We start from the raw sequence: 50607 nt of genomic DNA, 5'->3' as shown, positions 1-50607 counted from the left end.
CAACAGTCCATAGTCAACAGTCCATAGTCAACAGTCCATAGTCAACAGTCCATAGTCAACAGTCCATAGTCAACAGTCCATAGTCAACAGTCCATAGTCAACAGTCCATAGTCCAAAGTTATTATCCCTCATCTCCCTCATCTCCCCCCAGTCCCCAGTCCCTAACCCCTCTCATCCCCAGCATCTACTGCTGAGTAAATTGTTTCTATAATAGGACGTACAAGCCAATTAAAACCAACTTTGAGTTGATGATCTAGAGTGGGTAATCTATATAAGTAGGCAAGACGACGGGCAACATAAGCTAGAGAACCATCTAGTTTAATTCCTAAGCCCGTAAGAGTGGCGTTATCTGTGCCTAATGCCATCATTTCCCCTGATGATTGATAATGGAAAGGTAACAGGGGACGCTGAGTAATGGAAGCCCAGATGTTCCAAGCTGCATAGTCTGCTTGTTGGAAGGCGGCTTGTGCAGTTACGGGGACTTGTTGACCTTCAGCATCACGACAGTCGGCTAAGTCTCCCAAAGCAAAGACTTCGGGATGGTCAAGGACTTGGAGAGTTGATGTAGTGGTGATTTGACCACGTTGATTTTGTTTAAAAGGTAGGTTTTTGACTACGTTTGTTACCCTTGTCCCCACAGTCCAAATTACTAAATCTACGGGAATAGTATCTACTTGATTTTTGTACTCTAGGGAGATAGTATCTGGCCCGATTGATTCAACTGTGGTTTCTAAATCAATGAACACACCCCTTGCCTCTAAAGCCTTCTGGGCTGCTTCACGGTTAAAATCTGGTGATGTGCGTAAAATTTGCTCACCAAGTTCTACCAAGCGGAAGCGTCCTCTGTCTCCTAGTCTGTCCGCTAACTTACAGGCTAACTCGACACCGCTATAACCAGCACCAACAATTGCTACACGGATTTTTTCTGCGTCTGCAGCTTCCAATACACGTAACTGTTCTTCTAAACGATAGGCATCAGCAAGACTACGGAAAGGATAGGCGTAGGATGTTGCACCGGGAACTAAATCTAGGGGTGTTTCGCCACCGAGAGTTAAAACTAGGTGGTTGTAGGGAATTTCTGGGCCATCTTGTAAGTGTACCCGTTGCTGGTCGATATCAATACCAGAGACAACTGCTTGATAGAAGCGTACACCTGTGCCTTCGAGAAGTTCAATAAATGGGGGAGCGATTTCCCAAGTTTGTAATTCTCCGGTGAGTAATTCGTATAATAAGGGGGAAAATAGAAAGCGATCGCTCTGATCTACCAGGACAATTTCCGGTTTTTGCTGAGTTCCCCAAGGTAATTGGCTTAAACGCAAAGCAGTGTAGAGACCACCAAAGCCTCCACCAAGGATGACAATTCTCGTAGTTTGTTCACTCATGAGTTCTATGGGACATTCCATCCCAGCAAGGCAACTAACTCTCAGTGTAATGATTTATTGCCCTCAATGGCCATTAACCAGCAATCTGAATACTTTCCTTCATGCAGTTCATGGGCAGGTAACACCTTAACCTTGACAAACCCAGCTTTCTCATAACAGCGAATAGCGCGGCTATTGTCAATATGCGGATCAATGACAATCTTACTAGCTAACAATACTTCAAAAATATAGTTTACAACCATTGTTAATATTTTTGTCCCAATTCCCCGATGCCAATAATCAGGTTCTCCGATAAACAAATCAAGCGCATAGACATGATCAGTCTTTTCTAAGCAATACTGTTGTTTATCTGTCTCTGGCAAGTCGTCAAGTAAATAATATTGTAAATAGCCAATTTTTATATTTTCATAATATATCAGACAAGGCTTGACAGGATCATTGCCTATAACCATAGGCTGATATGTAGCGATCGCTCTCTCTAAATCAAACGGATTATCTCTACCTTCATAAAACTCTAAGACTCGTTCATCAGTCAACCATTTTGCCATTAACTGATAATTTTCTAAGCTGTCTTCCATCAGCCGAATAGTGATTCCATCTTTTTCAACGAGCATAAAAGAATCGTAATTCGTAATATTTAGGTTCATTGCCACTTAATTATAAAGTTAGCGGTATCCCAATATTGGAAATACCAACCTATCAATAACCTAATTACGAATTACGTAGACAATAGCCTAGCCCCAGGCTATTTACAATTATCTTTAGTTACCACCAGTTGTGATAGATTTATTGTGGGTTGCTGTGTCTTTATCTTTCCTTTGCCATTGACCCTCTTTACCTGGTTCATACTCCATGCGTACACTGTTCCAAGCGACATCACGCGCACCTTCTTCACTCAAACCGTCGCTTTGCGCTGCATTAAAAGCCGCCAGGAAAATGTTCTGACCATGTTGTGGTAATTGGTCTCTAATTTCTTGGGGTAATTCACTTACTTGTTGATAAGGCATAAATCCACTCCAGAAAGTCTATCTTTGGTTTATGCTAAAAGATGAGACAATTCATTTACCTCTTTCTGGAAGTAGAGATGTAAAATTACCATCCTTTTGGTTGAGTCTAACAAGTTTATAAGAGTCTGCCAATAATATATAAGATTAACGTAACTCTTGATGATAACCAACCGCTAATCCTAGATTTTCAGGACTTACGCAACTGACACTTGGGGTAGGGTGCGTCAGATGTAGAAAATCCTTGAATGTATACGAAATCATTGGGGCTGACGCACCCTACAGTTAGTTTGATTATGACAATTGAGTAATTCATAATTTTATTGGTTTGACATAATTTTTTCTATAATGATTAATAGGCTAAAATATATTAGGGAATCGGTTTGACAGCCAGAGTAAGAATTATACCTAGAAGTTTTGAAAATATCTAATTTTATCGTAAATGAAAGGGTTTAAGACCCCTAAGTCTATACGTAGTATCAGTTTCATTCGGGGTTTAAATCCCCGAATGAAAATATCTTTAATTTTGAATTTTGAATTTTGAATTGTTAATGTAACTTGCTGTTAGAGATGATGTATTATCGATAAAGTGGATTTTGTGGACATTGACCCACAATTCTACAGTTTCCAAAACCTCAAACAAATCTGCGTCTTCTATGCCTCGCAAAACCTCATCTACATCTGCTTCCACCCATACAAAACCATTAGCTCTTTCTCAGCTACATATTCGCTTAGAAGGTTTAGAGAAAGAACATCAATCTTTATTGAAAAAAATTAAGAGAAAGCGCACTGAACTTAATAATTTTGTGGAAAATATGCGTTCTTTAGCAACAGAGGTTTTTCAAAAAGCAACTCCTAGCTTTACAAAAATGTCAGAGTTAGATAAAGAAATTCATACTCTGTTTGCAGAAATTTTTAGCAGTAGAAAATTTGGTAAACAGACTGAGAAAAAAGTCAAAGCAGTTTATCTTAATCTCCAGTTTACTGGAATTATTAGTCCAAAATTTGCTAGCGAAGATACTGACCAAGAACTAGATGAAATGTTTGAAGACTCCCAGCAGGAAAATGACTCTTCTCAAGAGAACAATTCACATAACAACCAATACCAACAAACACAACGAGAACTAGCATCTCCTTCTGCAACGAGAACCGAAGAATCTAGAAAAATTCGTCAGACATTTTTGAGGTTAGCAGAAATCTTCCATCCTGATAAGGTAAAAGATAGTGAAACACAAATGAACCATACAGAAATCATGAAGGAAATTAATAAAGCCTATCAAGAAGGAGATTTAGCTAGACTGTTAGAAATAGAGCAAAAGCATAAAGTAGGAGAATCTATAGACAATAACAGTGAAGATGATTTAAGTAGAAAATGCCAGACATTAGAACAGCAAAATGAAATTTTAATAACTCAATATGAAAACTTGAAGCGAGAACTACGTTTAGCAAAGAATACACCAGAAGGTACAATGGTTTCCGATTCTCGTAAAGCTGCTAAACTAGGTATTGATGCTATTGAGCAAATGCTAAAATCTATAGATGTTCAAATTAATTTAGTTAGTGAAATACGTGATTTTGTTAAAAGATTTAAAAATAAGGATATAACTATTCAAGAATTCCTAGACGGACCAGAAAGTTTATATTCTTTAAAACAAGAAATGATGGAGGATATGCTTGAGCAGATGCTTTCAGAATTAGATGGGATGGTCAGATTTTGATTGAGGAAATAATTTGAGATATTTATGAGGTTTGAATTTGATATCAGCATTGGAAAACTAGATGTAAAAAAATAGTATATTTATATCTTGTCTGCTGAGTTACAAATTTATCTGCGTTCATCTGCGTCCATCTGCGTTTAATTATTCTTGTCTCACTGAAGCAAGAAAAGCTATATCAAGTGTAACTAATATTCACAGATAGCTTGTCATAAATTGTTGAGAAATTTTAAAATCAAGACTAGTTTAATGAAAAAAATTCGGTTTATTTACTTCAAGCGTGTACCCATAGCACTTTTTTTCAGTATTTGCCTTTTGCTAGTGCTATGGATAAGTTCGCCACTATTACCAATAGTAGCTAAATCAGAAACGCGAATTTTCGAGCAAGTTTGGCAAACAGTAAACGATAATTTTTATGATCCAAAATTAAATGGAGTGAATTGGACAGCGATTAAAAACAAGTATCAACCTCAAATATTACAAGCGAAGTCAGGTAAAGAGGTTGCGGCTGTGTTTAATCAAATGTTATCTGAACTCAAAACTTCCCACACTCATTATTATACTCAAGATGAGCCTGCTTATTATCAGCTTTTAGGAATTTTCTATGCTAGAGGTATAGAATTACCAAAGCAATTAAGAGAATTTTTTCCCAAAGGCAAATTTGAATACACGGGGATTGGTTTATTTACTAAAGATATTAATGGTAAAACTTTTGTCAGTGCTATTTTAGATGATAGTCCTGCTGCTAAGGCTAGTTTAAAAGTGGGCGACGAGATTGTGAATGTTGATGGTAATGAATATCAGCCTATACGCTCTTTTGCAGGGAAAGCAGGGCAAAAAGTGAAAATGTTAATTCAGCGATCGCCTCAATTAAGCAGTCGTCAAGAAATCACCATAGTACCCAAATTATATGATGCTAGCACAATGTTTTTAGAAGCACAAACTGCCAGTATTCAAATAATTCCACAAGCAAATCGGAAAATTGGCTATATCCATATCTGGTCAAATGCAGCAGATCAATATCAGCAACAACTCCAAGAAGAACTAATATATGGTCGGCTGAAAAACGCTGACGGTTTAATTTTGGATCTCAGAGACGGATGGGGAGGCGGAGATATTAGTTATCTCAACATCTTTACTGCTGAGAAAACCCCCAGTCTCACCAGTGTGCCACGCAATGGTCGCCGCTATACCTATAATTATCAATGGAAAAAACCTGTAGTTATGCTAGTAAATGAGGGAAGTCGCAGCAGTAAAGAAATTCTCGCATTCAACTTCCAACAAAATCAAATCGGCCCAGTCATCGGTACTAAAACAACAGGAGCAGTAGTTGCAGGTCGCCCCTATATTATGCAGGATGGCAACTTACTTTACCTCGCCGTTGCAGATGTATTTCTCAACGAAAACCAAAGGTTAGAGGGTAAGGGTGTTACGCCAGATATTAATGTTCCTTTTTCCTTACAATATGCACAAGGAGCAGATCCGCAAAAACAGCAAGCAGTGGAAACTGTATTAAAAGCATTGTAAATATTGTTGAATTCTTCACAAGCCAGTGTAAACTTATACGCAGCAGAATAAACCCATTAAAAAACGAAACATAGCGCCTTATGTCAATTATTGCGCTGAAAGCATGGTATCTTCAGGATTATGAGCCGATTTCTGAACTCGAAAAACGCCCACCAGATATTCGCCTTAGTAAGAAAAGCTTGCTGAGAGCCGCATTGCGTGCGGACTTTTTAGAAGACAGTGATGAAGTGAAACGTTCAAGTTGGTTTGGGCGTTATCTAGAGGGAGAAAACGTAGAATTTTATATTGAAGGTAGTGGTGGCTACTGTGTAGCAAACATTGACTTAATTAGCCATGAAATTTACTTCACCAAGCAGACAATTCTAGCTCAGTTAGAACCGACAATTTTCTTTTCCTATCAAACTGAGTACGCCGAAGCTAGTGATACTCTGAGGGAAGCGCTGCAAAAGAGTTTAGAAACATTGAATTTGCGATCGCGCCTCCCACTGACAATAGTAGAATCATCTCGTCCCAAAGACGCACCCCAACGTTTAAGTCGCACTACCCTGAGAAAACTTCGCAAAAGTTTGTTGTATATTGCAGATACTACACCTATTGCTAGCGTTGATGGTAAAGACACACAACAATTAATTCCTAGCCCTAATGTGTGTATAGAAATTGGTTACGCTATCCAAAGCAAGCGAACAGAACAAATTCTCTTAGCACATCAACAGCGCCCAGAGTATGAGGGAAAATTCACCTTTAACTTACCCACACAACAAATTTTACCCTTTCGAGACAGCAAAGAACTAAATAAAATCCTCACAGGTGCAATCAAAACCCAACTAACAAGATTCAAGTTATTTTAACTTCACTGCATCCTATCTATGGTACGATACTGAATTGCTTCTGCCACATGATTAGGCTTTAGCTCATCGTCCCCCGCTAAATCTGCAATAGTCCGGGCTACCTTCAAAATGCGATCGCTTGCTCTTGCAGATAAACCCAACTTTCTAATCGCCGCTTCTAACAAGTTGCGCCCAGCATCATCAAGTTTACACCATTTCTGCATATGCCGACTTTGCATTTGGGCATTACAACGCAGATTTGGTTCTTCTTGAAAACGATTAACGGCGCGATCGCGTGCTTGTTGTACCCTCTCCCGCACCGCCGTAGACGCTTCTCCTGTAGGCTGTTGGGTGATTTCCTCCGGTTTCAAGCGGTTGACTGCAACTTGCAAATCAATCCGATCCATCAACGGCCCGGAAAGCTTCGCCCAATACTGTTCTCTTTGTCTCGGCGAACAGGTACACTGTTGGATGGTATCACCATAGTAGCCACAAGGACAAGGGTTAGTACTCGCCACCAAGGTAAACTGTGCAGGGAACATGACAGATTGTCTAGTGCGGGAAATTGTCACATAGCCATCCTCTAAAGGCTGGCGCAAGAATTCTAAAACATCACGTTTAAATTCTGTTAACTCATCAAGAAAAAGTACCCCTCTATGTGATAAGGAAATCTCACCAGGACGAGGGAAACTACCACCACCCACAAGAGAGGGTCCGGATGCTGAATGATGGGGACTGCGAAAAGGGCGATCGCGCACTAAGCAACCGCGATTTTTTAATAACCCAGCCACCGAATGAATCCGAGTTACTTCCAACGCTTCACCAAAACTCAGGGGTGGTAAAATACCAGGTAAGCGTCTTGCTAACATCGTTTTGCCGCTACCTGGAGGGCCGACAAAAATTAAGTTATGCCCGCCAGCCGCCGCAATTTCTAAAGCACGACGAGCATGAGCCTGTCCTTTTACGTCCTTTAAATCGGCGATCGCATAAGATACTGATGTGATATCCTTTGATTCATCCAACTCTACAGGTTTATGCCGACCTGGATTATTTAATAAATCTACCACCTCTGACACATCGTTACAACCATACACAGATAAACCCTGCACCACTGAAGCCTCTTGAGCATTATCCACAGGCACAACCAAACCAGCAATACCCATTTTTTTGGCAGTAGCAGCAATAGGTAAAACCCCAGCCACAGGGCGTAAACTGCCATCCAAAGAAACTTCACCCAAAAACAGATAATCTCCCAACAAATCAGCCTTGACCTGCTCAGAAGCCGCTAAAATTCCCACACTAATAGGTAAATCGAAACAGGGGCCTTCCTTGCGTAAATCTGCCGGAGTTAGGTTAATTACGATTTTTCTCATGGGAAAAGCAAAACCTGCATTTTTCAGCGTTGCTTTCACCCTCTCCTTAGACTCCTGAACTGCTGAATCTGGTAGTCCCAAAACCACAATTCCCGGCAAACCCCCTGAAATATCGACTTCTACCCCCACTTTAACGGCATCGATGCCGACAATTGATGCACTCCAGACTCTAGCAAGCATTGGCTAAATCTTTCTTAAATAAACAGTAAACCTTTAGAATCTCTAGCAGATGAGTTGTAATAACCGCATGAGTGAAACCACAGAGACAATTTTCAGCAAAATCATCCGTCGAGAAATCCCAGCTAACATTGTTTATGAAGACGATTTAGCCTTAGCCTTCACAGACGTTAATCCCCAAGCACCAGTACATATCCTGGTCATTCCCAAAAAACCCCTAGCCAAACTATCCGATGCTGAATCTGGGGATCATGCTCTTTTGGGACATCTTCTGTTAACCGCCAAGCGCGTTGCCGAACAAGCCGGACTCGATAACGGCTATCGTCTTGTCATCAACAACGGTAATGATGGAGGTCAAACAGTTTACCACCTGCATCTACATATTCTCGGTGGACGGCCATTAGCCTGGCCCCCCGGTTGATACAACCAAATCAATCAAATTCTTAGTAGGGTGGGCAATGCCCACCACCTGCTTATTGATCAGGTGCAAGATATCATTTGATACAACCTGCATAAAGTCATTAATAAGTAAAAATAATAATTTGTATAAGTATTACTTAATTAAATTGTATTTACAAAACTCTACTCTACTTCTAATGTAGTAATATCGGTAAGAATAACTACTTACCACAATAGTTAAGAAACCAAAGCAATCATAAAAAAATGACCACAACCTTACAACAGCGCAGTAGCGCCAACGTATGGGAACGGTTCTGCAACTGGATCACCAGCACCGAAAACCGCATTTATGTGGGTTGGTTCGGCGTACTGATGATTCCTACCTTGCTAGCCGCCACCACCTGTTTCATCATTGCCTTCATCGCCGCACCTCCCGTAGACATAGATGGTATCCGTGAACCCGTAGCAGGTTCCTTGATCTACGGCAACAACATCATCTCCGGTGCAGTAGTACCATCCTCCAACGCCATCGGTTTACACTTCTACCCAATATGGGAAGCAGCATCCTTAGATGAGTGGTTATACAACGGTGGGCCTTACCAATTGGTAATTTTCCACTTCCTCATCGGCTGTGCTTGCTACTTAGGTCGTCAATGGGAATTGTCCTATCGCTTAGGAATGCGTCCTTGGATCTGCGTAGCATACTCTGCTCCCTTGGCATCAGCAGCAGCAGTATTCTTGATTTACCCAATTGGACAAGGCTCCTTCTCTGATGGAATGCCCTTGGGTATCTCCGGTACATTCAACTTCATGATCGTGTTCCAAGCAGAACACAACATCCTGATGCACCCCTTCCATATGTTAGGAGTGGCTGGTGTATTCGGTGGTTCATTGTTCAGTGCAATGCACGGAAGCTTGGTAACTTCCTCCTTAGTGCGTGAAACCACAGAAACCGAATCACAAAACTACGGTTACAAATTCGGACAAGAAGAAGAAACCTACAACATCGTCGCTGCACACGGTTACTTCGGACGCTTGATATTCCAATACGCCAGTTTCAACAACTCCCGTTCCTTGCACTTCTTCCTAGCTGCATGGCCCGTAGTGGGTATCTGGTTTACCGCATTGGGTATCAGCACAATGGCGTTCAACCTCAACGGCTTCAACTTCAACCAGTCGATTATCGACTCACAAGGTCGTGTCATCAATACCTGGGCTGACATCATCAACCGCGCTAACTTGGGTATGGAAGTCATGCACGAGCGCAACGCTCACAACTTCCCCTTAGACTTAGCTGCTGTGGAAGTTACTCCCGTTGCTCTTAGCGCTCCTGCTATCCACGGTTAATTTCTCAAGTTTTATTAGCTAAATAGAAAACGTCCTCTTTTTTGGAGGGCGTTTTTATTTTCATTTATAGCAATCAAAGTATAGATTAGGACATATAGCAGTCGAAGCATAGGTTAGGACATCATACAATTTTAAAACTTTTTATTTCAAAGGCTTGCAGCCCTGTCACCTGTCACCTATCACCTGTCCCCTGCTATATATTGCCCACCGTATCATGGTTTTGGTGGGCATTGCCCACTACTTACAATATTTACTCAACTAAACCATGTGTAATGGCAAAACGCACCAGTTCAGCTCGATTGCTGGTAGTGGTTTTCCTTAATAAACTACTGACGTACTTTTCTACGGTTCTGGGACTCAGATGTAGTTGATTACCAATTTCAATATTAGACAAACCGTGGGTCAGCATTTCTAATACTTCTTGTTCTCTCGGAGTTAAAGACGAGAGTAGTTGCGATTTTTCTACATGAGTGGATACAGAGTGATGATTCTCTACAGTTTTTGTGGGGAGGGCATTGCCGGAACTGTCTTTGTGAGAAAATCTGTACTCAGATTGAATGATTTGCGATCGCTCTAATAAATTACGGATGGCTGCGGCTAACTCTTCTAACTCAAAGGGTTTAGGTAAATATAAATCACATCCCGACTGATAACCAAGAATCCTTTCCTGGGTTCTGGTACGCGCTGTTAACAAAATTACAGGTAATAGACGGAACGGGGGCTGTTGACGTACTTGACGCACCAACTCATAACCATTCATTCTTGGCATGACAATATCGGTCACAATCAAATCTGGATGGTATGCTTCTACCATCGCTAAAGCTTCTTGACCGTCATTAGCCGTAATTACTGAGTAGCCAGACAGTTCTAAATAGTCACTAATAGACAGACGAGTGCCCAGATCGTCATCCACCACAAGGATCGTCAAGGGCATGGAATGTACACCCCTAGCATTATTTTTGACTGAGATTATCTCTACAAGCTCCATCTATGAACACCCACACGATAGTGTTCTCATGTTTCATACTATGACAGGATTAACAGCTTATGAATACTATAAGAGTAATTTATAAAGAAAATGTTAAATCAGTCTTCAGGGTAACTAATTTAAATACTGCTCTCATCTCCAACTTAACAAAAGTACATAAAACAATTTTATTCTTAAGATAATACTATGGATCAAGCAATTTTATAACCATAGTATAAATTAAGACTTAGTTTATCAGCATCCATATTTAAGGGAAATCTTCGTTGGCAAGAGACAAAAGCTAAATTATGTAGATATTACCCAGACTTAGTTCAACATTTATTATAGTGGTTTAATATGCCTTGGTGAATCGATTATCAAAATCCTATTTGATTTTTGAATATTTCTAGTGGCTACTGATGGTCAACTGCCACGAGAAATATTTACAACTAATTTAGGTTTAGTTTGGCTGATTCACCAAAATTATTTTTGCAGTCAGTGTAATTTTAACGGTCTGATTTTCAATGAGTGATAAGAGTGAAAGTTACAAAGTTGTTAGTGATAACCGACAAGCCCGTTACTTGTACGAAATTCTCGAAACTTATGAAGCGGGGATTCAGTTAACTGGAACGGAAGTCAAGTCAATTCGTGCAGGGAAAGTAAATCTTCAAGATGGCTATGGTTTGATTCGGGATGGGGAATTATGGCTAATTAACGTGCATATCTCCCCTTATAACGCCAGTGGTCAGTATTTTAATCACGAACCACGCCGTACACGCAAGCTGCTGTTACACCGCCAAGAAATTAGAAAGCTGATAGGGAAGGTAGAACAGCAAGGTTTAACATTAGTACCGTTGAAAATGTACCTCAAACGCGGCTGGGTAAAAATCAGCCTCGCGCTTGGTAAAGGTAAAAAGCTTCACGATAAGCGAGATGACCTCAAACGCCGTCAGGATCAACGCGACATCCAAAGAGCGATGAAGAATTATTAGTTGTTCTTGTACCTTGATTACTACAGGAGAGTGAGAAAGCGATCGCCACCAGTAAAATATTGTATATCCCCAGATGAATTAGGAAAACATCCACTTTATAGCTGCAGATTGATTCTGCTCAGTTCCAGACCCGATACATTGGTGAGTAACTTTGGAAGCAAGAAGGAACTCTCACCATGAAAAATGCCTTAACTAAAACCGTTGGCGCTGCTGTTCTGAGTTTAGGTATGGCTTTACCTTTAACTTTACCAGCCAACGCGCAAACCAATACTACCCCTGGCACAGATGGCGGTACAACCACAACCACAACTTATGACCGCACCGCAAATAATGATGATGGCTTTGACTGGGGTTGGTTAGGCTTACTTGGTCTACTCGGTTTAGCTGGTTTAGCTGGGAAAAAACGTGATGAGGAACCTACCCGTTACCGCGACCCAAGTGCGCCTGGTGCTGGTAGCTATCGTGAGTAGATAGTAGGTAACAGGGGACAGGGAAAGCACGAGTGCGTATTGTCGGGATAAGTGGTGAAAGTATAGGTGACAGGGGACAGGGTACAGGGAAAGAAGATAAAAATTTTAGGGTTTTCAAGAATAACTATTTCCGTCACTTGCACCTTTTCTACAAGATGCTGGTGGGCATTGCCCACCCTACGAAATTATCTGTCCTCTGTTCCCTCTTGATTGTTGACTGAAGGTGTCCAATAGCTGGCAATTAAAGCCACCATCAGCCACCATAGGGTATTCACTTCAGGACGGAACCAAATAGTATCCACTGTACCATGAGCGAGCATTCCCAGCAAAGTGGCTAATGCGCCGATTAACCAAAATCCCTCCACATTGGCAGATTGGCGTAATCGGCGTAACTGCACAAGTGCTGTGTTAATGCTGACGATAATTAACCAGAGAAAACAGGCTAGACCAATAAAACCCATTTCTACAGTTACTTCTAAGAAAATAGAATAGGCACTCAAAGCAGTGTAACGAGGGCGTTGGTAAAGAGGGTAGATTTTATTAAAAGAATTGTGACCAGGGCCGATGCCGATAATTGGGCGATCGCGGATCATCTCAAATACAGCATCCCACACATTGCGCCGGAAATTATTGCTACTATCGTCGCTGCGATCGGCAAAAATACTGAAAAACCTTAAGCGTATTGGCTCAACAAATATCACTGCTAACACCAATACCCCAACCAAACCTCCCAAGAGTATGGGTATTGACCAAGTTCGCCAAAAAGGTGGCATTTGCAGACCCCACCAATAAATCAACAATGCTGTCGCCGCTAAAAGTGCTACCACCAATGCAATCCAGCCACCACGACTATATGTAAAGATTAAGCAGGCGGTATTGACACCAAACATTGTTAATGCTAAAGCTTTTTTCATCCAGCCTTGCCAGACGAAAATTGCCATCAGGCTAAAAATTACCGCAGGTAAAAGATAGCCAGCTAATAAGTTGGGGTTGCCTAAATAACTGTAAACTCTGGTTGTTTTCGAGAATGCAGACTCCTGATCGACCCAAGTAGCCAGGGGTGGCGCACCAAAACGCCATTGTCGCATTCCGTAGAAACTAACGACAAGCGAGGTGGATAGGTATACAGTAATAATCCAAGTTCTGATTCGAGGCGACCTCAGCACCCTAGCACAAAGGGCAAATAGCAGCAAATATAGCGTTAAAGTTAACAAGTCATTTAACGCGGCTCTTTTTACTGGTGATAATGCCGTGGCTGTAGCAGCAATTCCCCAATAAAGTAACACTAACAGGTGTATGGGAGTTACTAGGGTATTATTGCCAGTGGCAGGCTCATCAGATAAAGTTAGCAGTAACCAAAATGCTATGCAGGCTACTAGTAACACCCCGATGAGGGTACTAGATACATAAGGAGCCAGAAGATATACCAAGCTGAGTAATGCAGCTGCTATGGTGTCTCCCCACCCAAGTAGGAAACTGGTTTGTCGCCAAGGAGATAACAGTCCCACCAGCAAACGGTGTAAGTAACTTGTACCCAGAAATTGCTTAACGGGTAAAGTGGATAATGTAAATCGTTGCCAGACTAAATTCATAAAACCTCACGGGAGTGTGGAAACCCAGCAGCTTTAGCTCTGGGAGGAAACACGACACGAGCAGCTTTAGCTGCTGTCAAATCTCTTTGTGGATGAGTTACAATATATGTATGACTCAATCCATGTCTGCAAAATGTAAGCTTATAGTCCCCCCTAGCTTGTGCGACGAAGTTGACCACACCTTGAACGGGTTTGCTGATGCTTGCAACCAGATTTTGGAGGTAGCCAAGCGTGAGAATTGCTGGAATACCAGCAAACTGCACCACAAGGTTTATAAACCTGTGCGTGAGGCAACGGGGTTGAAAGCTAACCATGTTTGTCAAGCTATTAGACGAGTTATTGGTAACGCAAAAGCAGTTAAACAGATCCACAAATTTAGACCCACCTCTATTAGCTTGGATGTTCGCACCTTTGTTTATAAGGAAGAAACCCAATCTGTAGGGGTGACTTTGATGTGTGGGCGAGTTGAATTTAAGTTGTCCATTGGTGGCTATCAAATTGCACTGCTTAGGGGTCAAACTCCGACCAGTGCGACATTGAAGAAAACCAAACAGGGGCAATACTTGATCAACTTTGTTGTTGATATCCCAACTCAACCCACAGGGAAGACTCCCAAGGTAATCGGGGTTGATTTGGGTAGGCGTGATATCGCTACCACTTCCACGGGTAAATCGTGGAATGGTAAACAGATTCAATCCGTCCGTGACCGTGTAAGCTCGGTCAGAGCAAACGTTCAAAGCAAACGCACTCGGTCGTCTAGGCGACTTCTGAGAAGGCTTTCTGGTAGAGAACGCCGCTTTCAAGAATGGTTGAATCACAACATTTCTCAGCAACTTGTTCAAAATGCAAAGCGCAGTAATGCGGCATTGGCTTTTGAGGATTTGACCAATATTAGAGAATCCCTCAATCAAAAACCGAGAAGCAAAACTGAACGCCGCAGAACTAATAATTGGGCGTTTTATCAATTGCGCTTGTTTGTTGGGTACAAAGCCAATATCGCTGGCGTTCCAGTAGTATTCGTTCCACCTGCCTACACCAGCCAAACCTGTTCTCGATGCGGAGGTATTCACCCAATCAAGGGTAAATCCTACCGCAGTGGGAAAAGCTTTAAGTGTGGGCGTTGTGGTTTTGAACATGATGCTGATATAAATGCGGCTCTTAATATTGCTGCTTTGGGGGCTTCTGTAAGCAGTCCCGAAAGTCCGGGGATGAGTTGTCAATTGCAGGGGCAAATGTCTCTGTTCCCGATATCTCAAATCTGAGGCTAAAGCCCCGTCTCTTTAGAGCGGGGTATGCTTACAAAACAAGCTGCGATTGATGCCAGCCATCACTGAACATGGACTTAATCTTAATGCGGCTTATGATAAAAAGCTAATAGCACAGTTGGCAAATTGTCGTAGAAGTCAGGAGGGACAAGAATAATTGAACGCAGATGGACGCAGATAAACGCAGATAAATTTTTAACTTAGCAGGGTAGGAAAGGCTGGATCAATTTTCGCGGATGAATAAACCGCCTGCAAATGCGCCTAAGATTGTACCTACCCAAATTCCCGTTGTACTACCTTGCCATGTCGCCCCAGGAGTTACCCAAAAATTACATAATTCTTTCATTGCCCAAGGTTGATTTTGACACCTTTGACTATGCAGCATGAAGGTGATTTGGCTACCCATGTAAGCGCCGAAAAATCCTGATGATAAAGCGAAGAAAGTACAGATTAAAACTTTGTTTTTAGTCATTGGTCATTAGTCATTAGTCATTAGTCCATAGTAATGGCTGTTGACTATGGACTATGGACTATGGACTATGGACAAGGTATCAACCTGTATTTCTCATCCCCGCAGCGATACCGTTAATGGTTAACAGTGCGCCGCGTAGTAACTCGCCTTTGCTGTATCGGGAGTGAATGACACCTGTGGTTGCAGTATTATTCTTGGACTGGCGCAGGCGTTTGAGGAGGGACACTTGAATAAATCCTAGTGGGACAATTGTACCGTTGCGTAGCTGTACGGAACGCTGGAGTACAGGGTCGCCATCTAATAGGCGGCTGTGGTCGGTGATTTTGAGAACTAAATCTTTGGTGAGATAATATTCGTTGGCGATTTGCTCAAATACTTTCTCAAACCGGGGCTTATCTTCAGGGTCGGATAATTCTTGTACGTAATGACCAGCCATTTGCATATCTACTTTCGCCAAGGTCATTTCTACTTTGGAAATCACCATTTTGAAGAAAGGCCATTTGATGTAAAAGTAGCGCATCAATTTGAGATGTTCTTCTGGTTCTTCCAAGAGGAACTGTTGCAAAGCTGTACCGACACCGTACCAAGAAGGTAAGAGGAAGCGGGTTTGTGTCCAGCTAAATACCCAAGGGATGGCGCGGAGGCTACTTAAGTCTTTTTTACCAGAAGGACGACGGGCGGGGCGGGAACTTATTTGTAGTTGGCTGATTTCTTCGATGGGGGTAACTTGGTGGAAGAAGTCGATGAAATCTGGCTGTTCGTAAATTAAGTTACGATAATGTTGACGCGATCGCACCGCAAATTCTTCCATGATTTCGTTCCAAGGTTCGATATCATCAAACCCTGTCCGCAACAAGCTGGCTTGAATTACCGCCGTGGTGATGGTTTCCAAGTTGTACAGGGCTAAATCTAGTAAGGAGTATTTGGAAGCTAATACTTCCCCTTGTTCGGTAATTTTAATCCGCCCGTTGATGCTGTGTCCAGGTTGCGCCAAAATCGCTTCGTGGGCTGGGCCGCCGCCTCTACCCACGGAACCGCCGCGTCCGTGGAATATCCGCAAATTTACACTATATTCTTCAGCAATTTCTTGTAAGGATTTTTGGGCTTTGTGAATTTCCCAGTTGCTACTGAGGAAGCCTGAGTCTTTGTTACTGTCAGAATACCCTAACATTACTTCCTGTAAGTCGGGGGTGAGGGTAGTTGAGGAGAGGGGGAGGGGGAGATGGGGCGATGGGGGAATTTCTTGGCTACCGTTCAGGGCTGCATAACCGCCTGCTAATAAGGCGCGGTATAAGGGTAACTCGAATAGTTCGCGCATGACACTACGCGATCGCTGCAAGTCTTCGACCGTCTCAAATAATGGTACTACCTGAATTGTGCCGACGGCGATCGCTGGGTCAAAAAGTCTCGCTTCCTTGGCGAGTAGCAGCACTTCTAAAACATCGCTGACTTGACGACACATACTAATGATGTAGGTTTGGCAAATATTAATGCCAAATTCTTGTTGTAGCGATCGCACTACGCGGAAGGTTTTAATGACATCATTAGTTTTGTCGGAAAATGGTAACTCTGAGGAAATTAAGGGGCGACGGGTTTGTAGTTCTTTGGTTAACCAAGCAACTCTTTCTTCTTCGCTGAGGTCATTGTATGACTGGGGTAATATTTGCAGGTATTCCAGAATCTCGTTTAAAGCGTCTGAATGTCTGGATGATTCCTGACGGATATCTAATTTTGTCAGGTTAAAGTCAAAAATCTCAACTTGGCAGATAAGATTATCCAATTCTCGACAACTTAAACCAGTTTCCGTTAAGTTACGCTGAACTAACCGCAACTCTGCCAAAAATTCTTCCCCATTCCTGTACATGGGGCTGTCTTCGTTGGTGGGGGTTTCGCCTTTGTATAATGCTAAATTGCGATCGCGGGTATTTTCCAACCGCTTCAATACATAAGCCAGTTTGAGGCGATAGGGTTCTTGGCGATATCTCAGCGCCAGCGCGTCGTATACTTCGCTTAACTGGGACTGGTCTAACTCCAAAGATTCCAGCAAGTCTGGTAACACATCACTCCAGTGCATGGAGATACTTAACAATTCAATCAACTGTGTGACAGACTTGATATATCTCTCCAACACCATTTTGCGCTGATAACAAGCTGTCTGCCAAGTAATTTCCGGTGTCACCGATGGGTTTCCATCCCTGTCAGAACCTACCCAAGAACCGAAGGAACAGAAATTTTTGCTGGGTGGTTCTAGCCAAGAGAAGGTTTGATTTAAGGCGTATTTGAAGCGCTTATACAGTTGGGGAATACCATCAAATAAAACTTCTTGGAAGTAGTGTAAAGCATAATCGACTTCATCCAGCACAGTCGGCTTAAACTGGTGGAGTTCGTCTGTACGCCACCACAAGCGAATTTCTTCCAATAACTTCTCGCGTATTTCTACAGCTTCCCAAGGATAGCCACCGCCGTTGGTAGCGCGGCTTTCCACTCCATCCAACTGTTGTAACAACTCTACCACTTGGCGTTGCTTATCGCGGATGGTGTGGCGGACAATTTCCGTCGGGTGGGCTGTAAATACCAAGCGGACATCTAATTGGGAAATCAGGCGTTGAATTTGTTGGGGTGGGACATTCAATCTATGTAATAAGGGAAATAAAGCGGCGAATGTCCCTTTTTGCTTGTTCTGTCCGCGATGAGTCCAATTTTTGGCTAGGAAGTCTGTACCTAAACCGCGATTGAAAATTACATCGTCTTCGTTATGGTTTGATGACGATGTAATGTTTTCTGAATCGAGATTGGTGGTTTCGGCTTCTATCTCCGAGTAGCGGGTTAATTGCTGTCTTTGTTCAAATTCCTGCTCTATGATGTTGATCAGCTGAAAATACAAAGCAAACGCCCTAGCCGCCCGGATAGCTTCATTGATATTCAACTGTTCAATTAACTTGACAGCAGAAACGGCTTGGTCTTTTGTCGCTTGTCCTTCTGGGGAACATAAATCACGCAACTGCCGCAACAAATCTACCATATTTTGACCACATTCTTGCCGCAGTACCGTTTCCCACAACTCTTCGACGATTTGCAGACGATGGCGCAAAAATATTTCCGATGCAGGGTAGAAATTAGCAGACTCAGATAGAGAGTATAAAACCGAACTCATATTTGCTTCTCTTGTAAAGCCAATTACTGTTTAACAGCCTTTATTTTTCTGGACTGACGCAGCAAGATTGTCTGTGGGGACTAGATGTAAGGGTGTAAGGGTGTAAGGGTATAGTTTAGAGCTTTTAAACTCCTACACCCCTATATCCCTATAATCTTGTCCGAATCTTTGATTTCTCTTTTTCATGCGTAAGTCCTATGTTTGTAATTTATGCTCTTGGCTATTTCCCTGAGCATATTTTTAACAGTAAACAGTGAACAGTCAACAGTAAAATCCTTGAGCGAAACACCACACCAATTAGCGAAAAGGTTCCGTGGACATCTATCTCACACCATACACCTGATAACTGATAACTGATAACTGATAACTGATATCAAGTATATTTTTTAACTTTATGTATTTAATTCATTGTCATCAGGGAAAGGTAAAATGGGCAAGCGATCGCCACGAAATAGTTCTTCACTAGCTCCTCCCAAGGATTCCCAGGCTTTTAGGGTGAGTTTTCCGGTGGTAAGCAGCATTAGTATAGACGCTGTACCTATTTGTAAGAGGAGAAAATTGGGAATGCTAAACAACAGAAAATTGAATCCGGGAGTTGGTGGGGATTTTTGGGTAATAGGGGGCATTGTTTGTCCTTAAATGATGATCCAGCGAGTAGAATAAGACGCAAAATGCAAAATCTGTATGACTTGTAACTGTACAGGACTATTCTGTCCCATTTAGCTAGCCAAAAAGGTAACGAAATTGTTAACAAAAAACAGCAAAATGTGATAAACCTATGGTTCTAGTTTACAAGTGCAGGCACTACCCCCGAACATTCACTTCCTGTAAAGTTAACTGCCGATGAAAACAGTACTACAAGATAGCCAGCAATCCTTGTTGCAATGGGTCAGTCAAGCAACGGGGATCAACTCTTTGGGGGTGAAAGTCAGGTTACGGGGAAATGACCTTCATATTTTGTGTGAAGGGTTAGAGTGTCCTCAACGCTGGCGCACTCTCTCTGATTTGCTTCATGCCTTACAGAAAACGAATTTAGATGACCTCACCAGCAAAGAACAACCCTCAATATATCAAGTATTTGTCTACGGGCGTAAAAGAGGGGAGTATCGCCCCCAATGGTGTCACAAAGTCCATTTAAATCAGTTGGAACGCCATTTGGAACAGGTAGAACAAGCCCTGTTAGGCAATGGGGAAAAAGTTCCAGGTGGGGCGCTAATTTTATCCAATGAAAGTTTGGCACGCCGGGGAGATGCTAACGCTATTGCTCGTTATCTGAGCGAAACCCTGAGTGCAATGGGTGTGGCGGTGCAGGTAACGGTCAAGCAGCTTCAGCCGGATGATAATTCAGACATATTCAATCGCCTATGGATATTCTGCCAGTCTGCTTACAGTCCTGACCCTTCATTAGTAGCAGAACCAGTAGCCCAGAAATTGCGCCAGTTGAAGCTGGCTGGGTATCGTGATGCGGTAATTGCTTCTCACGTTACAGGTGAAATTAACCCTGAGTGGTTGTTGAGGATTGACTTGACACCGCCAGAGGTGATGCTGAAAGAATGGGCGCGGTGGGGAGATGTACAAGCGATCGCTCGTTTATTAACAGCCACATTATCAGAGTTACAGGTGAAGGTGCAAGTTTCCCAGCAAGAATCCACCTTACACATCTTTTGTGAACCGAGTGGTGAAGATGCTGCCGCACCAGATAAGACAACTTGCGTCGAGAAAATTTTATCACAACTAGAAGCGATCGCTCCCCAAGGTATCCTCGCCGCTACAGTTTACGGACAGAAACCCCAAGACAAGCAGCCAGAATGGATTGATTGGTTAAAGTTACCCGCCAGCGAACATCCAGCCTTGGCTACGCCTACTTTTGATTTAGCTACCTCTGGTGATGAACCTGCAATAGTTTTCTTACTAGAACGTCTACTCAACACCGACATAGACAGGCGGTTAAAAACAGGCGGCTTGCGGATACTCTTTCTACGGAAAGGCGATTTACTCCATATCATGTGTGACGCACCCGTATGTCCCAGTCGTAAACAAGTTGCGCCCAAAGTCATCCAGTTTTTACGCCAATTAAATCTGGCGGGGACGGCGGGAGTGCGGGTTTATGGTCGTCGCGCCGGCAATAAGGAACCCTTTTGGCATTATGGTATGGATTTAGTCCACCGCCAGCGCTTAGTTCCCGAAGCTACCCCAGAATTTGCGGCTACTTCCGAATACATCAACGACCTCATCATCAAAGAGGACGACGAACCCATTTTACGTACTGAAGTCACTACAGAGGAAGTACAAAACTTTGTCGCGGAAGTTACGAAAGATTGGGTGGAAACCGCAACTACCACCGTCAAGAAGTGGCTGCTTAACAGCCAACTATTTACGGAAACAGGACAATCATGCACCCAACCTACCGATGCCCAAGGAGTTAAAGTTGCTTTAGTTTGGGGTACTCTAGGTTTATTGCTGACCCTGCAAACCGATTGGGTTTTGGGCGTGATTGTCAGTCGCACCATGCCCAGTAAGACGCAGGTTGCTAGTATCTCACAATCGTCGTCCTCGAAGCAAGAGCCATCTGTGCAATCCCAGGATGACCAAAACCAGAGAACAGCATTTTTTACTGGAAGTTCTCAGTCCAAAGGCGGCGCGTTTAACGCTTCTGGCTTTACACAAGAGGAGCAACCCCAAAACTTAACAGCCGCACCAGTGCGGGAGAAAGCCACAGCCGCCGCTATCTTATTAGCAGCGCGATCGCAAATGCCGAGTTTTAACGTCAGACAATTAGATGAACAACTGGTGTTATATAGACAACGCATCGCCAAAAATGGCAAACCTGCGGATGTGTTAATTATCGGTTCTTCCCGCGCCTTAAGGGGAGTTGACCCAATGGCTTTATCTAAAGCTTTGGCGTTGCAAGGTTATCCCAATGTTGATGTATTTAACTTCGGAATTAATGGTGCAACCGCCCAAGTTGTGGACTTTGTAATTCGCCAAGTTTTGCAACCATCAGAACTACCAAAAATCATTATTTGGGCTGATGGTTCCCGTGCGTTTAATAGTGGACGGGATGACTTAACATTTAGAGCGATCGCTAATTCTCCAGGTTATCAAAAAATCCTCCAGCAAGCCCAGGCAAACCCCAATGCTGAACAACCAGCAAAAACACCAGAAAAGCCTGCTAAAGAAATAAAAGAAACACCCCAGCCAGAAATCAACAGCTATCAAGCTATAAATTCCTGGTTTAATCAAGGTTTATCAGCCGTTTCCGCAACTTATCAAAACCGTGAACAACTGCAAGCTTTATTGCAAAATAAAATAGCATCATTACCCATATTAAAGGAACAGCCAAAAGCCGGATCACTCATTGCATCGACAACCGATAGTAACGACGAAAATAGTTTACAAGCTGTTGACTTTGATGGTTTCCTCGCCTTATCTGTCCGCTTCAATCCTGCTAGATACTATCAAAAATACTCTAAAGTTACAGGCAATTATGATAACGATTATAAAGACTTCCAAGTAGGAGGCATACAAGATGCCGCCTTCCGCGATGTTTTGCAGTTTACCCAAGCGCAGAATATTTCCTTAGTCTTCGTTAATATGCCTCTAACCGCAGAATATTTAGACCCAGTACGCAAAAAATACGAACAAGAATTTCAGGAATATATGTTAGGCTTAGCCACGAATCCTAAATTCATTTATCGGGATTTAAGCGAACTTTGGCCAGCAGCCAATGATTATTTCTCCGACCCCAGCCACCTCAATCGTTTCGGTGCTTACGAAGTCTCGAAAAAACTAGCCAGTGATCCAATGATTTCCTGGTCAAGTAAGTAGAGATGAGGGAGATGACGGAGATGACGGAGATGAGGGAGATGACGGAGATGACGGAGATGAGGAAAAATAACAACTGTCACCTGTCACCTGTCACCTGTCACCTGTCACCTGTCACCTGTCACCTGTCACCTGTCACCTGTCACCTGTCAACTGTCAACTGTCAACTGACTAGACTATGAATTTTATATCTATCCTATATGGTGTTTTCTTATTGAGTGTATTGGGGATTTATTGGTCTGTGGGTCGTCAGCAATTACGGCTATGGACTTTATTAATTGCTAGCCTTGTATTCTACGCCTCTTTAAGCGTTCAATATATACCCTTATTATTAACACTCACATTTATCAACTTTCGCTTAGGGAGAGAAATTGGCAAAAATACTTCCCCAGGACGGCATAATTTTAACTGGCAAATGTCTAATGAAGAGTGGCAATTTGCTCAAGTAGATTGGAACCGCAAACGGCTAAATATATTATGGGTAGGTATAATTTTAAATGTTTTACTTCTACTCGGATTCAAATATATTAATAGTTTCTTACAGTTAACGTCCAATTCTCCCGTAAACTCTTCAGAATCATCTTGGAAAATTATAGCACCTCTAGGCATTTCATTTTTTACATTTGAATGTATCGCCTATTTAATAGATGTGTATCGTGGTGCGCCTGCAACTAATAATTTTCTCCAATTTGCTACTTATAAACTATTTTTTGCTAAATTAATTTCCGGCCCAATTACCCGATATCACAACCTAGCAAATCAATTCACATCATCACAATTCCCTACTGCTGATAGAGTCTCCGAAGCATTGTGGCTAATTGCTAGAGGTGCAGTAAAAAAAGGTATTTTGGCAGACCGTTTAGGAATTTTTGTAGATTTATGTTTTGGGAATTTACAACGTGCTGGTAGTAGTGACTTGTGGTTAGCAACATTCGCTTATGGCTTACAGTTGTATTTAGATTTTAATGGTTACGTAGATATCGCCCGTGGTACTGCTTTGCTATTTGGTTTATTGTTACCAGAAAACTTTGATTTTCCCTATTTCACTACTAGCATTGCCGAATTTTGGCGACGCTGGCACATGACTTTGGGAGATTGGTTACGCAACTATGTCTACTTTCCTTTAGGTGGTTCTCGTCAAGGCTTAACTCGCACTTGCTGGAACTTATTCCTTGTGATGTTAATTGCCGGAATTTGGCATGGTTCCGCCTGGGGCTTTGTGGTTTGGGGCGTTTATCACGGGTTAGCGCTGGTAGTTCATCGACTGACGGATGTGATGAGCGATCGCTATGAAAAACTAGCACTATTCTGGCAAAATCCTTTAGGGATAGTTGTAGCCTGGCTACTCACCCAAGTCATGGTTTTTACATCGTGGATTTGGTTCCGTCTACCAAACCTGCAAGAATCTTCCTTAGTGGTTCAGCGCCTCTGGGGACACAATGCGGATGCTCAATTTGCTCAAAAGGTCTACATAGAAGCCCTAAATACCAGCCAATCTCAAGTTTCTGTCATCCTGTTTGCATTAGTCGCCCTCATGGTTATAACTTATATCTTCAAAGGCAGGCTAAAACTAGAGTTCAACTGGCCGATCAAGCTTGTCTTCGTACCTCTATGCCTTTATGCTGTTTGGTTGTTTGCTCCTGAAGGCAGTCTTCCTTACATCTACTTCGATTTTTAAAAGCTGCCCGTCTCTGTGCCTATGTAGTTTTAAAATACCGAAGGTACAGAGACATAACACAAGATAAATAATTTTAATTATTAATCATATATTAATAACTTATTTGAATTGTGAAAGTGCGTAAAATCATGTAAAGCTTATATAACAAGCGTACACTTAAAGCGCTTGATTAATAACACCAAAGCAATCATAAAAAAATGACCACAACCTTACAACAGCGCAGTAGCGCCAACGTATGGGAACGGTTCTGCAACTGGATCACCAGCACCGAAAACCGCATTTATGTAGGTTGGTTCGGCGTACTGATGATTCCTACCTTGCTAGCCGCCACCACCTGTTTCATCATTGCCTTCATCGCCGCACCTCCCGTAGACATAGATGGTATCCGTGAACCCGTAGCAGGTTCCTTGATCTACGGCAACAACATCATCTCCGGTGCAGTAGTACCATCCTCCAACGCGATCGGTTTACACTTCTACCCAATATGGGAAGCAGCATCCTTAGATGAGTGGTTATACAACGGTGGGCCTTACCAATTGGTAATTTTCCACTTCCTCATCGGCTGTGCTTGCTACTTAGGTCGTCAATGGGAATTGTCCTATCGCTTAGGAATGCGTCCTTGGATCTGCGTAGCATACTCTGCTCCCTTGGCATCAGCAGCAGCAGTATTCTTGATTTACCCAATTGGACAAGGTTCCTTCTCTGATGGAATGCCCTTGGGTATATCTGGAACCTTCAACTTCATGATCGTGTTCCAAGCAGAACACAACATCCTGATGCACCCCTTCCATATGTTAGGAGTGGCTGGTGTATTCGGTGGTTCATTGTTCAGTGCAATGCACGGAAGCTTGGTAACTTCCTCCTTAGTGCGTGAAACCACAGAAACCGAATCACAAAACTACGGTTACAAATTCGGACAAGAAGAAGAAACCTACAACATCGTCGCTGCACACGGTTACTTCGGTCGCTTGATATTCCAATACGCCAGTTTCAACAACTCCCGTTCCTTGCACTTCTTCCTAGCTGCATGGCCCGTAGTGGGTATCTGGTTTACCGCATTGGGTATCAGCACAATGGCGTTCAACCTCAACGGCTTCAACTTCAACCAGTCGATTATCGACTCACAAGGTCGTGTCATCAATACCTGGGCTGACATCATCAACCGCGCTAACTTGGGTATGGAAGTCATGCACGAGCGTAACGCTCACAACTTCCCCTTAGACTTAGCTGCTGTTGAAGTTACTCCCGTTGCTCTTAGCGCTCCTGCTATCCACGGTTAATCTTTAAGCTTTAACTTGCATATCTTAGCGCTCTCCCAAATTGGGAGAGCGCTTTTTGTTTGTAGTAAGGACTTTAGTCCTTAGAGGCGTTTTATGAATTGTGGTAGAGGGTAAAACGATGTCGAAATATTTCTGTATATACGTTTGATGGTTTTTTCAACTAGTTTTTGTCTAAGTTCCGTTAACTAAGTTTCGTACAGATAAGCTACACTTCAGTGTAATTAATGTTTTTTATACTTTAGACAATTGTTAATATAACTAGTTAGCTGAAAACTTTTAGAAAAAAATATGGGAAAAACTATAGAAAGTATTATATTTGATTTATACAAGCTTACCGAAGATTCTAAGGTCGTCAGTAATAATCTATCAGTCAGACTTCAAGACATACAGCGTTGGATACATAAAAAGAAACCAGGACTCATCAAAAGTAAAAAACATCTAATGCAGTTTCTTGATGAACTAATAACTTTTACTGATACTTGGTTGAAAATCCAAGCTTTAGAGGAAGAAGACAAAAACTCTATATTTAACTTACTACCGGAGTCCGAAAGGTACTGGTATGAATACTTGTTCCCTCAATGGATTAATGAAAAAGATCCTAAAATCCAAATATGGAAACAAAAACTATTAGATGGGAGCTTTACTGGATCAGACGCACCAAGAATTAAAAAAATTCGGGAAAATCTAGAATATTACGGAGGTAATAGTTTTAGCCCATATATTGCTGATCTATCAATGGCTACAGATATAATTGCTGCAACGAACAAAGGAATGCCATTTTGTGTACAAATAACTACTCTCAATATAGTGAAAACATTGGATAAGCAAAATGAATGGCTGAAAACGCTATCACATTGGAGGATTAACCGAGGTTTGTTTATAAGCTTTAATCCTACATTACCTGATGTAAATGAAAAAATAGCACGATGTGTTGTTATCCATAGTGACTTAAACCAAAATATTTGTTATTGTGTAGTAAACATAGATAGATAAGGCATTAAAGCAATGTCTTCAAATTTGGACGTTAGAAAACAAAAAATTGATGAAGTTATGCAATCCCTCCAAAGGGGGCGGGATCTAGTTCGCTCTAGAGAAGAATTTGGAGTAGAAGGCATTCATCAGTTTGTTGAAGATGTAGACGGTGATTGGCTTGAAAATTGGACGTACGAACCTTGTATGACAGCACGCCGAAGAAGAAAAGAGCGTGGAGAAAATTTATTAAAGGTTCGTTCATATATGTTATTGGTTAAAAATCACCAATTAGATAATCCTTTAATGGCGATGAATTTGGTGGTATAAATCAATACATTGTGTTACATAAATTGTGATTCATCAAAAAAAGTTTTTCTACCAAACTAAGCCAATCCATAGCAGGATTGGCTTTATAGACCAGACCGCCGCCTAGTAGGTGGCTTTTATTTTGCCCAGCAAGGCGCGAGCAAGTTTCGGTAAATTCATCATTGAATAGAAAATAACGTGGTGTAGGTCAATTTAGAGGGAACAATAGAAAGCTGTCTTTACCCGTACTACCCGTACTATTTTTATAACTGGACGGACTAAAGTCCTTACTACGAACCATCGGAGGTTCCTAAAAAATGACCAATTAAATATAAGGAACCGCATAAAACTACTAAGTTATCTGTTGAGTTAAATGCAGTTTCTAGGGCTAATGGTAAATCTGGGTAAGTTTGACAAAGAGTTAATTCAGGACAAATATCATTAGCTAACTTGGCTAAATACTCTGTATCTGCGGAATTATTATCTGGTACTGGTACTAGATATAATTGGTCATTTGGTTTTAATAATGCTTGCAAAATATCAGCATGGTCTTTAGTAGATAACATTCCCATCACCCAAGTTACAGATTGACTATTTAAGATATCTACATAATCTCTGAGGACTTGAGCAGATGCGGGATTATGAGCGCCATCAATTAAGAGTTTGTGGTTGTGCCAACTAATCCATTGCATTCGCCCAGGCCATTTAGTTTTTGCTATGCCGTTAATAATTGCCTCTTCAGAAATCTGCCAACCTTTTTGTTGCAAAACTTCTAAAGCGGCTAATGCCAAAGCGGAATTAGTTAGTTGAATTTGTCCCTGTAAAGGTAGAGGATATTTAATAGTTTTTGCCTGGAAAATACTCTGATATTCTGCTAATTTGTCAGAGATTTGATGAGTAGGTTGAGGCAGAATTAAAGGACATTGTAATTCTTGAGCGCGCGATCGCACCACTTTCTCTGCATCCTCTGGTAGCGTCCCAACCACCGCCGGACACCCACTTTTAAGAATCCCCGCTTTTTCCCCAGCAATATCAGCCACAGTCGGCCCCAATTGTTGCCAATGTTCACGGCTAATAGAAGTTATCACCGTCACCAAAGGGTCAGAAATCACATTGGTAGCATCTAACCGCCCACCCAATCCTACTTCTATCACCGCTACATCGACTTGTTGCTGGGCAAAATATAACCAAGCAGCTGCCGTAATCACCTCAAATTGAGTAGGATACTCATCATCTAGGCTAATAGCTGCTTGAACTGTTAACAATAATTTACAAAACTCCTCATGAGAAATTTGCTCTTCATTGACACAAATACGTTCCGTCCAATCAACTAGATGAGGGGAAGTATACCGCCCTGTACGATAACCAGCCTCTGTCAGTACTGAGGAGAGATAGGCACATACAGAACCTTTGCCATTTGTACCAGCAACATGAATTGTGGGAACTCGCTCATGAGGATTGCCAAGATTGGCTAATAATTTGACAATGCGCGAAAGTCCGAGATGAACGCCAAAATGGTGGAATGGGAAGAGTAGGGAATCGATGTTCACAGAGGGGGGAGATGAGGGAGATGAGGGAGATGAGGGAGATGAGGGAGATGAGGGAGATGAGGGAGATGAGGGAGTAGGGGGAGAAATTACTAACTTTCCCTTTCCCCTTTCCCCTTTCCCCAATACCCAGTCCCCATCCCCTAGATTAAAACCGACTGCCTCGGTAAAGAGAACAGTCGGTTAAAGGTTAAAATTTCTAACTGAGATTTAAGCTTCTCTGTTTAAGAAGTTCTGGACTTGTCTTAAAGCAGCAGCACCGATGTTAAAAGCAGCCCAGCCAGCAGCAACTGCGATTGGCGCTAAAACGATCGCTACACGATAATCAATATTATCCATATCTAGAACCCCTCTATTACGTAGAAATTAAATTTTTGTCAAATGTTCTCATTTTTTATTTTTAGCTGAAGTGGACAATTTTTCTACATATATTTGTAAAGAAAAATTAAATTGGTCAATAGTCAATAGTCAATAGTCAACAGTCAACAGTTACTTTCCCTCATCTCCCTTATCTCCCTCATCTCCCTATTCCCCTCCTCTTAGGGGTTAGGGGTGGGTTACTCCCTCATCTCCCTCATCTCCCCCTTCTCCCCTACCTCCCCACTTTCCTATAGGAGGATTTATGAGCAGCCTACCATACTCATTTTTGCTTTCAGTCCCATCTTTTCCCCAAGAGCATTGCTATATATGGAATCCGGGGCTGGTGTGGCTGCATCTTTTATCAGATACTTTAATTGCCATAGCTTATTATTCAATTGCTTTAACATTGCTCTATTTCGTCAACAAGCGACAAGAATTTCCCTTTAAAATCATCTTTCTGCTCTTGAGTGCGTTGATTGTTGCAACTGGCACAACCCACATGATGGAGATATGGACGCTTTGGCAGCCTAATTATTGGTTGTCTGGTTTGCTCAAAGCGATTACGGCAATCATTTCTCTTTGCACAGCATTTGTATCTGTAAAATTAGTTACAAAAGCGTTGCAATTGCCCAGTACAGTACAGCCAGAAGTTGCAAGCCAAAAACTGCAACAGGCAATTGTCAATAGTGCCAACTACACAATCATTTCCGCCACACAGGACGGCATAATTCAGACATTTAATGCAACCGCCCAACGATGGCTAGGGTACACCGCCGACGAAGTGATTGGTAAAACAACGCCGGAGATTATCCACGACAAGGATGAAATCGTCAAAGTGGCACAAGAACTATCCCAAGAATTGGGTGTGAAGATTGAACCCGGATTTGAGGTATTTGTCGCTAAAGCGCGGCTAGGGCAGATAGAGGAACGAGAATGGACATATATTCGTAAGGATGGTTCTCGTTTCCCAATTATGCTATCCGTTAGCCCGTTGTACGATGCGGAAAATAATGTTACGGGGTATCTGGGGATTGGTAGTGATATTACTGCAAGCAAAGCGGCGGAAGCGGCTTTACGGGAAAGCGAACATCGTTATGCTACCTTGGCACAAACTGCACCAGTGGGAATTTTTCGGAATGATGCCTCTGGACGTTGCATTTTTGTCAATGAACGGGCTTGTAAGTTAATCGGCTCCCCGCCGGAAGATGTGCTTGGTGAAGGCTGGGTACAGTCTTTACATCCAGACGATCGCCTGCGTATTGTTACTGAATGGAATCAAGCTATACAGCAAAATTTACCCTTTAAAGCTGAGTATCGTTTTTGCCATCCCCATAACGTCATCAATTGGGTAATAGCCCAAGCAATTCCCGAAAGAGGAACTCACGGTGAGGTGATAGGCTACATCGGTACAATGACCGATATTAACGATGTCTTCGACGAGCTTCGCTTACGCAAACGCACAGAAGAAGAACTCCTCCACCTCAGCCAAGCTTTAGAAAGCGCAGTAGAGGGTATTTCTCAGTTAGATACACAGGGGCGTTACATCAAGGTAAATCCAGCCTACGCCAACATCACCGGGTACGAACCAGAAGAAATGGTGGGGATGGAATGGCAAGTAACAGTCCACCCAGACGACCAAGAAAAGATGATCGTAGCCTACCAACAAATGCTGAAAAACGGCAAGGTAGAAATTGAAGCTAGAGCCATGCGTAAAGATGGTTCAGCCTTCGATAAACAAGTAGTAATGGTCAAAGCCTATAACCAACAGCAGGAATTTATTGGGCATTACTGCTTTATGAAGGATATCAGCGATCGCCGCGAAGTTGAACGTCTCAAAGATGAATTCGTCTCCGTAGTCAGCCACGAACTACGCACCCCCTTAACTTCTATTTCCGGTGCTTTAGACTTATTGGCTAGTGGAGTCCTAGCCGCAGGTTCAGAAGATGCTCAACGGATGTTAAATATTGCTGCTAATAACACCGATAGGTTGGTGCGTCTCATCAACGATATCCTAGATATCGAAAGAATTGAATCGGGAAAAATTCAAATTACCCCCGAAGCCTGCAATGCAGCCGATTTAATGACTCAATCGGTAGAGGTGATGGAGGAAATGGCAGAACAAGCAGGCGTGAAAATCTCCATGTCCCCCTTATCCGCCCGCCTCTGGGCAGATCCTGATCGCATCATCCAGGTATTGACAAATCTCCTCAGCAATGCTATGAAATTTTCTGCTCCTGGTTCTACAGTTTGGGTAAGTGCTGAATTGGGGCAAATAAATTCAAAATTCAAAATTCAAAATTCAAAATTAGAGAAATTTGGTGAGCAAGATTTAGAAACATCTGTTTTTGACAATCTCAGTACAGCGTCTCATATCTTGTTTCAGGTCAAAGACCAAGGTCGGGGTATCCCGGCTGATAAACTGGAATCTATCTTTGAGCGTTTTGGACAAGTTGACGCTTCAGATTCCCGGCAAAAAGGTGGTACAGGTTTAGGTTTGGCTATTTGTCGCAGCATCTTGCAGCATCATGGAGGGCAAATTTGGGCGGAGAGTATTTTGGGCGAAGGTAGCACTTTCTTTTTTACCTTGCCAATTTTCTTAGAAGAGGAGCAGAAAAGCGATGATTTTTTGACTCTCCCTCACACCTTACCTCAGCATTGCCCTAGCTTGACTCCTCCTTTAATCATGCTTTGTGATGATGATCCTTCGGTGCGGGCTGTTGTACAAGTGATGCTAGAAAGGCAGGGTTATCAAGTGATGACTGTGGCTTCAGGAGAGGAGGCGGTGGAACAGGCGACATTAAACCAGCCTGATGCAATTATTCTCAACCTGATGATGCCAGGGATGGACGGTTGGGAAACTTTAGGACTTCTCAAACAGCAGCCAGATATCAAAAATGTACCAGTGATTATTCTCAGTGGTATAGCCCCTGACAATAGTAAAGAACTTCCCCCTGATGTGAGTGATTGGATTATCAAACCTCCAGATGTAAAGTTGTTGTGCCAAGCTTTAGAAAAAGCTACAGCCAAGCAACTACCAGCTATTAAGGTACTAGTTGTAGAAGATGATCCAGATTTAGCACAGTTGTTGATTGCCATGTTCAATCGTCATGGAACATCGACATTCCATGCTCAAACAGGAAAGGAAGCTATACAACTGAGTCAAAATCTCATTCCTGACTTATTGGTACTAGATTTAGGATTACCCGAATGTGATGGTTTTGCTGTGGTGGATTGGTTGCGACAATATCAGCGCCTATCTCATGTACCTTTAGTAGTGTACACAGCCCGCGATTTAGATGAAAGCGATCGCCAAAGATTAAAGTTAGGACAAACCCTATTTCTCACCAAAGGACGCATTAATACCCAAGAATTCGAGCAGCGAGTCATTAACCTACTCAATCGAGTGATTTGTCGGGAAGTAGGTGTGTCAGTTGTCAGTGAACAGTGAACAGTTATCAGTGAACATCAGCTGACAACTGACAACTGACAACTGATAACTGATAACTGATAACTGATAACTGTTATGACTACCAAGCGCATTCTCATTATTGATGATGAATATGATATTCGAGCAGTGGCTGAACTCGCCTTGAAAGCCGTGGGTGCATGGGAAGTTTCTACTGCTGCTTGTGGTATTGAGGGAGTGGCTAAAGCTGTGGCTGAACAGCCGGATGTGATTCTGTTGGATGTGATGATGCCAGATATGGACGGAATCGCCACTTTTCAAGCTTTACAAGCCAATCCTGTTACTGCGTCAATTCCGGTGATTTTGTTGACGGCGAAGGTGCAAGCCGCCGAACAGAGGCGATTTGCTGAGTTGGGAGTTAGAGCCATCATTACCAAGCCCTTCAAAGCGATGAAATTACCGGCTCAAGTCGCGGCTGCTTTAGATTGGTCAACTTAAAAAAAATATCTATCTTTAGACGTATCTCCACAAGTTCTGCATTTTTCAGGTTTAAAGTTAGAAGCAACTAGGAAATTAACAGTTTGACAGTAGTTTTACTGATAGGTAATGAATAAATACCTATTGCCCAAGCCTGATTTTTGAGATTAAAGAAGTAGAATCATTTCCTAGCCACTGCATAAGTCGATTAATTTTTTTTATTACATCTATAACTGAGAAAAATGAAAGATTTAGAACTATTTCACTTCCATCTCGAACGAGCAGTTTATATTTTAAAGTTTCAAGATAAAAGACTTATAGAAACTTGGGTAAATCAGTTACATCTTAATTTAAATCCTGAATATATAGAATCCTGTTTAACAGCAGCAATTTTAGAATTATCAACAACTCATCCAGAAACATTTCACTGGATTTTTGATAAGTTAGCTGATTGGCAGTCTTGCACTCAGTTACTAGAATCAGTTACGAGATTTGCATTAAAAAAACTCATTCAAAAAGGCTTTATGCCTGGACAAGAATTTAGTTTTACGGCAGATAAGAAAATATTATTAAACGAAAATGCCAAAGCCGTAATTATTAAAGATACTGCCAAAACAGACAGTCTCTTACTCGAAAAAGTCCTGCTAACTCCTCAACAAATGTACGCACTCACACCATGATGTCTACTATCACAGTTACATTTATCTCTGTTATAAATCTACTACTGCAACCGATCCGGCAGTGGCTGGAATCTTTAAAAATCGAAAACCCCAAACAAGCAAGGCAAATATGTACAATTATTCCTGCTAGCTGTCCATTTGAAAGAGAAATTAAATTAGGCGATCGCACTCTCGTTCACATCCCGCCCCTATGTAAACTCAATCCTTTCTACGAACAGTTAGTAGAAATCCGCTTTAAAGCCTTGATGTATCTAGCCGATGAGTGTGGAGAAGATGTCACGCAGTTTTGCTAGAAGAATATCAAAGAATAATCTGATTGATAACTTGTAGGGACTTACAATGTAAGTCCCTACAGTTGTTAAATGGGAAAATCAGGTGACAGGTGACAGGTGACAGGTGACAGGTAAGGGAAACTGCCTATTAACAATTCAAAATTCAAAATTCGTCTTGGAAAGTTTCCTACGGCGGGAAACCCGCCTACAGAACTTTCCGCAAAATTCGCGCATTAAAGACATTTTGCCTACGGCACGCTACGCGAACAGTTGGGGATTTAAACCCCAACTGAAAATTTGCTACGTACAGACGTAGGGGTCTTTAACCCTCGGAATTACGATAAAGGGTTTTATGATTTACCTATATCCTCAACTATGTGGCTACTGCTATAAAACTGTCCCCTGTTCCCTGTTCCCTGTCTCGCTCTTGCTCGATTTGGTTGTTAGGGTTTTTTTGAACTGCTATAAAACTGTCCCCTATCCCCTACGATGAAAACTCCGCCCTCAACTGACTCACTACCTGATCTAATCCCACAGAATGGGCAGCTTTGAATAATAAACGATCGCCTGTTTGCACAAATGTTTTCAATCGCGCGACTAAATCGGCGTGAGTGGCAAAGCATTCTGAAGGAATACCTTCGGCACTTCTAGCTAATGCTTCGGCATCTTCACCATCCACCAAAACTAACAACCCGTCTAGCTTTAAGTTGCGTACAGTCTCGCCTACCCTTTGGTGTAACTGTGGCGATCGCTCTCCTAATTCTTTCATCGCCCCCAACACCGCAATTTTCCGTTTTCCCGGTGTATCAGCTAATAATTGTAAGGCTGCTAACATAGCTTCTGGTGCAGCATTATAAGTCTCATCTAAGATTATCACATCATTGGGCAAAATAAAACGCTGCGATCGCCCTGTCGGCATATTCACATTTACACCAGCTTGCAAGCTCGACCATTCAATTCCCAAAACCTTAGCCACTGCAAGGGCCGCTAAATAATTAGTAGCGTTGTGACGACCGGGTAAAGGTAAGGGTAAGCGCAATCGGTCAACTTCCACAGTGGCATTATCGACTAAAGAACCGTGAATATCCCCACCAGACAAGCCATAGGTTAATACTTCTCCTGACCAAACTTTTGCCGCCGTAGCCATGAGTAAGGGGTTATCGTGGTTGAGAATGGCGATGCTATCCTTGGGCATTTCGGTTAATAACTCACATTTTGCCTCGGCAATAGCTGCTTCTGAACCCAGTAATTCAATATGTGCCGTCCCGACGTTGGTAATCACGCCGATGGTGGGATGGGCAATTTGTGTGAGTTCGGCAATTTGTCCCCTACCCCGCATCGCCATTTCGATGACTGCATAATCGAGTGCGTCATGCAGTTCTAGCAGGGTTTTCGGAACACCAATCTCGTTATTGTAATTGCCATAAGTTTTGTGAACTTTGCCTTTTGTGCCTAAGACGGCGGCGATAAGTTCTTTGGTAGTAGTTTTACCTACCGAACCTGTTACCCCAATTACTGGTATATCGAAGCGATCGCGCCACCATCTACCCAGTTTTTGGTAAGCTTCTAAGGTGTTCCTGACTTGGATGACAGGTAAACCCGGATTTTCGTAGTTATGATCAACAATAGCGGCGATCGCACCATTAGCGATCGCCCTCGGCACAAACTCATGTCCATCAAACTTTTCTCCTCGCAAAGCCAGAAAAACTTCCCCAGGTTTTAAAATCCTTGTATCAGTTTGGATACCACTGCTGAGGAGTGATAAAGCAGCTTCAGATAAATTTACCGGACTGGCTGCAAGAGCCTCAATTATTTGGTTTAAAGTAGCAGACCAAGGCATAAAAATTCAAAATTTAAAATAATTTAACGTGAGTTCGATGAACCTCTCCCTCCCAACCTCCCTCTCTCTTGAAAAGTTCTGATGCCTGCGGCGGGCTGCGCCAACGGAGGAAACCTCCGCTCAGACTTTTCGCTCCTAAAAGGCGTTCGCGTAGCGTCTCCGTCAGGAGAGGGAGGAGAAACGAAAAAATCACTCTCTTACTCCCCTCTCCTCGTAGGAGAGGGGTTGGGGGTGAGGTCAAAACAACGCTTGTCAAACTCACGTTAATTTAGTTAGTTTACTCTTACTCAGGACTCATAGCCCAGAAATAAATGTGCCAAAGAAGCTAATGTTCCTTGGCACACTTAAGTATATTAAGTTATTTGGTAATTGCCAAAAATAATTTTTTCACAGTGAACAGTTGTAGGGGCGGGTTCATTGAGTAATTCACGATAAAAACAAATATGTTCCTTAAACCCGCCCGCACTTAAATACGTTGGTGAAAGGCGTATTTTGGCGCTTCTTTATCTTCCAACATACGCCCTGACTGACTGATAACTGGTAACTGATAACTGATAACTGATTTAATCACCTTTGATTTGGTTTTTGAGTGACATGGCTTGTAAAATTCTTGTGCCTATGTCGGGCGAAATACTCAAGGCTTGATATAAATCATTTAAAAAATTTAATTCTTCTTCGTTAATATGGCTTTCACTCAAAACCAAATCACTAGCTATAGCAAAGGCTGCTTCTCGCAAATCTGGAGATAGAGATTCTTTAGCCAAATTAAATAAGGCATTAAAGCCGTCTCGCTGGAGAATTATAAAGTTTTTGTTACATAGCTGGGCGATCGCATCTGTAGAATAACTTCTTAAAGGTCTTGAACGAGACAATTCGCCCAAAATAGAACGCTCTTGTGGATCGGATAAATTGCCATCTGACGCTGTTGCTAGTAAAACAATAGCAACAAAAGCTTCTGCGGAACTAAGTGATTCTGGGGCTTGGTTTTCTCTGCCCAGGAATGTATCCAGTAAATTCATAATAGTCGCTCCTGGTAGGGGTCTCAATAGCGGTACAGTTATCTGTTTGTTTGTGACTTACAGATGAGTCTGCATCGCCCTGAGACTTATATATGTTAGTGTTCCCAGGATTTTTAGATAGTGAACACTACTACTCAATTCGTTGCGACTAAAACTCAGAATTTGAGGATACTTTAACGTTGTTCACTCTTCTCTATTGTTTCGATAACTGCCAAACCTATACCAGAACCTGCGATTAACAGTACTGCTGATAACAGAAAGGCATTGGTCAAAATGCGGAGGGCTTCATCAAAAAAAATGTAGGTGGTCATTGCTTCACCTTTTGAACTCTGTGATGCTAGTAGTATTTATTTCTCCACCTGTTGAGTCAGGGATTCCGTTGAGAAACTGCTAGCACTTGCATCTTAACAAAACTTTAGCTCTTTCAGTTTATGAAAAAAAATATTTCTTTTTGAAGATTCGATGAAATTAGCCCCTATTTGGTTAATTAGAATACTGAAAATATTTTTATGAGAAAAATCCCCCATTTCTTAGACTGTTAACCTAGTAAATCATAGGTAAAATAAAACACTAAAATCTTTATTTTTAGGAAAACCTCGTAAACAGCAGAAAAATCACTTAATTTAATATAAAATCACTAAAATGCTCAAATATTTATCACAAATTTACAGAGAAATTACGGAAGGAATAACGGTCAGATATATTTGCTTTTACATTCAACAAATTATGAGAAAGACTTAAGAATTTATTTACATAAATTATCATTTATCAGCCTCAAGACAGAGGATTTTGTCTAAGGTAAACATTATCGATAACCTCTGTTGTGAACTATGGCGCAAATTCCCCAAAATTAGAGCAGTGTGATTGGTGAATAATCAGGGATAAATAGTAAAGAAATGTAAAAACACTTTTGTCTATGGTGGTGATTAGTGATTAGTGGCTTTGATATGTGAAAAGCCAAGGGGATGGTAATTAGACCGAAGAACAACTGACAACTGACAACTAACAATTGACATGACCAAAATTGATATTTCAGAAGATTCACCCATTATTTCCGCATCACCCATCCTAATTACAGGGGGTGCAGGGTTTATTGGCTCGAACTTCGTGCATCACTGGTATGAGAAATACCCAAGCGATCGCATAATTGTTCTAGACGCACTCACCTATGCGGGAAATCGTCAAAATCTGGCAGATATAGAAGGCAAAGCCAATTTAAGATTTGTCAAGGGGGACATTTGCGATCGCGCCCTCATTGATCAGTTATTGGTAGAAGAGAGTATTAGTGCGATCGCCCATTTTGCAGCTGAATCTCATGTTGATCGCTCAATTGTCGCCCCTGATGCCTTCATTCAGACAAATGTAGTTGGTACATTCACCTTATTAGAAGCTTTTCGCCAGCACTGGGAGAAACAAGGCAAACCAGAAAACTACCGTTTCTTGCACGTCTCCACAGATGAAGTTTACGGTAGCCTCAACCCAGATGACCCAGCTTTTACAGAAACCACCCCATACGCACCCAACAGCCCCTATTCCGCATCGAAAGCGGGGAGTGACCATCTTGCAAGGGCTTATCATCACACCTATGGTTTACCAACCTTAATTACAAATTGCTCTAATAATTACGGCCCCTATCACTTCCCCGAAAAATTAATCCCCTTAATTTGTCTTAACATCCTCTTAGGTAAGCCCTTGCCTGTATACGGAGATGGGCTAAATGTCCGTGACTGGCTGCACGTCTGGGATCATTGCCGCGCCTTGGATATTGTCATTCACCAGGGTAAGCCAGGAGAAACATATAACATCGGCGGTAACAACGAAATCAAAAATATTGACCTCGTGCGGATGATATGTGAATTAATGGACGAATTAGCCCCCAATTTACCCGTCTCCCCTGCCAGTAAATTAATTACCTTCGTCCAAGACCGCCCCGGACACGATCGCCGCTATGCGATTAATGCTACAAAAATCAAAACAGAACTAGGTTGGGAACCTCAACAAACAATCTCCACCGGCTTACGCCAGACCGTAGATTGGTATTTAACTCATCGTCAATGGTGGGAATCAATTTTGCAGTTGACAGTTGACAGTTGACAGTTATCAGTTATCAGTTATCAGTTATCAGTTATCAGTTGTTATTCTTCCCCACTCCCTCATCTCCCCCATCTCCCCCCACTCCCTCATCTCCCTCATCTCCCCCACAAATCTTATGTTCACCAACTACCCCGAATACCTCATGTATCGCCAATGGATGAGCCGGGCTTTGGAGTTGGCGAAAATCGCTGGTGAAGCGGGCGAAATTCCTGTGGGGGCGGTAATTACTGATGCTAGTGGTAATTTCATCGCCCAAGGTGAAAATCGCAAAGAGCGTGACCAAGACCCAACAGCGCACGCGGAAATTGTGGCTTTGAGAAATGCGGCTCAAACTTTACAAACTTGGCGACTGCATGAGTGTATTTTGTACGTTACCTTGGAACCTTGCCCAATGTGTGCAGGTGCGATCGTTCACGCACGGTTAAAAAAGCTTGTTTATGGAGTGGACGATACCAAAACTGGCGCAATTCGCAGTGTTTTGAATATACCTGATAGTGCAGCTTCTAATCACCGCTTGCGAGTTGTTGGAGGCATTCTAGAATCAGCCTGTCGCCAACATTTGCAAGACTGGTTTGCAACTCGGCGGATGCAAAACAAGTAACAGACAGACTTGAAACTGTCCAGGTACTATGACACAACTGACAAAAGAAAATCTACGGTGGTACTACGTCTATAACAAACCCCAACTTTACCTGACAATTTGCAGCTACCAACATGATGGAATTTTTCTCTGAGCCGTCTAACTCTTGCCAAGTCAAACCAGAAAACACGCTCTTTCAGCCTCATGTAGCTGTGACTACTTCGGGGATTTCTCCCTGGTTGAGTCCTGTGTTGTATTTTGTTGGGAATTATTTTCTACTGCCATCCTTCTTTGGTCGTATTTCTATCACTGGAAAGGAACATATTCCCAAAACAGGCCCAGTGATTCTGGCTCCAACTCATCGTGCTAGGTGGGATTCATTACTCATCCCCTACGCTGCTGGACGTTACGTCACAGGACGAGACTTAAACTTTATGGTGTCCAATAACGAATGTCGGGGTTTGCAAGGTTGGTTTGTCCGCCGTATGGGTGGTTTCCCTGTAGATACTTTGCACCCAGCCGTTTCTACCCTCCGCTATGCAGTGGAATTACTTCACCAAGAACAAATGTTAGTTATTTATCCCGAAGGCAATATTTTTCGGGACGGTAAATTGCATCCCCTTAAACCCGGAATCGCCCGTTTAGCCTTGAGTGCAGAATTGAGCCACCCTGGTTTGGGGGTGAAAATACTGCCAATTAGCATCAATTACAGCCATCCTTACCCTTGCTGGGGTACAGATGTCAGTATTAATATCGGCTCGGCAATTAATGTCAAAGATTACACCAATGGTAAAGTCAAGCAAAACTCCAAACGCCTCACAGAAGATTTAACCAAAGATTTACAACGCTTAATCAACCCATTGGTAGTAAGTCATCGTGCTTTCGCAGAATCTACTAATTGACTGTTGACTATTGACTATTGACTATTGACTGTTGACTATTGACTATTGACTAAATTCCCAAAGTTAATTCCCAACTATTGAGTTTGCCTACATCTTGGGGTGAATAGTCGATTATCCATAACTGCCAATTGCCTTTGGCTGATTGTGAGAGTAATTGTTTCAGGATAGGATGCGATCGCACCCCATAAGTTGTCTGTAAGTCGGTGCGATTTCCCAAGGTACGATTTTGCAATAGCACTTGTTGGCTATTGGGGGCGATTAAATAAATTTCGATATCGCCTAAAAATTCATGAGTAATGTTAACTGCGACTTGAATATCTTTAACTGTGCTGGTATCAGCAACTGCGATTCCACTTTTAATCCCTTGTAAATTATTATCGGGAATCCCTATCTGGTTAGAATTAGCCTGTTTAACTTGTCTATTAACATCCAATGGCGTGGTTCGTTGTTGGGCTGCGGCTTGTACCGCCCTCGCCGCATTCACCTTACCATAACCAAACCACTGAGAATATCCATTCCCATCATATTTACCTTCACTCAAACCTAGTTGCGGGTCGGGGTTGGGGTCTACAATTTTATCTGCCGTGGTTTCTAAAATCCGTTTGACTTGCTGCGCTGTCAAATCAGGGTTAGCTGATAACACTAGGGCTGCTACTCCAGCTACCACAGGCGTAGCGCTAGAAGTCCCACCAAAATTACTAGTAAAGTTACCAGGATCGTAACCTGCGGCTCCTACTATATCAGTTGTTAGCATTCCTAACCCCTGCAAGTTAGTTGTGATGCTGGGGCGAGTGTATACAAAACCCTTGTCTGGAAATGACATCCCCGGCGAAGCATTGTTACTGGGCGCACATACAGAAATACTCGTTCCCCAATTACTGTAGGCGGCTTTTCTACTCATACTAGTGGATGCGGCAACCACCATGACATCAGGATGTACCGCAAAACCATTTAACCAATCTGTCAAACCTTGTAACAAATTATCCGGCCAATCCTGCTCATAGACAGCGCCACTAACGGGACGGTTGGCGTTTCCCGCCGCAAACAACACCACACAACCTTTACCATTACGCCCACGGGTAGCAGCCCTAGTAATAGCTGCTTTTTGCCGCAAAGATAAGGGAAAATACACAGCCGAAGCTCCCCAACTGCAAGAAATGACACTAGCTCCTTTTTCTACAGCCCAGTTAAATATCTGCTCGATTGACTCGTCATCTAAAAACCCAGTGGTACGGATGGGCATAAATGCACAGCCAGGGGCAACCCCGACAATTCCTGTACCATTTTCTTCCGCCACCGCTATGCCAGCACAGGCTGTACCATGACTGTTTTCTTTTACACCGGGCAAAGGTAAAAAATCATTTTCCCTTAAGTCTCTAGGGGCGACAACCTTACCACTACCTTGAAAATCTGGGTGATTTAAATCAAAAGAGTCATCCGCCACAGCCACCACCACAGAACGGACACCACGGGTAATATCCCAAGCTTGTTCTACGGCGATGTGAGAACCAGCAACCAACTCATTACCGCCGTTATGGTTGAGATACCATTGCTGAGAATAAAGGTTATCACTGGGTTTATAATGGGTTTCTGTTTGGATAATCACATTAGGTTCAGCCGCCAACACTTGGGGAATGGCTTGTAACTGATTAGCAATTTTGATCGGGTTTTCTGTGGCTTGTTTACTCACCAGAAATACATACGCATTCGGTAAACCCAGAATAGCCTTGTCTTGGACTAGGTTAAATTGAGAAACTATCAGCGTAATTTTGGCAGCATCTAACTTAGGCGCAAACTGAATTGTAATTTGGTCGCTCAGATAAACGAAAGCCCCTGGATTATTCTGGACGGTGTAGGCGTGGCTAGCAAAAACCACATTTTGGTCAGCGCGGGCTTGAGCGATCGCATTCTCTAGGCGATCGCTTGTTACCTGATATAGTTCTAAATGAGCTTGCGTAATGCTAGCCTGCCAAATACCCCAATTAACCTGAGATAATTGTTGCACAGGAAAGTCGGTGACAAAACGGACACTGAAGCGGTCTATTGCCTTTTCAAGTATCAATTCTTCACCGCCCCGTTGCAGAACTAATCCCAAGTTGCTTGCTGATACACCTGTGGTGGAAAAATCAGAGGAGTTGTTATGGTCGTTCATAGGAGCGATTATTGTTAATGCACGGGCTATGGGAACTCTATTAAACCGATTTTCTGTCTAAATTCAGAGAAACACAGTAATTAACTTGGCTTTGTTAAAAACACAAACAGAGTTAAGATACCCGAAGTTTCACTATATTGTCCTGTTTCTTAAATAGTTGTTGCACAAATTGACCCCATGAACTTTGCGGCCCCTGCTTCTGTAATTCGTTTGACTTCCCTATCTGTGATAGCAGCCTTGACACTGCTTGCACCTGTGAATGCTCAACAAGCACAGCCTATTGACCCCAATAGCCCCAATAACCTACGTCCTACAGCTCAAAATAACAGCCTATTGAGTCTTGAGGGTGGAGAACGTTTAATGAAAGAGGCAGAACAAGCCGTTGCTGCTCAAAATTACACCTTAGCCGCCAAGAAACTCCAAGAAGCACGTCAGGTTTATAATCAGTTATCTAATTTTTATCAAGATTTAAACTCTAGTTTTTCCGGCATTGATAATAGAGTTTCCGATTCTCAACGTCAAAGAGCCTTATTAACAGCTCAAAAACGCGATGAAGCCACCTATCAATTAGCTTTGGTACATCGCGCCCAAAATCAACCAGAATTAGCTGTACCTTTGTTAGTACAAATTATTAAAAGTCAAAACCCCACCAGAGATTTAGGAAAGAAAGCTTATCAACAGTTGTTTGAATTAGGTTTTGTCGATTCACCTTTTCCCAGACAAGGTGGTTCATCTTCTTCCCAAAAATAACAAAAGAAATTATTTCAGCCTTTATACCTCCTGCTGATTAAAAGTAGGAGGGTATTTTTTATTAGACCTCTTACACAAATAATTGAACCATGAGAATATAAAAATTCGATTTACAGCACATTTCATGTGAGTCCCTGTAGGGTGGGGAGTGCATCGCCAAAATTAATATTATCAACAATATCAAACTATTGATCCAAGAAGTGTATTAGGCGATCGCTTATCATCCCATCTCTTGTAGGCTCGTCCTCAATCCTGGGACAGCCCACAAAATGCCACAATATCATGGCTTTGGTGGGCAGTGCATCGGCCTACTGGACTGTCTAGACTAAACTTGTGCATTAGATTTAAATAAAAAACCGCCGATAAACGCCGATAAAGCTGATTATCTAATGCAACAATCTATTATCTTGTTCATGTGCCTTTATCTGCGTTCATCTGCGTTCATCTGCGTTCAATTTTCCCCAAATCTATTGCACTATTTTAGCCCGGTCACGCCAGTATTGGACTGGCAAGGCTAAACTTGTGCATTAGCGAAAAATCTCATATAGTTTGAGTTCGACCAGTGGGGTTTTGACCTCACCCCCAACCCCTCTCCTACGAGGAGAGGGGAGTATAGAGTATTAGCTTGTCTAGACTAAAATGTGGCAATAGGTTTGGGGAAAATTGAACGCAGATGAACGCAGATGAACGCAGATGAACAAGATGATAGATTGTTGGCTAATGCACAAAATTAGTCCGGTCGCGCTAGTAGTGGCGTGACCGGACTAATTTTGAGTTGGTATTACCGATTATTCCATTCTTGCGCTGCATCTTCTACAGCCTTATCTACTGTTTTTTCTCCTAACATTGCGGCTTGTAAATTTTCATAAATTGCCTTTTGCAGCTTCTTAATATCTTTTAAAGACGGCGTTAAAACTTCTGCTTGTTGTAATTGTTGGGCGCTCACAATTCGCGCTTTTTCTACGGTTGAAGCATTAGCGGGAACATCTTTAAAGTAACTATCAGCTAATGCTTTGGTTGTGGATGGTAAAACATTGGCCGCTTTGGCAAAAGCTAATTGATTTTCATCATTAGTGACGAATAAAGCGAATTTTACTGCGGCATCAGGTTGTTTTGTCTCACGGGGAACGACAATATTCATCACAGCCACGTTTTTCTTACCCGTGTCGCCGGTAAGTTGGGGTGCGATCGCCGAAGCTTGAGCAATTTTTGGGGCGTTAGTGGCGATGCTTTTGAGAAATTCAGGCCCTGAAGCTAGGAAGGTTGTTTCACCAGATTGGTATAAATCAATGGCGTGACGATGACCTTGAGTTAGCACTTCCTTTGGTAACAAACCCTTTTTGTAAAGGTCTACCCAATACTGAAACGCAGCTTTTCCTGGGGGTGAATTAAAAGCTGCTTTGCCTTCAGCATCCACTAACGTAACTCCCATCTGCACAAAAGACTCTAACACTTCCCCGGAATCTTGCGGAACAAAGGTGACAAAAAAAGCGTATTTCCCTGTCTTATCTTTAATTTGTTGTGCTACTTGTGCTAATTGTGCGTAAGTAGCAGGTGGTTTACTGATACCTGACTGTTTTAGCAAATCAGTGTTATAAATGGTTAGCCTCGTTGTGAGGTACCAAGGAATGCCAAAACTTTTCCCATTCAAAGTGCTGGCTTTCCAAATATTTGGCAGATAGGAGGAACGCGCCGCTTCTGGAACTTTTGTATCTAAATCTAACCAAGCATTTCGCCCTGCTAGTTGAGAAGCAAAATCTGGATTGAGATTAACCACATCAGGTGGCGTTTTTGCGGAGACAGCTGTTAAAATCTTGTTCTGCATTGCAGCCCAGGGAACATCAACCCAGTTCACCTTTATACCCGGATTTTGAGCTTCAAAATTCGTAATCAAACTTTGGAAATAGTCAGTAAATTGAGGTTGGAGCTGCATAGTCCAAAACTCAATCCTTGCTGTTCCCGAAGCGTTTTGCTGCGTGTTTGTATTCACATTCCCTGTGCTGCAACTAACCATCCAACTCGTAACTAAACCGAGCATTGCACAAGCAACAAATTTTTTAAATTTTTGCAATTGAATCATTTTACCAGTATTTCTACGCTTGATTACGGACAAAACCTTATGCAGAATTGTCGAGATTATAGGCTAAATCAAACAACTTTGCAGAGTCATTAAATTCATAGTCCAGAGTCCAGAGTCCAGAGTCCAGAGTCCAGAGTTCAAGATTTGTAGTGCTGCATAGCTCTAATGGGTGAACTGTTGACCAATGACAAATGACTAATGACAAATGACTAATGACCAATGACCACTTAAGTAAATTTTAAATTTTAAATTTAGCAACTTGGTGGGGATCAGTGTGGTGAAAAGTTTCAGTAGTCTGTTTGGAAAATCTCATAGAGGGGTGGGTGTAGAAATTGCACCCGAACGAGTGAATGTAGTTCAAATACGCAAGCAGCGCCAAGGTTTGAAACTCGAATCTTTAACATCTGTACCAGTTCCTGAAGGAATTGTGAGTGATGGTCAAATCACCGATCCCCCAGCAATGGCACAATTAATTCAGCAGGCGCTGGCTGAAGCCAAAATTAAGGCATCTAATGTAGCAACTGGTGTCCCTGGAAGGGATGCGATCGTCCGCATTATACCTGTACCGGCAGAGTTGGATGACAAAGAATTACGGGATATGGTGTTAAACCACGAAGCAGGCTTGTATTTACCTTATCCCCGTGAGGAAGCTGATGTAGATTATCAAAAACTTGGGTACTTTGTAGATGAGGATGGAATTGAGAAGGTACAGGTACTTTTAGTTGCTACTCGCAAGGAGGTGACAGATACATATCTGAGAACTTTTGAGCAAGCAGGGTTACAAATTAGCGTTTTAGAAATCAATAGTTTTGCCTTAATTCGGACAATTCGCGATCAATTACGACAATTTGGGCCGCAAGAAGCAACGGTACTAGTTGACATAGAGTTCGACAGTACAGAAATTGCCATCATTATTAACGGAGTCCCACAATTTTCTCGTACTGTTCCCATTGGCACTTATCAGATGCAAATGGCTTATGCCAGGGCCATGAGTTTACCAGTATCACGAGATATGGAAATGCTACAGGAAATAGTGATTCCTGTAAATTCTGGTGATGGCGGTGATCGAACTGGGATTACAGAAACCGACCCGGCTATGGCTGGTGTGTTACGCATCCTGGGAGAACTGACAGATGAGTTACGCCGTTCTATGGATTTTTACTTAAATCAAAGTGAAAACTTAGAAATCGTACAAATTCTCTTGGGCGGCCCTGGAGGTGGGTTACAGCAACTTAATGAGTTTTTTACTCAACGCTTAAGTATTACTACTAACCAAATAGACCCAATAGGGTCTTTGTCCTTGCAAGTTGATGAAGCAAAGTATCCCTCTATACAAAGTTCTGGTTTAGGAATAGTTCTTGGTTTAGGGATGCGGGAGGTATGATACCAATTCAAAATTCGTCTTGGAAAGTTTCCTACGGCGGGAAACCCCTCCGGGTTCACCAGTTGCAAGGGCGCGGGAAACCCGCCTACAGCACTGGATTCACCGCCTACAGAACTTTCCGCAAAATTCAAAATTCGTCTTAGAAGGTTCTGGTCAGAGGAAACCTCCACTCAGACTTTCCGCAAAATGCCTCATTCAAAGTTTTGGAGAATTGGTAAAAGAGAATGTATGGATTAGATATTAACTTTCTCAAAGACCGCCCAGCTTACCAACCTAAAGGTGAACAAAAAAAAGCTGGGATAAAACTGCCGACGGGGAACTTAACACCAATATATTTGGGAGTTGGGATAGGTCTTTGTCTGCCGATACTTGTAGGTGGTGGTTTGTGGTTTCTGCAAGTAAAAACTAGCGAATTAGAACAGGCGATCGCGCTACTGGATGAAGAAAGTAAGAAGTTAGATGTGGAAATTGCGGGGATTAAAAAAATCCAGGGAGAAACTGAGGCGGTAAAAACCGAAACTAAAAGTTTAGTTACGGTATTTGACCAGATTCGTCCTTGGTCAGCAATGTTGGAAGATTTGCGCGATCGCATTCCCACAACAGTGCAAATAGAAAACATTAAACAAATACCACCAGTTCCTGCAGCAGAAGGACAGCCTCCTAGTAACCCTGCTGGGGGGATAGAAATTACAGGCTTGGCTCGTTCATTCAACGATGTCAACGACTTCTTATTAGTCCTACAAAGATCCCGATTTCTGAAATCAACAGAAAGTAAAATCACCACAGCTTCCTTAGTAGATGCACCATTACCACCTAGTAGCGGTGCTAACGGGGTACAAATTCAACCACCCCAAGTAGTTAAATATACTATCCAATCTAGCCTGAGTGATGTTCCCGCATCTGAGTTAATGCGGGAGCTAGAGCAGAAAGGCACTGTAGGATTGGTAGCCCGGATTCGTGCATTGCAACAAACAGGAGTCATTACAAGATGACGCTGAGTGACGATTTGAATTTCGCCGAACAAGCTGCTGAATTAGATGGTGGTGCATCCACCTATCCAGTTGTCTTTGGTATTAGTTTGACCCCCCAAATCATCGGCATTGGAGTAGGTGTAATAGGTCTATTAGGCTCTTTCTATATGCTGCTCAACATGGTAATGCCAGCTTGGGACACCTATCAGCAGAAGCAAGCCCAAAATAGCGAATTAGAAGGTCAAGTTTTACAAAAAAAAGCCACTGTCAAACAAAAAGGCAAGGTGACAGCAGAACTAGCCCAAGCAAAACAGCAAAAACAACAGGTTTTAGCTTTATTTGCTGACGAGAAAACTTTAGATACCCTGCCTTTAGATTTGAATCGTTTAGTAGAAGCCGGTAATTCTCAAGTTCCTCTCAGTGCGGTGAGGGCTAAACTACAAAAATTTGTGCCAGCTATACAAAAACCAGAACCTATCACTGATGGTTCATTAGGGCTAGCAGTTGACGGCAAACTGAAACGCACTAGTGTGAATGTAGAAATCGTTGGCACTTATGAACAAACACAATCAATCCTGCGGAATATAGAGCGTTTACAGCCTTTATTAATAGTTAGAGACTATCAATCGACATTATCCACGGTTCAAGCCACTGATGCCAAAGGCAAACCCATACGCAGGTTAGGCCCTGCACCCATCACCACATCTTTTCAACTCCAAGCATTAATGCCTATGAGTTCTGAGGAATTAGCAGCTGCGGCGGCTAAGGCAGCACCGAAGAAGTAGGGCTGGGGACTGGGGACTGAGGGAGCAGGGGAGCAGGGGAGCAGAGGAGCAGAGGAGCAGAGAAGCAGAGGGGAGCAGAGGAGGAGAATAAAAACTGTCACCTGTCACCTGTCACCTGTCAACTGTCAACTGTCAACTGCCTCCTGCCATACTTCAATATTTTTGTTTAAAAGACTTTATCAGGTGAGGAATGAACTGTGAAACAGGTTCACGGGAATGGTTTAATTTTGGGTGCTGTTGCTTCCGTATTCTTGGCAGCACAACCAGTTTGGGCGCAAACAACTCAAGTTACAGATGTCAAGATAAGTCCTAGTGATGGTGGACTTAGCCTTGTTCTCAAAACTTCTGCCGGTTCACGTCCACAAGTTTTTACAACAAAAAGAGGCAAAGCTTTAGTCGCGGATATTACTAATACCCAACTACGGCTGCGACAAGGTAATAACTTCCGCCAAGATCAGCCTGCGGCGGGAATTGCTTCTGTTGAGGTTGTGCAGTTAGATGCTAATAGTATCCGTGTGATTGTCACTGGTGATAATGATGCGCCAATGAGCCAACCCGTCACACGCCAAGAAGATGGCATTACCCTTAGCGTTACGCCATCATCAGGGACTACAGCATCAGCGCCAGTCATCCCCAGACCGCCAGTATCGGCAACACCACCCGCCACTACACCAGCTCAAACTGGTGCAGTACCCAACGTACTTGTACCTAACCCAGAAGTAACAATTGACGGCAAACCAGCCCAGCCTGCTGGCCCTGGACAGCCATTAACCCAAGCACCACCATTCTTACCTAGAGCTGTTGCGCCTCCAGTGGGAGATATTGCCATTTCTGCCACCGATGCTTCTCCTAGTACCATTGATTTAGGTACTCAAGAACGTGTACCTCGTCTGGTGTTGCGCGATGCACCAGTGAGGGAAGTTTTATCATTGCTAGCTCGTGCTGCTAATCTCAACTTAGCTTATATCAGTGGTGATGCTGGGGGCAAAGACGGTGATGCTGGTGGTAAAGATGGGCAGGCAGTTCAACAAACGATTTCGTTAGATATAGAAAATGAGCCGGTGCAAGATGTGTTTAACTACGTCTTGCGTTTGAGTGGGTTAGAAGCTAACCGCAGTAATAGAACGATTTTTGTGGGGGCAAAACTGCCTAATTCTACCCGCGATATAGTCATGCGAAACCTGCGGCTTAACCAAGTAAATGTGGGAGTTGCTTTAAACTTTCTGGTTGGCTTAGGCGCTGAAACTGCTGTGAGTAGGGAACGCCAAGTGTCGAACGTAAATGCTATACCTGTGGGAACTGGAGTTGCACCTGTTACCCAAACGCAGACAACTGTAGAAACTAGAATTGAGCCTCAAAGGATTGAGTTTAAAGACTCTAAACCTTTACTCAGAGGGTTACAAGCATTAGCAGATGAGCGCACTAATTCCATGACCTTAATTGGCTCGCCAAAGCTAGTTGATATGGCAATTACTCAGTTAACTCAGCTTGATATTCGTCGTCGTCAAGTGGTAGTGAACGTTAAAATTGTTGATATTAACCTCAGTAAAGAGGATAACTTCAACACTAGCTTTTCTTTTGGTGTGGGAAACACATTTGTTTCTAATGAAGGTGGTTCAGGAAGTATAAATTTTAACGGTTCTAGTTCCTTCCCTAGACGTTTTATTGCTAATTTAACAGCTCAGGTAACAAATGGTAATGCCAAGATTTTGACTGATCCAACTTTAATAGTGCAAGAGGGACAAACAGCAAATGTCAAATTGACCCAAGAAGTAGTAGGAAACATTAAAAATGAAATAACTCGTGGTAGTGATGTTTCTACCCAAACAGTTACTGCTGAGAAAGAAGAAGTAGGATTAACTTTAGCTGTTAAAATTGAGCGGATTGATGACAATGGTTTTGTTTCCTTATCAGTAGCTCCGGTTGTTAAAGCACCGCAAGCCTCAGAGAATATAGATTTAGGTGATCAAGGTAGTCAAAGGATATTTTTGATATCTGAACGCTCATTAAATTCTGGCTTAATTCGTCTGCGAGATGGCCAGACACTAATCCTGAGCGGCATTATTCAAGATGAGGATCGGACAACTGTATCTAAAATTCCCATTCTGGGTGATATTCCTTTAATCGGAGCATTGTTTAGAAAGACAGATAGAGAGAACCTACGCAAAGAAGTAGTTGTATTACTCACGCCTCAAGTTATGGATGATTCTCAAAACTCATCCTATGGCTATAATTACACGCCTAGCCCAGAGGTGCGGCAATTGCTTGAGCGCCGTGGGTTGAATACACCTAAGCGGTAAGGTAGTATACCAATTCACGCCTGATGTGAATTAGCTTGAACCGACAGAAGCCTCTCGCCTACCCGGAACGGGAGGCGACGAAATGAATGACGGGGCGGCGACGAGTTGACCTCCGACCGTTATCAGAAAAATGGGTTTAAAACCCCGTCGTTCTACGACGGCTTTATGCTCTTTGTGATAGCATAAGCATGTGGTTAATTGGTCGATATCCATGATTGTCTACGAGTTCAAAGTCAAAGGAAAACAGCAGCAATATCAGGCAATAGATGAGGCGATACGTACTA

The 50607-nt window shown here is 42.5% G+C and carries 45 protein-coding genes; 29 read left to right on the top strand and 16 right to left on the bottom strand.

Annotated elements, in window-relative coordinates; all coding sequences use genetic code 11:
• Window positions 1-161: 161 nt before the first annotated feature.
• From H6G83_RS28680 to H6G83_RS28670, 3 genes are all read right to left on the bottom strand, one after another.
• Entirely contained in the window at window positions 162-1382 is a 1221-nt protein-coding gene (locus H6G83_RS28680; RefSeq protein WP_190478431.1) for an NAD(P)/FAD-dependent oxidoreductase, read from the bottom strand.
• 41 nt (window positions 1383-1423) lie between these two features.
• The gene (locus tag H6G83_RS28675) at window positions 1424-1996 is read right to left on the bottom strand and encodes a GNAT family N-acetyltransferase (protein ID WP_190478437.1); all 573 of its coding nucleotides are present in this window, start codon (window positions 1994-1996) and stop codon (window positions 1424-1426) included.
• A gap of 147 nt (window positions 1997-2143) precedes the next feature.
• Window positions 2144-2389 carry a ChaB family protein gene (locus H6G83_RS28670; protein ID WP_190478429.1) on the bottom strand — a complete coding sequence of 82 codons (246 nt, stop codon included), beginning with the start codon at window positions 2387-2389 and terminating at the stop codon, window positions 2144-2146.
• 653 nt (window positions 2390-3042) lie between these two features.
• On the opposite strand from H6G83_RS28670, the gene H6G83_RS28665 reads away from it, so the two are divergent.
• From H6G83_RS28665 to H6G83_RS28655, 3 genes are all read left to right on the top strand, one after another.
• The gene (locus H6G83_RS28665) at window positions 3043-4104 is read left to right on the top strand and encodes a J domain-containing protein (RefSeq protein ID WP_190478427.1); all 1062 of its coding nucleotides are present in this window, start codon (window positions 3043-3045) and stop codon (window positions 4102-4104) included.
• 246 nt (window positions 4105-4350) lie between these two features.
• Window positions 4351-5628, top strand: coding sequence for a S41 family peptidase (locus tag H6G83_RS28660; protein WP_190478425.1), 1278 nt, complete (start codon window positions 4351-4353; stop codon window positions 5626-5628).
• Between the two features lie 80 nt (window positions 5629-5708).
• On the top strand, window positions 5709-6476 hold the full coding sequence (locus tag H6G83_RS28655) for a hypothetical protein (protein ID WP_190478423.1): 768 nt from the start codon (window positions 5709-5711) through the stop codon (window positions 6474-6476).
• 2 nt (window positions 6477-6478) lie between these two features.
• Here H6G83_RS28655 and H6G83_RS28650 read toward each other — a convergent pair whose 3' ends face one another.
• Entirely contained in the window at window positions 6479-8008 is a 1530-nt protein-coding gene (locus H6G83_RS28650) for a YifB family Mg chelatase-like AAA ATPase (RefSeq protein ID WP_190478421.1), read from the bottom strand.
• A gap of 67 nt (window positions 8009-8075) precedes the next feature.
• Here H6G83_RS28650 and H6G83_RS28645 point away from each other — a divergent pair, with 67 nt between their 5' ends.
• Complete coding sequence (locus H6G83_RS28645; protein WP_190478419.1) at window positions 8076-8426, top strand: histidine triad nucleotide-binding protein; 351 nt, start codon at window positions 8076-8078, stop codon at window positions 8424-8426.
• Between the two features lie 242 nt (window positions 8427-8668).
• Window positions 8669-9751 carry a photosystem II q(b) protein gene (psbA, locus tag H6G83_RS28640; RefSeq protein WP_190478396.1) on the top strand — a complete coding sequence of 361 codons (1083 nt, stop codon included), beginning with the start codon at window positions 8669-8671 and terminating at the stop codon, window positions 9749-9751.
• A 250-nt stretch (window positions 9752-10001) separates the two neighbouring features.
• Here psbA (H6G83_RS28640) and H6G83_RS28635 read toward each other — a convergent pair whose 3' ends face one another.
• On the bottom strand, window positions 10002-10685 hold the full coding sequence (locus tag H6G83_RS28635; protein ID WP_190478417.1) for a response regulator transcription factor: 684 nt from the start codon (window positions 10683-10685) through the stop codon (window positions 10002-10004).
• Between the two features lie 557 nt (window positions 10686-11242).
• Here H6G83_RS28635 and smpB point away from each other — a divergent pair.
• Window positions 11243-11710, top strand: coding sequence for an SsrA-binding protein SmpB (gene smpB / locus H6G83_RS28630; protein WP_190478415.1), 468 nt, complete (start codon window positions 11243-11245; stop codon window positions 11708-11710).
• 176 nt (window positions 11711-11886) lie between these two features.
• Window positions 11887-12180 (top strand): WGxxGxxG family protein, encoded by a 294-nt coding sequence (locus H6G83_RS28625; RefSeq protein ID WP_190478413.1) that lies wholly within the window; start codon window positions 11887-11889, stop codon window positions 12178-12180.
• A gap of 185 nt (window positions 12181-12365) precedes the next feature.
• Here H6G83_RS28625 and H6G83_RS28620 read toward each other — a convergent pair whose 3' ends face one another.
• Entirely contained in the window at window positions 12366-13772 is a 1407-nt protein-coding gene (locus tag H6G83_RS28620; RefSeq protein ID WP_190478411.1) for an IctB family putative bicarbonate transporter, read from the bottom strand.
• 110 nt (window positions 13773-13882) lie between these two features.
• Between H6G83_RS28620 and H6G83_RS28615 the strand changes: the two genes are divergently transcribed.
• The gene (locus H6G83_RS28615; protein WP_190478409.1) at window positions 13883-15034 is read left to right on the top strand and encodes an RNA-guided endonuclease InsQ/TnpB family protein; all 1152 of its coding nucleotides are present in this window, start codon (window positions 13883-13885) and stop codon (window positions 15032-15034) included.
• A 226-nt stretch (window positions 15035-15260) separates the two neighbouring features.
• Here the strand turns inward: H6G83_RS28615 and H6G83_RS28610 are convergent, their stop codons facing one another.
• The 3 genes from H6G83_RS28610 to H6G83_RS28600 form a co-directional block, all read right to left on the bottom strand.
• Window positions 15261-15509, bottom strand: coding sequence for a hypothetical protein (locus H6G83_RS28610; RefSeq protein WP_190478407.1), 249 nt, complete (start codon window positions 15507-15509; stop codon window positions 15261-15263).
• A gap of 79 nt (window positions 15510-15588) precedes the next feature.
• A complete protein-coding gene (gene ppc, locus H6G83_RS28605; protein WP_190478405.1) occupies window positions 15589-18663 on the bottom strand; it encodes a phosphoenolpyruvate carboxylase in 3075 nt (1024 codons plus the stop codon).
• Window positions 18664-19055: 392 nt separating this feature from the next.
• Window positions 19056-19289, bottom strand: coding sequence for a hypothetical protein (locus H6G83_RS28600; protein ID WP_190478403.1), 234 nt, complete (start codon window positions 19287-19289; stop codon window positions 19056-19058).
• Window positions 19290-19506: 217 nt separating this feature from the next.
• On the opposite strand from H6G83_RS28600, the gene H6G83_RS28595 reads away from it, so the two are divergent.
• From H6G83_RS28595 to H6G83_RS28575, 5 genes are all read left to right on the top strand, one after another.
• On the top strand, window positions 19507-22491 hold the full coding sequence (locus tag H6G83_RS28595; protein ID WP_190478401.1) for a DUF1574 family protein: 2985 nt from the start codon (window positions 19507-19509) through the stop codon (window positions 22489-22491).
• Between the two features lie 175 nt (window positions 22492-22666).
• Window positions 22667-24166 carry an MBOAT family O-acyltransferase gene (locus H6G83_RS28590; RefSeq protein ID WP_190478398.1) on the top strand — a complete coding sequence of 500 codons (1500 nt, stop codon included), beginning with the start codon at window positions 22667-22669 and terminating at the stop codon, window positions 24164-24166.
• A 197-nt stretch (window positions 24167-24363) separates the two neighbouring features.
• Entirely contained in the window at window positions 24364-25446 is a 1083-nt protein-coding gene (gene psbA / locus H6G83_RS28585; protein WP_190478396.1) for a photosystem II q(b) protein, read from the top strand.
• Between the two features lie 288 nt (window positions 25447-25734).
• A complete protein-coding gene (locus H6G83_RS28580; RefSeq protein WP_190478394.1) occupies window positions 25735-26439 on the top strand; it encodes a hypothetical protein in 705 nt (234 codons plus the stop codon).
• A gap of 12 nt (window positions 26440-26451) precedes the next feature.
• Complete coding sequence (locus tag H6G83_RS28575; RefSeq protein WP_190478392.1) at window positions 26452-26745, top strand: hypothetical protein; 294 nt, start codon at window positions 26452-26454, stop codon at window positions 26743-26745.
• Window positions 26746-27014: 269 nt separating this feature from the next.
• On the opposite strand, the gene H6G83_RS28570 is transcribed toward H6G83_RS28575, so the two are convergent.
• Window positions 27015-28274, bottom strand: a complete 1260-nt coding sequence (locus tag H6G83_RS28570) for a bifunctional folylpolyglutamate synthase/dihydrofolate synthase (RefSeq protein ID WP_190478435.1) — start codon at window positions 28272-28274, stop codon at window positions 27015-27017.
• Between H6G83_RS28570 and H6G83_RS35020 the strand changes: the two genes are divergently transcribed.
• Window positions 28267-28458 carry a hypothetical protein gene (locus H6G83_RS35020; RefSeq protein WP_206759006.1) on the top strand — a complete coding sequence of 64 codons (192 nt, stop codon included), beginning with the start codon at window positions 28267-28269 and terminating at the stop codon, window positions 28456-28458. The two genes, H6G83_RS28570 and H6G83_RS35020, sit on opposite strands and share 8 nt — an antisense overlap.
• Before the next feature lie 23 nt (window positions 28459-28481).
• Here H6G83_RS35020 and H6G83_RS28565 read toward each other — a convergent pair whose 3' ends face one another.
• Entirely contained in the window at window positions 28482-28610 is a 129-nt protein-coding gene (locus tag H6G83_RS28565) for a photosystem II protein Y (protein WP_190478390.1), read from the bottom strand.
• 283 nt (window positions 28611-28893) lie between these two features.
• Between H6G83_RS28565 and H6G83_RS28560 the strand changes: the two genes are divergently transcribed.
• The 5 genes from H6G83_RS28560 to H6G83_RS28540 all read left to right on the top strand — a co-directional run bounded on the left by H6G83_RS28560 (window position 28894) and on the right by H6G83_RS28540 (window position 33782).
• On the top strand, window positions 28894-32079 hold the full coding sequence (locus tag H6G83_RS28560; RefSeq protein WP_452038997.1) for a PAS domain S-box protein: 3186 nt from the start codon (window positions 28894-28896) through the stop codon (window positions 32077-32079).
• A 75-nt stretch (window positions 32080-32154) separates the two neighbouring features.
• The gene (locus H6G83_RS28555; protein ID WP_190478388.1) at window positions 32155-32535 is read left to right on the top strand and encodes a response regulator; all 381 of its coding nucleotides are present in this window, start codon (window positions 32155-32157) and stop codon (window positions 32533-32535) included.
• A 221-nt stretch (window positions 32536-32756) separates the two neighbouring features.
• Window positions 32757-33194: a hypothetical protein gene (locus tag H6G83_RS28550; protein WP_190478386.1), complete on the top strand. Its 438-nt coding sequence runs from the start codon at window positions 32757-32759 to the stop codon at window positions 33192-33194.
• Window positions 33191-33487 (top strand): Mo-dependent nitrogenase C-terminal domain-containing protein, encoded by a 297-nt coding sequence (locus tag H6G83_RS28545; RefSeq protein WP_190478384.1) that lies wholly within the window; start codon window positions 33191-33193, stop codon window positions 33485-33487. The genes H6G83_RS28550 and H6G83_RS28545 overlap by 4 nt, the downstream gene beginning before the upstream one ends.
• A gap of 103 nt (window positions 33488-33590) precedes the next feature.
• The gene (locus H6G83_RS28540) at window positions 33591-33782 is read left to right on the top strand and encodes a hypothetical protein (protein ID WP_190478382.1); all 192 of its coding nucleotides are present in this window, start codon (window positions 33591-33593) and stop codon (window positions 33780-33782) included.
• Window positions 33783-33950: 168 nt separating this feature from the next.
• Here H6G83_RS28540 and H6G83_RS28535 read toward each other — a convergent pair whose 3' ends face one another.
• The 3 genes from H6G83_RS28535 to H6G83_RS28525 all read right to left on the bottom strand — a co-directional run bounded on the left by H6G83_RS28535 (window position 33951) and on the right by H6G83_RS28525 (window position 36636).
• Window positions 33951-35306 (bottom strand): UDP-N-acetylmuramoyl-tripeptide--D-alanyl-D-alanine ligase, encoded by a 1356-nt coding sequence (locus tag H6G83_RS28535; protein WP_190478380.1) that lies wholly within the window; start codon window positions 35304-35306, stop codon window positions 33951-33953.
• A 563-nt stretch (window positions 35307-35869) separates the two neighbouring features.
• Window positions 35870-36325, bottom strand: coding sequence for a tellurite resistance TerB family protein (locus H6G83_RS28530; RefSeq protein ID WP_190478378.1), 456 nt, complete (start codon window positions 36323-36325; stop codon window positions 35870-35872).
• 173 nt (window positions 36326-36498) lie between these two features.
• Complete coding sequence (locus H6G83_RS28525; protein WP_190478376.1) at window positions 36499-36636, bottom strand: hypothetical protein; 138 nt, start codon at window positions 36634-36636, stop codon at window positions 36499-36501.
• Between the two features lie 703 nt (window positions 36637-37339).
• Between H6G83_RS28525 and rfbB the strand changes: the two genes are divergently transcribed.
• The 4 genes from rfbB to H6G83_RS28505 all read left to right on the top strand — a co-directional run bounded on the left by rfbB (window position 37340) and on the right by H6G83_RS28505 (window position 39901).
• Window positions 37340-38419 carry a dTDP-glucose 4,6-dehydratase gene (gene rfbB / locus H6G83_RS28520; RefSeq protein ID WP_190478374.1) on the top strand — a complete coding sequence of 360 codons (1080 nt, stop codon included), beginning with the start codon at window positions 37340-37342 and terminating at the stop codon, window positions 38417-38419.
• Window positions 38416-38580 carry a hypothetical protein gene (locus tag H6G83_RS28515; protein ID WP_190478372.1) on the top strand — a complete coding sequence of 55 codons (165 nt, stop codon included), beginning with the start codon at window positions 38416-38418 and terminating at the stop codon, window positions 38578-38580. Before rfbB ends, H6G83_RS28515 begins: the two co-directional genes overlap by 4 nt.
• The gene (gene tadA / locus H6G83_RS28510) at window positions 38535-39020 is read left to right on the top strand and encodes a tRNA adenosine(34) deaminase TadA (RefSeq protein ID WP_190478370.1); all 486 of its coding nucleotides are present in this window, start codon (window positions 38535-38537) and stop codon (window positions 39018-39020) included. Before H6G83_RS28515 ends, tadA begins: the two co-directional genes overlap by 46 nt.
• A 113-nt stretch (window positions 39021-39133) precedes the next feature.
• Window positions 39134-39901 (top strand): lysophospholipid acyltransferase family protein, encoded by a 768-nt coding sequence (locus H6G83_RS28505; protein ID WP_190478368.1) that lies wholly within the window; start codon window positions 39134-39136, stop codon window positions 39899-39901.
• A 49-nt stretch (window positions 39902-39950) separates the two neighbouring features.
• Here the strand turns inward: H6G83_RS28505 and H6G83_RS28500 are convergent, their stop codons facing one another.
• Window positions 39951-42053 (bottom strand): S8 family serine peptidase, encoded by a 2103-nt coding sequence (locus H6G83_RS28500; RefSeq protein WP_190478366.1) that lies wholly within the window; start codon window positions 42051-42053, stop codon window positions 39951-39953.
• A gap of 177 nt (window positions 42054-42230) precedes the next feature.
• On the opposite strand from H6G83_RS28500, the gene H6G83_RS28495 reads away from it, so the two are divergent.
• A complete protein-coding gene (locus H6G83_RS28495) occupies window positions 42231-42803 on the top strand; it encodes a hypothetical protein (protein WP_190478364.1) in 573 nt (190 codons plus the stop codon).
• A gap of 781 nt (window positions 42804-43584) precedes the next feature.
• On the opposite strand, the gene H6G83_RS28490 is transcribed toward H6G83_RS28495, so the two are convergent.
• Window positions 43585-44883, bottom strand: a complete 1299-nt coding sequence (locus H6G83_RS28490; protein WP_190478362.1) for an ABC transporter substrate-binding protein — start codon at window positions 44881-44883, stop codon at window positions 43585-43587.
• Window positions 44884-45157: 274 nt separating this feature from the next.
• Between H6G83_RS28490 and pilM the strand changes: the two genes are divergently transcribed.
• The 5 genes from pilM (at window position 45158) to H6G83_RS28465 (ending at window position 50323) form a co-directional block, all read left to right on the top strand.
• Window positions 45158-46267 carry a type IV pilus assembly protein PilM gene (gene pilM / locus H6G83_RS28485; RefSeq protein ID WP_190478360.1) on the top strand — a complete coding sequence of 370 codons (1110 nt, stop codon included), beginning with the start codon at window positions 45158-45160 and terminating at the stop codon, window positions 46265-46267.
• Window positions 46264-46410 (top strand): hypothetical protein, encoded by a 147-nt coding sequence (locus H6G83_RS28480; RefSeq protein WP_190478359.1) that lies wholly within the window; start codon window positions 46264-46266, stop codon window positions 46408-46410. Before pilM ends, H6G83_RS28480 begins: the two co-directional genes overlap by 4 nt.
• A gap of 81 nt (window positions 46411-46491) precedes the next feature.
• Window positions 46492-47259 (top strand): PilN domain-containing protein, encoded by a 768-nt coding sequence (locus tag H6G83_RS28475; RefSeq protein WP_190478357.1) that lies wholly within the window; start codon window positions 46492-46494, stop codon window positions 47257-47259.
• Window positions 47256-48023: a type IV pilus inner membrane component PilO gene (locus H6G83_RS28470; RefSeq protein ID WP_190478355.1), complete on the top strand. Its 768-nt coding sequence runs from the start codon at window positions 47256-47258 to the stop codon at window positions 48021-48023. Before H6G83_RS28475 ends, H6G83_RS28470 begins: the two co-directional genes overlap by 4 nt.
• A gap of 197 nt (window positions 48024-48220) precedes the next feature.
• Window positions 48221-50323: an AMIN domain-containing protein gene (locus tag H6G83_RS28465; RefSeq protein ID WP_190478353.1), complete on the top strand. Its 2103-nt coding sequence runs from the start codon at window positions 48221-48223 to the stop codon at window positions 50321-50323.
• The last annotated feature ends 284 nt before the right edge of the window (window positions 50324-50607 follow it).

The organism is Anabaena azotica FACHB-119 (assembly GCF_014697625.1).
In the GTDB taxonomy this organism is placed as follows: Bacteria; Cyanobacteriota; Cyanobacteriia; order Cyanobacteriales; family Nostocaceae; genus Trichormus; species Trichormus azoticus_A.
This window is presented reverse-complemented; position numbering and strand designations above follow the sequence as displayed.

Bases quoted from the DNA above. Each gene is read 5' to 3' on its own strand.
- H6G83_RS28680 (WP_190478431.1), bottom strand. From the start codon at position 1,382: ATGAGTGAACAAACTACGAGAATTGTCATCCTTGGTGGAGGCTTTGGT.
- H6G83_RS28675 (WP_190478437.1), bottom strand. From the start codon at position 1,996: ATGCTCGTTGAAAAAGATGGAATCACTATTCGGCTGATGGAAGACAGC.
- H6G83_RS28670 (WP_190478429.1), bottom strand. From the start codon at position 2,389: ATGCCTTATCAACAAGTAAGTGAATTACCCCAAGAAATTAGAGACCAA.
- H6G83_RS28665 (WP_190478427.1), top strand. From the start codon at position 3,043: ATGCCTCGCAAAACCTCATCTACATCTGCTTCCACCCATACAAAACCA.
- H6G83_RS28660 (WP_190478425.1), top strand. From the start codon at position 4,351: ATGAAAAAAATTCGGTTTATTTACTTCAAGCGTGTACCCATAGCACTT.
- H6G83_RS28655 (WP_190478423.1), top strand. From the start codon at position 5,709: ATGTCAATTATTGCGCTGAAAGCATGGTATCTTCAGGATTATGAGCCG.
- H6G83_RS28650 (WP_190478421.1), bottom strand. From the start codon at position 8,008: ATGCTTGCTAGAGTCTGGAGTGCATCAATTGTCGGCATCGATGCCGTT.
- H6G83_RS28645 (WP_190478419.1), top strand. From the start codon at position 8,076: ATGAGTGAAACCACAGAGACAATTTTCAGCAAAATCATCCGTCGAGAA.
- psbA (WP_190478396.1), top strand. From the start codon at position 8,669: ATGACCACAACCTTACAACAGCGCAGTAGCGCCAACGTATGGGAACGG.
- H6G83_RS28635 (WP_190478417.1), bottom strand. From the start codon at position 10,685: ATGCCCTTGACGATCCTTGTGGTGGATGACGATCTGGGCACTCGTCTG.
- smpB (WP_190478415.1), top strand. From the start codon at position 11,243: ATGAGTGATAAGAGTGAAAGTTACAAAGTTGTTAGTGATAACCGACAA.
- H6G83_RS28625 (WP_190478413.1), top strand. From the start codon at position 11,887: ATGAAAAATGCCTTAACTAAAACCGTTGGCGCTGCTGTTCTGAGTTTA.
- H6G83_RS28620 (WP_190478411.1), bottom strand. From the start codon at position 13,772: ATGAATTTAGTCTGGCAACGATTTACATTATCCACTTTACCCGTTAAG.
- H6G83_RS28615 (WP_190478409.1), top strand. From the start codon at position 13,883: ATGACTCAATCCATGTCTGCAAAATGTAAGCTTATAGTCCCCCCTAGC.
- H6G83_RS28610 (WP_190478407.1), bottom strand. From the start codon at position 15,509: ATGACTAAAAACAAAGTTTTAATCTGTACTTTCTTCGCTTTATCATCA.
- ppc (WP_190478405.1), bottom strand. From the start codon at position 18,663: ATGAGTTCGGTTTTATACTCTCTATCTGAGTCTGCTAATTTCTACCCT.
- H6G83_RS28600 (WP_190478403.1), bottom strand. From the start codon at position 19,289: ATGCCCCCTATTACCCAAAAATCCCCACCAACTCCCGGATTCAATTTT.
- H6G83_RS28595 (WP_190478401.1), top strand. From the start codon at position 19,507: ATGAAAACAGTACTACAAGATAGCCAGCAATCCTTGTTGCAATGGGTC.
- H6G83_RS28590 (WP_190478398.1), top strand. From the start codon at position 22,667: ATGAATTTTATATCTATCCTATATGGTGTTTTCTTATTGAGTGTATTG.
- psbA (WP_190478396.1), top strand. From the start codon at position 24,364: ATGACCACAACCTTACAACAGCGCAGTAGCGCCAACGTATGGGAACGG.
- H6G83_RS28580 (WP_190478394.1), top strand. From the start codon at position 25,735: ATGGGAAAAACTATAGAAAGTATTATATTTGATTTATACAAGCTTACC.
- H6G83_RS28575 (WP_190478392.1), top strand. From the start codon at position 26,452: ATGTCTTCAAATTTGGACGTTAGAAAACAAAAAATTGATGAAGTTATG.
- H6G83_RS35020 (WP_206759006.1), top strand. From the start codon at position 28,267: ATGTTCACAGAGGGGGGAGATGAGGGAGATGAGGGAGATGAGGGAGAT.
- H6G83_RS28565 (WP_190478390.1), bottom strand. From the start codon at position 28,610: ATGGATAATATTGATTATCGTGTAGCGATCGTTTTAGCGCCAATCGCA.
- H6G83_RS28560 (WP_452038997.1), top strand. From the start codon at position 28,894: ATGAGCAGCCTACCATACTCATTTTTGCTTTCAGTCCCATCTTTTCCC.
- H6G83_RS28555 (WP_190478388.1), top strand. From the start codon at position 32,155: ATGACTACCAAGCGCATTCTCATTATTGATGATGAATATGATATTCGA.
- H6G83_RS28550 (WP_190478386.1), top strand. From the start codon at position 32,757: ATGAAAGATTTAGAACTATTTCACTTCCATCTCGAACGAGCAGTTTAT.
- H6G83_RS28545 (WP_190478384.1), top strand. From the start codon at position 33,191: ATGATGTCTACTATCACAGTTACATTTATCTCTGTTATAAATCTACTA.
- H6G83_RS28535 (WP_190478380.1), bottom strand. From the start codon at position 35,306: ATGCCTTGGTCTGCTACTTTAAACCAAATAATTGAGGCTCTTGCAGCC.
- H6G83_RS28530 (WP_190478378.1), bottom strand. From the start codon at position 36,325: ATGAATTTACTGGATACATTCCTGGGCAGAGAAAACCAAGCCCCAGAA.
- H6G83_RS28525 (WP_190478376.1), bottom strand. From the start codon at position 36,636: ATGACCACCTACATTTTTTTTGATGAAGCCCTCCGCATTTTGACCAAT.
- rfbB (WP_190478374.1), top strand. From the start codon at position 37,340: ATGACCAAAATTGATATTTCAGAAGATTCACCCATTATTTCCGCATCA.
- tadA (WP_190478370.1), top strand. From the start codon at position 38,535: ATGTTCACCAACTACCCCGAATACCTCATGTATCGCCAATGGATGAGC.
- H6G83_RS28505 (WP_190478368.1), top strand. From the start codon at position 39,134: ATGATGGAATTTTTCTCTGAGCCGTCTAACTCTTGCCAAGTCAAACCA.
- H6G83_RS28500 (WP_190478366.1), bottom strand. From the start codon at position 42,053: ATGAACGACCATAACAACTCCTCTGATTTTTCCACCACAGGTGTATCA.
- H6G83_RS28495 (WP_190478364.1), top strand. From the start codon at position 42,231: ATGAACTTTGCGGCCCCTGCTTCTGTAATTCGTTTGACTTCCCTATCT.
- H6G83_RS28490 (WP_190478362.1), bottom strand. From the start codon at position 44,883: ATGATTCAATTGCAAAAATTTAAAAAATTTGTTGCTTGTGCAATGCTC.
- H6G83_RS28480 (WP_190478359.1), top strand. From the start codon at position 46,264: ATGATACCAATTCAAAATTCGTCTTGGAAAGTTTCCTACGGCGGGAAA.
- H6G83_RS28475 (WP_190478357.1), top strand. From the start codon at position 46,492: ATGTATGGATTAGATATTAACTTTCTCAAAGACCGCCCAGCTTACCAA.
- H6G83_RS28470 (WP_190478355.1), top strand. From the start codon at position 47,256: ATGACGCTGAGTGACGATTTGAATTTCGCCGAACAAGCTGCTGAATTA.